General features: G+C 70.7%; 59 protein-coding genes and 1 tRNA gene (2 of these 60 running past the window's edge). 26 read left to right on the forward strand and 34 right to left on the reverse strand.

The window, feature by feature from the left end:
• The 12 genes from ACIBJF_RS05040 to ACIBJF_RS05095 form a co-directional block, all read right to left on the reverse strand.
• On the reverse strand, window positions 1-399 hold the 5' portion of the coding sequence (locus ACIBJF_RS05040; protein ID WP_399172287.1) for a class F sortase. Its footprint begins 264 nt before the window's first position; the window shows 399 of its 663 coding nt (coding positions 1-399); it begins with the start codon at window positions 397-399; its stop codon lies beyond the left edge, outside the window.
• A gap of 9 nt (window positions 400-408) precedes the next feature.
• On the reverse strand, window positions 409-975 hold the full coding sequence (locus tag ACIBJF_RS05045) for a hypothetical protein (protein ID WP_399172288.1): 567 nt from the start codon (window positions 973-975) through the stop codon (window positions 409-411).
• Between the two features lie 148 nt (window positions 976-1,123).
• On the reverse strand, window positions 1,124-1,903 hold the full coding sequence (locus ACIBJF_RS05050) for an HAD-IIA family hydrolase (RefSeq protein ID WP_351809725.1): 780 nt from the start codon (window positions 1,901-1,903) through the stop codon (window positions 1,124-1,126).
• 124 nt (window positions 1,904-2,027) lie between these two features.
• A complete protein-coding gene (locus ACIBJF_RS05055; protein ID WP_399172290.1) occupies window positions 2,028-3,083 on the reverse strand; it encodes a 2-aminoethylphosphonate ABC transporter substrate-binding protein in 1,056 nt (351 codons plus the stop codon).
• Window positions 3,084-3,131: 48 nt separating this feature from the next.
• Window positions 3,132-3,929, reverse strand: coding sequence for an ABC transporter permease (locus ACIBJF_RS05060; protein ID WP_399172291.1), 798 nt, complete (start codon window positions 3,927-3,929; stop codon window positions 3,132-3,134).
• Window positions 3,916-4,785 carry a 2-aminoethylphosphonate ABC transporter permease subunit gene (locus ACIBJF_RS05065; RefSeq protein WP_399172292.1) on the reverse strand — a complete coding sequence of 290 codons (870 nt, stop codon included), beginning with the start codon at window positions 4,783-4,785 and terminating at the stop codon, window positions 3,916-3,918. Before ACIBJF_RS05065 ends, ACIBJF_RS05060 begins: the two co-directional genes overlap by 14 nt.
• Window positions 4,778-5,833, reverse strand: a complete 1,056-nt coding sequence (locus ACIBJF_RS05070; protein WP_399172294.1) for an ABC transporter ATP-binding protein — start codon at window positions 5,831-5,833, stop codon at window positions 4,778-4,780. The genes ACIBJF_RS05065 and ACIBJF_RS05070 overlap by 8 nt, the downstream gene beginning before the upstream one ends.
• Before the next feature lies 1 nt (window position 5,834).
• On the reverse strand, window positions 5,835-6,542 hold the full coding sequence (locus ACIBJF_RS05075; RefSeq protein ID WP_399172295.1) for a phosphonatase-like hydrolase: 708 nt from the start codon (window positions 6,540-6,542) through the stop codon (window positions 5,835-5,837).
• A gap of 5 nt (window positions 6,543-6,547) precedes the next feature.
• Window positions 6,548-7,672, reverse strand: a complete 1,125-nt coding sequence (locus ACIBJF_RS05080; protein ID WP_399172296.1) for a TIGR03364 family FAD-dependent oxidoreductase — start codon at window positions 7,670-7,672, stop codon at window positions 6,548-6,550.
• A 132-nt stretch (window positions 7,673-7,804) separates the two neighbouring features.
• Window positions 7,805-8,560 (reverse strand): GntR family transcriptional regulator, encoded by a 756-nt coding sequence (locus ACIBJF_RS05085; RefSeq protein WP_399172297.1) that lies wholly within the window; start codon window positions 8,558-8,560, stop codon window positions 7,805-7,807.
• Window positions 8,561-8,682: 122 nt separating this feature from the next.
• Window positions 8,683-9,603 (reverse strand): hypothetical protein, encoded by a 921-nt coding sequence (locus tag ACIBJF_RS05090; RefSeq protein WP_399172298.1) that lies wholly within the window; start codon window positions 9,601-9,603, stop codon window positions 8,683-8,685.
• 142 nt (window positions 9,604-9,745) lie between these two features.
• Complete coding sequence (locus tag ACIBJF_RS05095) at window positions 9,746-10,120, reverse strand: hypothetical protein (protein ID WP_399172299.1); 375 nt, start codon at window positions 10,118-10,120, stop codon at window positions 9,746-9,748.
• 138 nt (window positions 10,121-10,258) lie between these two features.
• Between ACIBJF_RS05095 and ACIBJF_RS05100 the strand changes: the two genes are divergently transcribed.
• Complete coding sequence (locus ACIBJF_RS05100; RefSeq protein ID WP_399172300.1) at window positions 10,259-10,669, forward strand: VOC family protein; 411 nt, start codon at window positions 10,259-10,261, stop codon at window positions 10,667-10,669.
• A 72-nt stretch (window positions 10,670-10,741) separates the two neighbouring features.
• Here ACIBJF_RS05100 and ACIBJF_RS05105 read toward each other — a convergent pair whose 3' ends face one another.
• Window positions 10,742-11,989, reverse strand: coding sequence for an ROK family protein (locus tag ACIBJF_RS05105; protein WP_399172301.1), 1,248 nt, complete (start codon window positions 11,987-11,989; stop codon window positions 10,742-10,744).
• 47 nt (window positions 11,990-12,036) lie between these two features.
• Between ACIBJF_RS05105 and ACIBJF_RS05110 the strand changes: the two genes are divergently transcribed.
• The 3 genes from ACIBJF_RS05110 to ACIBJF_RS05120 all read left to right on the forward strand — a co-directional run bounded on the left by ACIBJF_RS05110 (window position 12,037) and on the right by ACIBJF_RS05120 (window position 14,608).
• On the forward strand, window positions 12,037-13,125 hold the full coding sequence (locus ACIBJF_RS05110) for a Gfo/Idh/MocA family oxidoreductase (protein WP_399172302.1): 1,089 nt from the start codon (window positions 12,037-12,039) through the stop codon (window positions 13,123-13,125).
• Complete coding sequence (locus ACIBJF_RS05115; RefSeq protein ID WP_399172303.1) at window positions 13,125-13,649, forward strand: heme-degrading domain-containing protein; 525 nt, start codon at window positions 13,125-13,127, stop codon at window positions 13,647-13,649. Before ACIBJF_RS05110 ends, ACIBJF_RS05115 begins: the two co-directional genes overlap by 1 nt.
• A gap of 86 nt (window positions 13,650-13,735) precedes the next feature.
• A complete protein-coding gene (locus ACIBJF_RS05120) occupies window positions 13,736-14,608 on the forward strand; it encodes an LLM class F420-dependent oxidoreductase (protein WP_399172305.1) in 873 nt (290 codons plus the stop codon).
• Between the two features lie 110 nt (window positions 14,609-14,718).
• Here the strand turns inward: ACIBJF_RS05120 and ACIBJF_RS05125 are convergent, their stop codons facing one another.
• The 3 genes from ACIBJF_RS05125 to ACIBJF_RS05135 form a co-directional block, all read right to left on the reverse strand.
• Window positions 14,719-15,576, reverse strand: a complete 858-nt coding sequence (locus tag ACIBJF_RS05125) for a fumarylacetoacetate hydrolase family protein (RefSeq protein ID WP_399172306.1) — start codon at window positions 15,574-15,576, stop codon at window positions 14,719-14,721.
• 129 nt (window positions 15,577-15,705) lie between these two features.
• Window positions 15,706-16,440, reverse strand: coding sequence for a YidC/Oxa1 family membrane protein insertase (locus ACIBJF_RS05130; protein WP_399172307.1), 735 nt, complete (start codon window positions 16,438-16,440; stop codon window positions 15,706-15,708).
• 92 nt (window positions 16,441-16,532) lie between these two features.
• Window positions 16,533-16,844: a DUF6412 domain-containing protein gene (locus tag ACIBJF_RS05135; RefSeq protein WP_399172308.1), complete on the reverse strand. Its 312-nt coding sequence runs from the start codon at window positions 16,842-16,844 to the stop codon at window positions 16,533-16,535.
• Window positions 16,845-16,930: 86 nt separating this feature from the next.
• Here ACIBJF_RS05135 and ACIBJF_RS05140 point away from each other — a divergent pair, with 86 nt between their 5' ends.
• Window positions 16,931-17,767: a serine hydrolase domain-containing protein gene (locus ACIBJF_RS05140; RefSeq protein ID WP_399172310.1), complete on the forward strand. Its 837-nt coding sequence runs from the start codon at window positions 16,931-16,933 to the stop codon at window positions 17,765-17,767.
• Between the two features lie 27 nt (window positions 17,768-17,794).
• Here the strand turns inward: ACIBJF_RS05140 and ACIBJF_RS05145 are convergent, their stop codons facing one another.
• Window positions 17,795-18,322: a winged helix-turn-helix transcriptional regulator gene (locus ACIBJF_RS05145; protein WP_399172311.1), complete on the reverse strand. Its 528-nt coding sequence runs from the start codon at window positions 18,320-18,322 to the stop codon at window positions 17,795-17,797.
• A 155-nt stretch (window positions 18,323-18,477) separates the two neighbouring features.
• On the opposite strand from ACIBJF_RS05145, the gene ACIBJF_RS05150 reads away from it, so the two are divergent.
• Window positions 18,478-19,878 carry an MFS transporter gene (locus ACIBJF_RS05150; RefSeq protein ID WP_399172312.1) on the forward strand — a complete coding sequence of 467 codons (1,401 nt, stop codon included), beginning with the start codon at window positions 18,478-18,480 and terminating at the stop codon, window positions 19,876-19,878.
• 7 nt (window positions 19,879-19,885) lie between these two features.
• On the opposite strand, the gene ACIBJF_RS05155 is transcribed toward ACIBJF_RS05150, so the two are convergent.
• The gene (locus ACIBJF_RS05155) at window positions 19,886-20,683 is read right to left on the reverse strand and encodes a class E sortase (RefSeq protein ID WP_399172314.1); all 798 of its coding nucleotides are present in this window, start codon (window positions 20,681-20,683) and stop codon (window positions 19,886-19,888) included.
• Window positions 20,684-20,926: 243 nt separating this feature from the next.
• Between ACIBJF_RS05155 and ACIBJF_RS05160 the strand changes: the two genes are divergently transcribed.
• The 3 genes from ACIBJF_RS05160 to ACIBJF_RS05170 all read left to right on the forward strand — a co-directional run bounded on the left by ACIBJF_RS05160 (window position 20,927) and on the right by ACIBJF_RS05170 (window position 26,853).
• Window positions 20,927-22,402, forward strand: a complete 1,476-nt coding sequence (locus tag ACIBJF_RS05160; RefSeq protein ID WP_399172316.1) for a beta-1,6-galactanase — start codon at window positions 20,927-20,929, stop codon at window positions 22,400-22,402.
• A 69-nt stretch (window positions 22,403-22,471) separates the two neighbouring features.
• Window positions 22,472-23,488 carry a hypothetical protein gene (locus ACIBJF_RS05165; protein WP_399172317.1) on the forward strand — a complete coding sequence of 339 codons (1,017 nt, stop codon included), beginning with the start codon at window positions 22,472-22,474 and terminating at the stop codon, window positions 23,486-23,488.
• Between the two features lie 227 nt (window positions 23,489-23,715).
• Window positions 23,716-26,853: a DUF3427 domain-containing protein gene (locus tag ACIBJF_RS05170; RefSeq protein ID WP_399172464.1), complete on the forward strand. Its 3,138-nt coding sequence runs from the start codon at window positions 23,716-23,718 to the stop codon at window positions 26,851-26,853.
• A 13-nt stretch (window positions 26,854-26,866) separates the two neighbouring features.
• On the opposite strand, the gene ACIBJF_RS05175 is transcribed toward ACIBJF_RS05170, so the two are convergent.
• Both ACIBJF_RS05175 and ACIBJF_RS05180 read right to left on the reverse strand, forming a co-directional pair.
• Complete coding sequence (locus ACIBJF_RS05175; protein WP_399172318.1) at window positions 26,867-27,082, reverse strand: hypothetical protein; 216 nt, start codon at window positions 27,080-27,082, stop codon at window positions 26,867-26,869.
• A 59-nt stretch (window positions 27,083-27,141) separates the two neighbouring features.
• Window positions 27,142-27,840, reverse strand: coding sequence for an ATP-binding protein (locus ACIBJF_RS05180; protein WP_399172319.1), 699 nt, complete (start codon window positions 27,838-27,840; stop codon window positions 27,142-27,144).
• On the opposite strand from ACIBJF_RS05180, the gene ACIBJF_RS05185 reads away from it, so the two are divergent.
• Together ACIBJF_RS05185 and ACIBJF_RS05190 are read left to right on the forward strand one after the other, a co-directional pair.
• On the forward strand, window positions 27,734-28,579 hold the full coding sequence (locus tag ACIBJF_RS05185) for a helix-turn-helix domain-containing protein (protein ID WP_399172320.1): 846 nt from the start codon (window positions 27,734-27,736) through the stop codon (window positions 28,577-28,579). The genes ACIBJF_RS05180 and ACIBJF_RS05185 overlap by 107 nt on opposite strands.
• On the forward strand, window positions 28,579-28,776 hold the full coding sequence (locus tag ACIBJF_RS05190; protein WP_399172321.1) for a DUF397 domain-containing protein: 198 nt from the start codon (window positions 28,579-28,581) through the stop codon (window positions 28,774-28,776). Before ACIBJF_RS05185 ends, ACIBJF_RS05190 begins: the two co-directional genes overlap by 1 nt.
• A gap of 186 nt (window positions 28,777-28,962) precedes the next feature.
• Here the strand turns inward: ACIBJF_RS05190 and ACIBJF_RS05195 are convergent, their stop codons facing one another.
• Complete coding sequence (locus ACIBJF_RS05195; protein WP_399172465.1) at window positions 28,963-29,442, reverse strand: DUF2267 domain-containing protein; 480 nt, start codon at window positions 29,440-29,442, stop codon at window positions 28,963-28,965.
• A 67-nt stretch (window positions 29,443-29,509) separates the two neighbouring features.
• Here ACIBJF_RS05195 and ACIBJF_RS05200 point away from each other — a divergent pair, with 67 nt between their 5' ends.
• Entirely contained in the window at window positions 29,510-29,674 is a 165-nt protein-coding gene (locus tag ACIBJF_RS05200; protein WP_399172323.1) for a hypothetical protein, read from the forward strand.
• Here ACIBJF_RS05200 and ACIBJF_RS05205 read toward each other — a convergent pair.
• Window positions 29,664-30,089 (reverse strand): Hsp20/alpha crystallin family protein, encoded by a 426-nt coding sequence (locus ACIBJF_RS05205; protein ID WP_399172324.1) that lies wholly within the window; start codon window positions 30,087-30,089, stop codon window positions 29,664-29,666. The two genes, ACIBJF_RS05200 and ACIBJF_RS05205, sit on opposite strands and share 11 nt — an antisense overlap.
• Before the next feature lie 169 nt (window positions 30,090-30,258).
• On the opposite strand from ACIBJF_RS05205, the gene ACIBJF_RS05210 reads away from it, so the two are divergent.
• Window positions 30,259-30,561: a hypothetical protein gene (locus tag ACIBJF_RS05210; protein ID WP_330339730.1), complete on the forward strand. Its 303-nt coding sequence runs from the start codon at window positions 30,259-30,261 to the stop codon at window positions 30,559-30,561.
• A 67-nt stretch (window positions 30,562-30,628) separates the two neighbouring features.
• On the opposite strand, the gene ACIBJF_RS05215 is transcribed toward ACIBJF_RS05210, so the two are convergent.
• A complete protein-coding gene (locus ACIBJF_RS05215) occupies window positions 30,629-31,582 on the reverse strand; it encodes a GlxA family transcriptional regulator (RefSeq protein WP_399172325.1) in 954 nt (317 codons plus the stop codon).
• Between the two features lie 152 nt (window positions 31,583-31,734).
• Between ACIBJF_RS05215 and ACIBJF_RS05220 the strand changes: the two genes are divergently transcribed.
• A complete protein-coding gene (locus tag ACIBJF_RS05220) occupies window positions 31,735-32,178 on the forward strand; it encodes a hypothetical protein (protein ID WP_399172326.1) in 444 nt (147 codons plus the stop codon).
• 13 nt (window positions 32,179-32,191) lie between these two features.
• Here the strand turns inward: ACIBJF_RS05220 and ACIBJF_RS05225 are convergent, their stop codons facing one another.
• Both ACIBJF_RS05225 and ACIBJF_RS05230 read right to left on the reverse strand, forming a co-directional pair.
• Entirely contained in the window at window positions 32,192-33,769 is a 1,578-nt protein-coding gene (locus ACIBJF_RS05225) for an MFS transporter (protein WP_399172327.1), read from the reverse strand.
• Window positions 33,770-33,846: 77 nt separating this feature from the next.
• Window positions 33,847-35,163: a DUF445 domain-containing protein gene (locus ACIBJF_RS05230; RefSeq protein WP_399172328.1), complete on the reverse strand. Its 1,317-nt coding sequence runs from the start codon at window positions 35,161-35,163 to the stop codon at window positions 33,847-33,849.
• A 208-nt stretch (window positions 35,164-35,371) separates the two neighbouring features.
• On the opposite strand from ACIBJF_RS05230, the gene ACIBJF_RS05235 reads away from it, so the two are divergent.
• A complete protein-coding gene (locus ACIBJF_RS05235) occupies window positions 35,372-36,706 on the forward strand; it encodes an SGNH/GDSL hydrolase family protein (protein ID WP_399172330.1) in 1,335 nt (444 codons plus the stop codon).
• A 46-nt stretch (window positions 36,707-36,752) separates the two neighbouring features.
• Complete coding sequence (gene rdgB / locus ACIBJF_RS05240; protein WP_399172331.1) at window positions 36,753-37,355, forward strand: RdgB/HAM1 family non-canonical purine NTP pyrophosphatase; 603 nt, start codon at window positions 36,753-36,755, stop codon at window positions 37,353-37,355.
• A gap of 51 nt (window positions 37,356-37,406) precedes the next feature.
• Here rdgB and ACIBJF_RS05245 read toward each other — a convergent pair.
• From ACIBJF_RS05245 to bcp, 4 genes are all read right to left on the reverse strand, one after another.
• Window positions 37,407-37,490: transfer RNA gene (locus ACIBJF_RS05245), tRNA-Leu, on the reverse strand.
• Window positions 37,490-38,131, reverse strand: a complete 642-nt coding sequence (locus ACIBJF_RS05250) for an HNH endonuclease signature motif containing protein (RefSeq protein ID WP_399172333.1) — start codon at window positions 38,129-38,131, stop codon at window positions 37,490-37,492. Before ACIBJF_RS05250 ends, ACIBJF_RS05245 begins: the two co-directional genes overlap by 1 nt.
• A gap of 27 nt (window positions 38,132-38,158) precedes the next feature.
• On the reverse strand, window positions 38,159-38,821 hold the full coding sequence (locus ACIBJF_RS05255; protein ID WP_399172335.1) for an HNH endonuclease signature motif containing protein: 663 nt from the start codon (window positions 38,819-38,821) through the stop codon (window positions 38,159-38,161).
• A gap of 139 nt (window positions 38,822-38,960) precedes the next feature.
• Window positions 38,961-39,428, reverse strand: a complete 468-nt coding sequence (gene bcp, locus ACIBJF_RS05260) for a thioredoxin-dependent thiol peroxidase (RefSeq protein WP_351809854.1) — start codon at window positions 39,426-39,428, stop codon at window positions 38,961-38,963.
• Between the two features lie 92 nt (window positions 39,429-39,520).
• On the opposite strand from bcp, the gene ACIBJF_RS05265 reads away from it, so the two are divergent.
• From ACIBJF_RS05265 to ACIBJF_RS05275, 3 genes are all read left to right on the forward strand, one after another.
• The gene (locus ACIBJF_RS05265; protein ID WP_399172336.1) at window positions 39,521-39,850 is read left to right on the forward strand and encodes a DUF3618 domain-containing protein; all 330 of its coding nucleotides are present in this window, start codon (window positions 39,521-39,523) and stop codon (window positions 39,848-39,850) included.
• Window positions 39,851-39,893: 43 nt separating this feature from the next.
• Window positions 39,894-40,253 (forward strand): co-chaperone GroES, encoded by a 360-nt coding sequence (locus tag ACIBJF_RS05270; RefSeq protein WP_031159553.1) that lies wholly within the window; start codon window positions 39,894-39,896, stop codon window positions 40,251-40,253.
• A gap of 168 nt (window positions 40,254-40,421) precedes the next feature.
• Window positions 40,422-40,742, forward strand: a complete 321-nt coding sequence (locus ACIBJF_RS05275) for a DMT family transporter (protein WP_399172337.1) — start codon at window positions 40,422-40,424, stop codon at window positions 40,740-40,742.
• Window positions 40,743-40,772: 30 nt separating this feature from the next.
• On the opposite strand, the gene ACIBJF_RS05280 is transcribed toward ACIBJF_RS05275, so the two are convergent.
• Window positions 40,773-43,379, reverse strand: coding sequence for a transglycosylase domain-containing protein (locus tag ACIBJF_RS05280; protein WP_399172466.1), 2,607 nt, complete (start codon window positions 43,377-43,379; stop codon window positions 40,773-40,775).
• 1,249 nt (window positions 43,380-44,628) lie between these two features.
• On the opposite strand from ACIBJF_RS05280, the gene ACIBJF_RS05285 reads away from it, so the two are divergent.
• Genes ACIBJF_RS05285 through ACIBJF_RS05300 form a run of 4 tightly spaced genes read left to right on the forward strand, consistent with a single transcriptional unit; the run spans window position 44,629 to window position 47,942 of the window.
• Window positions 44,629-45,429: an ABC transporter permease gene (locus ACIBJF_RS05285; protein WP_399172338.1), complete on the forward strand. Its 801-nt coding sequence runs from the start codon at window positions 44,629-44,631 to the stop codon at window positions 45,427-45,429.
• A 43-nt stretch (window positions 45,430-45,472) separates the two neighbouring features.
• Window positions 45,473-46,249 (forward strand): ABC transporter permease, encoded by a 777-nt coding sequence (locus ACIBJF_RS05290; protein WP_399172467.1) that lies wholly within the window; start codon window positions 45,473-45,475, stop codon window positions 46,247-46,249.
• Window positions 46,250-46,253: 4 nt separating this feature from the next.
• Window positions 46,254-47,243, forward strand: coding sequence for an ATP-binding cassette domain-containing protein (locus tag ACIBJF_RS05295; protein ID WP_399172339.1), 990 nt, complete (start codon window positions 46,254-46,256; stop codon window positions 47,241-47,243).
• Window positions 47,244-47,252: 9 nt separating this feature from the next.
• The gene (locus ACIBJF_RS05300) at window positions 47,253-47,942 is read left to right on the forward strand and encodes a DUF1707 domain-containing protein (RefSeq protein ID WP_399172341.1); all 690 of its coding nucleotides are present in this window, start codon (window positions 47,253-47,255) and stop codon (window positions 47,940-47,942) included.
• Between the two features lie 21 nt (window positions 47,943-47,963).
• Here the strand turns inward: ACIBJF_RS05300 and ACIBJF_RS05305 are convergent, their stop codons facing one another.
• The 3 genes from ACIBJF_RS05305 to ACIBJF_RS05315 all read right to left on the reverse strand — a co-directional run bounded on the left by ACIBJF_RS05305 (window position 47,964) and on the right by ACIBJF_RS05315 (window position 49,540).
• Window positions 47,964-48,356, reverse strand: coding sequence for a hypothetical protein (locus ACIBJF_RS05305; RefSeq protein ID WP_356309436.1), 393 nt, complete (start codon window positions 48,354-48,356; stop codon window positions 47,964-47,966).
• A 134-nt stretch (window positions 48,357-48,490) separates the two neighbouring features.
• Complete coding sequence (gene rph, locus ACIBJF_RS05310) at window positions 48,491-49,228, reverse strand: ribonuclease PH (RefSeq protein WP_399172342.1); 738 nt, start codon at window positions 49,226-49,228, stop codon at window positions 48,491-48,493.
• 78 nt (window positions 49,229-49,306) lie between these two features.
• On the reverse strand, window positions 49,307-49,540 hold the full coding sequence (locus tag ACIBJF_RS05315; RefSeq protein WP_030782705.1) for a glucose PTS transporter subunit EIIB: 234 nt from the start codon (window positions 49,538-49,540) through the stop codon (window positions 49,307-49,309).
• Between the two features lie 184 nt (window positions 49,541-49,724).
• Here ACIBJF_RS05315 and ACIBJF_RS05320 point away from each other — a divergent pair, with 184 nt between their 5' ends.
• Together ACIBJF_RS05320 and ACIBJF_RS05325 are read left to right on the forward strand one after the other, a co-directional pair.
• The gene (locus ACIBJF_RS05320) at window positions 49,725-51,041 is read left to right on the forward strand and encodes a PTS transporter subunit EIIC (protein ID WP_399172343.1); all 1,317 of its coding nucleotides are present in this window, start codon (window positions 49,725-49,727) and stop codon (window positions 51,039-51,041) included.
• Window positions 51,042-51,190: 149 nt separating this feature from the next.
• Window positions 51,191-52,495: a PTS transporter subunit EIIC gene (locus ACIBJF_RS05325; RefSeq protein WP_399172344.1), complete on the forward strand. Its 1,305-nt coding sequence runs from the start codon at window positions 51,191-51,193 to the stop codon at window positions 52,493-52,495.
• Between the two features lie 72 nt (window positions 52,496-52,567).
• On the opposite strand, the gene ACIBJF_RS05330 is transcribed toward ACIBJF_RS05325, so the two are convergent.
• Window positions 52,568-53,320 (reverse strand): MBL fold metallo-hydrolase, encoded by a 753-nt coding sequence (locus ACIBJF_RS05330; protein ID WP_399172345.1) that lies wholly within the window; start codon window positions 53,318-53,320, stop codon window positions 52,568-52,570.
• 214 nt (window positions 53,321-53,534) lie between these two features.
• Here ACIBJF_RS05330 and ACIBJF_RS05335 point away from each other — a divergent pair, with 214 nt between their 5' ends.
• Window positions 53,535-53,768: the 5' portion of a type II toxin-antitoxin system PemK/MazF family toxin gene (locus ACIBJF_RS05335; protein WP_399172346.1), read on the forward strand. Its footprint extends 225 nt past the window's final position; 234 of the gene's 459 nt are visible here — the first part of the coding sequence; its start codon is at window positions 53,535-53,537; its stop codon lies beyond the right edge, outside the window.

Consider the following 53,768-nt stretch of genomic DNA (forward strand, 5'->3'; position numbering starts at 1 on the left):
GGGCCGGGTCTCGGTGTCGACGTGCCCGACCAGGAGCGCCGCGCCCTTGGCGCCGGGTGTGGTGCCGGCGCCGTACCAGCCGACCACGCCCGGCTGGTCGAACGGGGGTGGGTCGACGGCGCCCTGGGCGTCGAGGCCCCGGCTCACCACCGGTGCCTGGACGCCCAGTTGGGGGATGTCGACGCGCTGCGGCACGGCGTTTGCCCCGAGCGGCTTGGCCGGGCTGGGCAGCCGGGCGGGTGCGAGGCCGAACAGGTTGCCCGTGGCCGGGCCGTCCGTGGTGTGCGGTACGCCGGTCAGCCCGCGCCCCCACAGCCACAGCCCGAACAGCAGCACCGCCCAGGTCAGGCAGGTGATGAGCCGCTCGGTGCCGGTGGTGCGCTCGCGGTCGGCGGACATGGGCCGCGCTCAGCGGGCGCCGCGGGCGCGGCGGGCCCTGAGTCCGACGGCGACCGCCGCGATCCCGGCGAGGGCCAGGCCGGTCACCGTCTGGGCGGTGTCGGGGCCGGATTGGGTGGTGGCCACCGTGGCGAAGCGGGCGGTGCCTCCGCCGCCCGCGAGGACGGGGGCGACGGGCGAGGCGGGCCCGAGGGGCCAGCGGCCGGGATCCAGGTACTGCCCGGTCGCCTGGCCCGGCACCGCTCCCCTGTCGACCACCGTGATCCTGCCGGTGAGCACGTAGTCGGCGCAGGTGATCCTGACGTCGTAGGCGCCCGCCTTGAGGGCGGAGCGGACGCGGGTCTCACCGGACAGGGTGCCGTCGCTGCCGGTCAGCCGGGCGTCGGTGACGAACGCGTCCGAGACGGCGGTGCCCTGCGGCCCGGAGCAGCCGCGGACCCGCACGGACACGTCGGTGCCGGGTCCGGGGGCCGCGGGCGTCACGGAGACCGCGCCTCCGTCGGCCGCGTGGGCCGCCGGAGTGCACGCGGCGACGGCCAGGATTCCTGTACAGAGAGTGAGGCGTAGTGAGCCCATCGTGAACCTCCAGTTACCAGGAGGCTCCCCCGCCCTGGGCGCCTCCGCATCCTCGGGAGGTGCCCGATTGCTCCGAACGGGTGGAGGGCCGTTTGAAAGCCCCAGGTCAGACCGGGTGGGGCCGGGTCGGATCCGGTCCGGACCAAGTTCAGACGAGGTCGACCAGGTCCGCGATGGAGTCGGCGACCTGCGAGGGGCGGAAGGGGTAGCGGTCGACGTCGTCGGGCTGGGTGACGCCGGACAGCACCAGGAAGGTACGCATCCCGGCCTCCAGGCCCGCGAGGACGTCGGTGTCCATGCGGTCGCCGATCATCGCGGAGGTCTCCGAGTGGGCCCCGATCGCGTTGAGCCCGGCCCGCATCATCAGCGGGTTGGGCTTGCCCACGAAGTACGGCTTCTTGCCGGTCGCGGCGGTGATCAGGGCGGCGACCGAGCCGGTGGCGGGCAGGTCGCCCTCGGCGGAGGGGCCGACGTTGTCCGGGTTGGTGGCGATGAACCGGGCGCCGTCGTTGATCAGCCGCACGGCCTTGGTCAGGGCCTCGAAGGAGTAGGTGCGGGTCTCGCCGAGGATCACGAAGTCGGGCTCGTGGTCGGTGAGGATGTAGCCGATGTCGTGCAGCGCCGTGGTCAGGCCGGCCTCGCCGATGACATAGGCGCTGCCGCCGGGCCGCTGGTCGTTCAGGAACTGGGCGGTGGCCAGCGCCGAGGTCCAGATGTTCTCCACCGGCACCTCGAGGCCCATGCGGTTCAGCCGGGCGTGCAGGTCGCGGGCGGTGTAGATGGAGTTGTTGGTGAGCACCAGGAAGGGCCGCCCGGACTCGCGCAGCTTCTTCAGGAAGGCGTCGGCGCCGGGGATCGGGACGCCCTCGTGGATCAGGACACCGTCCATGTCGGTGAGCCATGACTCGATCGGCTTGCGGTCTGCCATGTCGTGCGTCTCCTGGCGTGCGTACGGTCAAGAAAGCGGGGGCGCCGGAACCACGGCGTACCGACGCCCCTAGCCTAATCAGCGCGGCCTGATCTTGACCCCCGTCGTACGGCGGCCGACCGGCTCAGCTCCCCGTCGCCGACTTCCAGTCCTCGACGTACGAGGCGAGGTTCTTGTCGATGTCGTTCCAGTCCGGCTCGAAGGTCTCCACGCCGTCCATCAGCTTGGTGAGGGCGGCGGCGTTGGCGTCGGTGGCCTTGACGTCCCGGCGGGCGGCGAACCCGCCGCCGATCTCGCTGACCTCCTGCTGCTGCTTCCGCGCGAGCATGAAGTCGAGCAGCTTCCTGCCGTTCTCGCTGTGCGGGGCCTTGGTGACCAGGCCGGCCGCGTACGGCAGGGCGAAGGTGGTGGGCTTGCCGTCCTGCCCGGCCGGGAACCAGATGCCGAGGCCCGGCATGGTCTTGGACTGGGCGTAGTTCATCTGCACATCGCCGTTGGCGACGAGCAGTTCGCCCTTGTCCACCTTGGGCGCGAGCTTGCCGGTGGAGGCGGACGGGCCGACGTTGTTGGCCTGGAGCTTCTTCAGGTAGGCGAGGGCCTGCTCCTTGCCGCCGAAGTCGTGGATGGCCTTGATGAGGACGGCGGTGCCGTCACCGGCGACACCGGGGGTGGAGTACTGGAGCTTGTTCTTGTACGTGCCGTCGAGCAGCTCGTCCCAGGTCTTCGGGGCCTGCTTCAGCTCCTTCTTGTTGTAGACGAACGCGAAGTAGTTGTTCACGACGGAGATCCACGTGCCGTCGGCGGCCTTGTCGGCGCCGCCGACCTGGTCCGCGCCGTTCGGGCTGTACTTCTGCAGCAGCCCCTTGCCGTCGGCCTCCTGGATGAACGGCGGCAGGGTGACCAGCACGTCGGCCTGCGGGTTGGACTTCTCGCGGACGGCGCGCTGCACCATCTCGCCCGAGCCGCCCTCGACGTACTTGACCTTGATGCCGGTCTGCTTGGTGAAGTCGGCGAAGACCTTGTCGTACCAGCCGTCGCCGTTCTCGCCCTTGAGGCCGTCGGCGCTGTAGACGGTGACGACCTTGGCGTCGGAGGCGGCGGAGGAGCCGCCGCAGGCGGACAGGACGGGGGTGGCGAGCAGGGCGAGGGCTACGGCGAGCGTGAGGCGGTTTCCGGACATGGCGAGGCCAACTCCTGGCGTGGTGGTGACGGGAATTACCGGGGGGGTTCAGCGGTACGAGGCCCGGGTGCGGATCCGGGAGACGACGAACAGGACGAGCAGGGTCGCGGCCATCAGCACCACGGCGACGGCGGAGCCGGTGAACAGCGCGCCGCGGTCGGTGGCCGCGTAGATCAGGACGGGCAGCGGGGTCCAGTCCGGCGGATAGAGCATCATCGTGGCGCTCAGCTCGCCCATGGACAGGGCGAAGCAGAGGCCGGCGGCGGCGGTGAGGGAGGGCAGGAGGAGGGGGAGGCGGATCCGCCACAGGACGTAGGCGGGCCGGGCGCCGAGGGAGGCGGCGGCCTGTTCGTAGGCCGGGTCGAGGCGGGTGATCGCCGCCGACACGGACTGGTGGGCGAAGGCCGTGACCAGCACGGTGTGCGCGAGGATCACGATCCACCGGGTGCCGTTGAGCAGCATCGGCGGCTTGGAGAAGGCGACCAGGACCGACAGTCCGACCACGACCGACGGCACGGCGACCGGCAGCACGAACAGGGCGTCCATGAGCCGCCGGTACCGCTTCTTCAGGGCGGCGGCGGCCAGCGCGGCCCAGGTCCCGGCGGTCAGCGCGAGCAGGCTCGCCGCGGTGGCGGTGAGCAGGCTGGTGGTGAGCGCCTGGAGGGCCTCGCCGCGGGTGGCGGCACGGTAGTTGACGGTGGTCGGTCCCGAGGGCAGCACGCCGGACCAGTGGGTGGCGAAGGAGGCGCCGAGGACGACGAGCAGGGGCAGCGCGAACACCGGCACGAACAGGACGAGGAACACCGCCCACACGGCCCACCTGGCCTTGCGGCTATGCACCAGCACGACGGCTCACCACCCGGTAGAGGCCGTAAAGACCCACGGAGATCAGGACGTTGACGACTGCGACCACGCACGCGCCCGGATAGTCGGACTCCAGGATCGCCTTGCTGTAGACGAGCATCGGCAGGGTGGTGACGCCCTTCGCGCCGGTGAACAGCACGATCCCGAACTCGTTGAGGCACAGCACCAGGACGAGACTCCCGCCGGCCGCGAGCGCGGGCAGCGCCTCCGGCAGGATCACCCGCCGCACGATCCGGGGGGCCCGCGCCCCCAGGGAACTGGCTGCCTCCAGCTGCGCGGTGTCGACCTGCGAGAAGGCGGCGAGCAGCGGCCGCATCACGAACGGCGTGAAGTAGGTGACCTCCGCCAGCAGCACACCCCAGGGCGTGGTGAGGAACTGGAAGGAACCGATGATCCCGGTGGTGCCGTAGATGAACAGCAGCGCCAGCGTGATCAGGAAGGACGGGAAGGACAGGTACACGTCGATGAACCGCGCCACCCCCTTCGCCCCGGGAAACGGCACGAACGCGATGACCAGCGCGAGCAGGAAACCGAGGACCAGACAGCCCACGGTGGAGGCCGGCGCCAGCCAGACGGTCGTCCACAGCGCGTTGCGGAAGGCTTCGGAGGCGAAGACATCGGCGTACGGCCGGAGGGAGGTGCCCCCGCTGTCGGGCTGGAAGGACTGCTGGACGACCAGGGCGAGGGGGTAGAGGAAGAAGAGGGCGAGGGCGGCGACGGGAGGAAGAGCCCACACCAGCGGCCCGAAGGAGCGCTGGGGTGTGTTCGATGTGCGGCTGCCGCCGCGCGGGCGCGGCCGGCCGCGGACGGCCCGCGCTTCCCGTACGGCCTCAGCCATGGCTGACTCCCGCGGGCAACAGCACGGCGTTCTCGGGAGCGAAGTGCAGGGTCACGGACTCCCCGTGCCGGGGCGGATCCTTCAGCTCACGTACGTCCGCCATGACGGAATGGCCGTCGACCTCGACGTACAGCCGGTGCGTGGCCCCGCGCCACTGGATCTCCCGTAGGGCCCCGACGAGTTGGTTGGGGCCCTCGCCCAGACCGACCAGGTGCGGTCGTACACACAGCGTGGCCCGGGCTCCCGCGGCGGCGCCCGCCGTGTCGACCTCGAGTTCCGCGCCCGCGAACGCGACTCCCTGCGCGCCCACGATCACCGGCACCAGATTCGCGCCACCCACGAACGACGCCGTGAACTCATCGGTGGGCGCCCGGTACAACTCCTTCGGCGTCCCGCACGCGCGCAGTCTCGCCTTGTCCATGACCGCGATCCGGTCGGCCAGTGTCAGCGCCTCGACCTGGTCATGGGTGACGTACAGCATCGACAGGTCGGGCAGCTCCCGGTGCAGCCGGGCGAGTTCGGCCAGCATCCCGGACCGCAGCTGGGCGTCCAGCGCGGACAGGGGTTCGTCGAGGAGCAGCACGTCCGGCCGGATGGCCAGCGCACGGGCGATGGCGACCCGCTGCTGCTGTCCGCCGGACAGCTCGCGCGGGTGCCGGCGGGCGTAGGCGGCCATGCCGGTCATCTCCAGCGCCTCGGCGACCCGCTGCCGTATCTCGCTCTTGGGCGTCTTTTGGGCCTTGAGCCCGAAGGCCACGTTCTCGTCGACCCGCATGTGCGGGAAGAGCGCGTAACTCTGCACGACCATCCCGATGCCGCGCCGGTACGGCGGCAGGTCCGTCACGTCCCGGCCGCCGAGGAACACCCGCCCGGACACGGGTCGTACGAATCCGGCGACCGCCCGCAGCGCGGTGGTCTTGCCGGAGCCGGACGGCCCGAGCAGCGCCATGACCTCGCCGGGCTCGACGGTCAGGTCGAGCGATTCGAGAGCGAGGTTGTCGACGTTGCCGTCGTAGGCGACGGTGACGGAGTCGAAGCGGATGCCCATGTCAGCGGTCTCCCAGCAGCAGCGCGGGCAGGTCGGCGACGGAGTCGAGGACGTGCGTGGCGCCGGCCGCGCGGAAGGCGTCGTCGCCGTGGGCGCCGGTGCGCACCCCGGCGACCAGCCCGGCCCCGGCGCGCACCCCGCTGAGCACGTCGTAGGAGGTGTCCCCGACGACGGCGACCTGCGTCACGTCCTCGGCGGCCTTGGTGCGGACGAAGGCCTGAAGGACCATGTCCGGGTACGGCCGCCCGCGCCCGCCGGCGTCGGCCGGGCACAGGGTGAGCGAGACGGGGAACGAGGAGTCCCGCCAGCCGAGGGCGTCGAGGACGGCGTCCTGGGTGACGCGGGCGAAGCCGGTGGTCAGGACGACGGTACGGCCGCTGTCCGCCAGCTCCCGGACGGCCTCCTCGGCTCCCGGCACCGGGGCGATCAGGCCGCCCTCGACGAGTTCGCCGTACGCCTTCTCGAAGGCGGCGTTGGCGCGCCGGGCGCGGGCCTCGGCGCCGAACAGGTGCCGGAAGACGGAGATCTTGGACTCGCCCATGGTGGCACGGACGTAAGCGAGGTGCTCGGCGTGCTCGGCGGAGCCGGGGGCGACGCCGAGCTCGGTGGCGGCCGCCTCGAAGGCGCGCTCGACCAGTCCGCCGTCGGCGACGGTGGTGCCGGCCATGTCGAGGACGACGAGCCGGATGCTGTCCAGGGTGTGGGTCATGGTGCTCACCAGCCCAGTTCGTTCGCGGTGGTCTCGGCTATCGCGGGGGCGCAGGTCATGCCGCGCCCGCCGGGCCCGGTGACCAGCCACACCCCCTCGCGCACCTGCTCGCGGTGCACCACCCGGCCGGTGTCGGTGCACTGCGCGTACACGCCCGCCCAGCGGCGGCGGATGCGCGGCAGCGGCCGGCCGAGGAGGGACTCGACGACGCCGGTGAGGTGCTCGTAGGGCTCCTCGACTGTGTCGAAGGCGAAGGGGTGCTCGTACTCGTGGGTGTCGCCGATGGTCAGTCCGCCGTCGGCGCGCTGCACCATGAGCAGCTGCATCCTGTGTTCGGCGGCGGTCTCCGGCTGCGGCTGGCGGGCGTTGAGCTCGTCCAGCGCGGGGGAGGCGTAGGCCGGGTAGTAGCGGAAGCTGTCGGCGTCGGCGACGGAGGTGGGCAGCGGCTCGCCCAGCGGGTCGGTCTGCATCATCTGGAGGCGCACTCGGCGCACGGGAAGGTCCGGTCCGGCGAGTTCGCGGACCAGTCCGCCGAGCCAGGCGCCGGTGCACAGGACGACCGTGTCGGCGCGGTGCACGTCCCCGTGGTCGTCCCGGACGGTGCCGGCGCCGACGACCTCGCGCACCTCACGGCCCGGCAGGAAGGTGTAGTTCGGGGACTTCGACAGCTCGGCGCGCAGGGCGAGCTGTGCGGTGCGCGGCTCGACCGCCGCGTCCCGCTCGCAGTACAGGGCGGCGGTGAAGTCGCCGCGCAGGGCGGGGTTGAGGGCGCGGGCCTCGCTCGGGACGAGGAGCTTGTAACCACGGGCGGCGGCGTCCGGGCGGGCCGCGGCGGCCTCGGCGACGGCGAGCTCCAGGGGGCCGCGGACGGGGGTCAGGGACCCGTTCGCCCTGAAGCCCAGCGCCGGCACCCGTGCGCCGATCCCTTCCCACAGCTCCCGCGCCCGCAGCGCGGTCTCCAGCTCTTCTCCGGCGGCACGGCCACTGACCCAGATCTGCCCGAAGTTGCGCAGCGAGGCGCCGCGCGCCTCGGCCTCGCGCTCGATCTGGACGACCTGGTGGCCGCGCTGCACCGCATGCCAGGCGTGCATGGTGCCCACCACGCCTGCTCCGACGACTGTCACTTTCACGACGGCAACGCTCCTCGGGATCGGGGAACCGGAGACATCCGGCTGACAACGAGAGCGTGAACGACCCATCACGTTTGGGCTAGACCCGTTATCTTTCCGTGACATTACGATGGCCGTCGATGGGCGGGTTTTTCAGCCTTTGAGATGCGTCGTGAAGGAGAAGCGGTCCCCCCGGTACAGCGACCGCACCCGCTCCAGGGGCCGGCCCTCGGTGTCCCGGGAGACCCGGTGGATCAGCAGCATGGGCAGGGCGGGCGGGGTGCCGATGAGCAGGGCTTCGCGGGGTGTGGCCAGCACGGTCTCGATGCGCTCGTCGGCGTCGCCGAAGGAGATGCCCTGGCTGGTGAGATAGCCGTAGAAGGAGGAGTCGGGGTCGAAGTCGGCGTCCAGCCGGGGCACCCGCTCGACGGCGACGTACGTGCTCTCCAGACCGACCCGCTCCTCGTCGGCGAGCAGCACGCGCTCCAGGTGCCACACGGGCGCGCCCCGGGTGAGCCCGGTCTCGGCGGCGAGGGCGTCGGGGCACGGGAACCGGTCGAGGGTGACGAGGGCACGACCGGGTGTACGGCCCTGCCTGCGGACGCCCTCGGTGTAGCTGGCGAGGGACAGCGGCTGGGCGAGCTTGGGCCCCGCGACGACGGTCCCCCGCCCCTTCCGCCTCAGCCGCCCTTCCAGCACCAGCTCCCGTACGGCCTGCCGCACGGTCTCCCGGGCGACGTCGTACCGCTCGGCGAGGTCCCGCTCGGTGGGGATGACGCTGTCCTCCCCCAGCTCCTCCAGCAGCGCGGCGATCCGCGCCTTCACCGCGTAGTACTTGGGGATACGCCCATGCTCGGGGATGCCGGAGCGGACGGGGGCGCCGGGGGCCTGGTCGTTCGGGTAGTCCACGCAGGGATCGTCGCAGACGGCTCGGATCGGTGCAGAGGGCAGGGGTGGCCGTCGCACGGGCCCGCCCGCGGCCCGGCGGGGGTGGCGGGCGGGGGGAGCGGTGCCTGTCGTACGACTCCGGGTCAGCGGCGTCTGCGGGTCAGCAGCAGTGCGCCGCCGCCGACTCCCACGAGCGCGGCGGTGGCCGCGAGCAGTCCGTGGGCGAGGCCGGGGCCGGTGCGCGCCAGTTCGCCGGCCCGCTCCCCGGCCTCCTCCGCCCCGGCGGGGAACGGCAGGTTCGGCTCGGGCTCGGGGTTGGGCTCGGGGTCGGGGGTGGGAGCGGCGGTGCCGGTGCCGGGTGTGGGCTGGGGGTCGCCGGATTCGCGGGGTGCCACGCCGCCGCCGTCCCGCGTGGCGTCCGGGGCCGGCGACGCGTACTCCCCGATCCCGAACCGGTAGGCGTTGGATTCCCCGACCCAGTCCCCGTCGTCGCCCCGGCGCTGGACGACGGCGGCGTTGGCGGTGACCTGGTCGGACGCGGTGTCGGAAGGGAACACGAGCCTGACCTTGACGCTGACGGTCCTGCCGGGCGGCACGGCGAACCCGTCGAACCCGGCGGCGTCGAGCACGCCGACCAGCTCCTGCTCGTCGGTGCTCTCGAAGGTCACCGGCCGGGCCGTGGGGCCGTCGTAGAACTCCAGCTTGGGCTGGTCCGGCTTCAGCTCGCGCTTGTCGTCGGTGAGGACGATCACCGGGTGGATGCCGGTGCAGGTCCGGCGGGTGGTGTTGGTGAGGTCGATGTACCAGGTGCCGTATCCGCCGCCCGCCTCGTAGGAGGGCGGTCCGCCGCGGATGCGGGCGGACAGCGGGAAGGCCCGGGGGTCGCCGTCGACGCAGGCGGAGGGCGGGTCGGCCAGGGCGGCGGCCGGGCGCGGCCGGGCGGGGTGCCGGTCGACGAGGGCGGCGGCCGGTGCCGCGGGGCCGATCACCCAGGCGGAGGCGGACGCGGCGGCTGCGGTGAGGCAGAGGGACAGGGACAGAGGTGTACACAGTCGCATAAACACATAACCATCCCGGCCGAATCGGCACCCCTGGAACCGCCACTCCGGTACGGGCCGCGAAGTCCGCTCGATCGGCGGGGTGGGCGGGCGGTGACGGGGTCCGCTCAGCGGAGATCGGACGGTTGATGGATCCCGGTCAGCGGCGTCAGCCGGTGACGGTGACGTCCACCGTGACCACGGTGTCCGGATCGGAGCCGCAGGCCAGGTAGATCTGCGCCGCGCCCGCTCGCGCGTCCGGCACGATCGCGGCGATCCCGGCCAGAGTGCCGTTCGCCATCGGCTTGAGGTCGACGACGCCGATGGGGCTGCGCTCCGTCGTGCCATTGCCGACCAGCGCTCCTTCGGCGCGGCCGCCCTCGCTGGGATCACCGCATCCCGCGAGCGTGAGGGAGACGGTCTGACCGGGCTTCACCTTCGCGGGACTGACGGTGCCGACCGGCGAGGCGGCGGCCGGCCCGGCGAGCGCTGCCACGAGACTGGCGCCGACGAGGATGGGGATGGTGATGCGAGAGCAGCGCATATTCACTCCTCACTGCACCGAGCGGTGCGTTCGGTGAGACGACACCGGCCGTGTGATTCGGTTGATGCGCTCGGGTCCAGTGTGAACACTTGGACAGGCCCGCGCACCCTGCCCGAACCGCGCCGAGGAGCATGCAGCATGCAGATCACGACGTCACAGAAGATCACCACGTTCCTGATGTTCGAGGGCAACGCCGAGGACGCGATGACCTTCTACGTCTCGCTCTTCGACGACGCCGAGGTCGTCAGCGTTACTCGCTACGGGGGCGACGGTCCCGGCAAGGAGGGGAGCGTGCAGCACGCCACGTTCTCGCTCGCCGGTCAGCAGTTCATGTGCATCGACAGCCCCGCGCACCACGACTTCACCTTCACGCCCGCGGTCTCGCTCTTCGTGCAGTGTGAGAACGAGGCCGAGATCGACCGTCTCCACGCCGCCCTCACCGAGCAGGGCACGGAACTCATGCCCCTGGGCAGCTACGGCTTCAGCGCCAAGTTCGCCTGGGTCAACGACCGCTTCGGCGTCTCCTGGCAACTCAACCTGCCGGAGTGAGCCACGCCGCGACCCGGTCGGCGACGGCGCCCGCCCACCGAGCCGCCCGAGACCGTACGCGGCGCCGCCCCGTCACGTGTCGCCCCGCCCGAACACCGGCGCCAACAGCAGCTGCGCGGCCCCCTCGGCGACCACCCGCTCCCCCCGTGGAGCGACCCGCACCGGCACCGCACCCCCAGGCACCCCCTCCCGCCGGGCCCGGGCATCGAGCACCTCCCCGACGCCGCGGACAAAACCCTCCGGCGCCGCCGCGATCGTCCGCCCCCCGAGCAGCACCGCATCGATGTCCAGCAGGCCGGCCAGGTTCGCCGCCGCCACCCCCAGCACCCGTGCCGCCTCCCCGGCCTCCCCGCGCTCCACCGCCGCCAGGCACAGCGCCTCCACGCACCCCCGGTTCCCGCACTCGCACGGCGGCCCGTCCAGCTGGATCACCTGGTGCCCGAACTCCCCCGCTCCGGTCCGCGCCCCCCGATGCACGCGCCCGCCGATCACCAACCCGGCGCCGAGCCCCGTACCGAGATGCAGATACGCGAAGGATCCGCCCTCGCCGACCTCTCCGTCCCCGCCACGCTCACCCCCGGCCGACAGCCCGAGCGCCGCCGCGTTCGTGTCCTTGTCCACCACCACCGGCACCCCCAACCGCTCCCCGAGCGCGTCCCGCAGCGGGAACCCGTCCCACTCGGGAAAACCGGTCACCCGGTGCAGCACCCCGCGCACATGGTCGAGCGGTCCAGGAAGCGCCACCCCCACCCCGAGCAGCGACCCCGCCTCGGCGGGCCCCTCCGCGCCCAAAAGCGCGCCCAGCCCCTCCCGCACCACCGCCTCCACCGCGTCCCCGACCACCGCGAGCACCGCCTCCGCCCCGGCCCCGAGATCCAGCTCGGACCGCCGTTCCCCCACCACGGCCCCGTTCAGATCGACCAGCATCACCCGCAGCTCGTCGCGGTCCAGGTGCACCCCGACCGCGTGCCCCGCCTCCGGTACCAGTCGCAGCACGGTGCGCGGCTTGCCCCCCGTCGACGCCCGCCGCCCGGCCTCCGCCGCGAAACCCTCCTCCCGCAGCCGTGCGGTGATCTTGCTGACGGCCTGCGGGGTCAGCCCGGTCCGCTCGGCAAGTTCGAGCCGGCTGATCCCCTGCGCCCCGGCGTCCCGCAGCAGCCCCAGCACCAGCGCGGTGTTGTGCGACCGCACCGCGACGAGGTTCGCTCCAGCCGACGCGCCGCCTGCCATCCGCGCCCCGGTCCCGGCCCCGGTGGTCCCCGATCCGCCGGTCCCCGACCCCGTCCGCGTCCCCGTGCTCGTCCTGTTCACGCCGCCCATTGTCCCCTCCACTTGCACTTTGGCAACAGCGTTGCGAAAGTGGGTCCATGGGATCCACGACAGGGCGCACGACCGCCACCCCCCTCCGCGTCGGCCTGATCGGCTACGGCCTCGCCGGCTCCGTCTTCCACGCCCCGCTGATCGCCGCCACCGAGGGCCTCGCCCTGGACACGGTGGTCACCTCCGACCCGGAGCGGCAGCAGCAGGCCCGCGCCGAGTTCCCGGAGGTGACGCTCGCCGCCGGTGCCGAGGCGCTGTTCGACCGCGCGGACGAGCTGGACCTGGTCGTCATCGCCTCCCCGAACAGGACGCACGTCCCGCTCGCCTCCGCCGCCCTGAAGGCGGGCCTGCCGGTCGTCGTCGACAAGCCGGTCGCCGGCACCGCGGCCGAGGCCCGCGACCTCGCCGCCCTCGCCGAGGAGCGCGGTCTGCTCCTGTCCGTCTTCCAGAACCGCCGCTGGGACAACGACTTCCTGACCCTGCGCAAGCTGATCTCCGAGGGCGACCTGGGTGACGTGTGGCGCTTCGAGTCCCGCTTCGAGCGCTGGCGCCCCCAGCTCAAGGGCGGCTGGCGCGAGTCCGGCGACCCGGCAGAGATCGGAGGTCTGCTCTACGACCTCGGCAGCCATGTCGTCGACCAGGCCCTGGTCCTCTTCGGCCCGGTCACCGAGGTGTACGCCGAGACGGACGTCCGCCGCCCCGGCGCCCAGACGGACGACGACACCTTCATCGCGCTCACGCACACGAGCGGCGTCCGCTCCCACCTCTACGTCTCCGCGACGACCGCCCAGCTCGGCCCCCGCTTCCGGGTGCTCGGCTCCCGCGCGGGCTATGTGAAGTACGGCCTCGACCCGCAGGAGGCGGCGCTGCGCGAGGGCCTGCGCCCCGGCCCGCAGTGGGGCGCGGAGCCCGAGTCCCTGTACGGCCGTATCGGCGCCGGGGAATCCCCGCTGACCGGCGGCGGCACCCCCGTACCGACCCTCCCCGGCGACTACCCCGCCTACTACGCGGCCGTCGCCCGCGCCCTGACCGGCGCCGGCCCCAACCCGGTGACCGCCCTGGAGGCGGCCGCCGCCCTCGACGTACTGGAAGCGGCCCGCAAGTCGGCCACGGACAAGGTGACGGTGACCCTCTGATGCCACAGCACCAGCACAGCCAGCAGCACCACCCGCAGATCACCCTCAGGACCACCCCCGAACTCACCCCGTCCGTCGAGGAGCTGGAGGCGCAGGAACGCCGCCTGGTCTTCCGGCAGTTCACGTACGACGACGCCTGGGCCCTCGGCTCGCTGCTCGTCGAACTGGCCCGGGAGCGCCAGGCCCCGGTCGCCATCGACATCCACCGCGCCGGCCAGCAGCTCTTCCACGCGGCCCTGCCGGGCTCGACCCCCGACAACGACGCCTGGATCGCCCGCAAGCGCCGGGTGGTGGAGCGCTACGGCGCCTCCTCCTACCTGGTCGGCGCCCGCTTCCGCGCCAAGGGCACGACGTTCGAGGACTCCTCCCGCCTCGACCCCGACACCTACGCGGCGCACGGCGGTTCGTTCCCGATCCACGTCGAGAACGCGGGCGTCGTCGGCGCGGTGACCGTCTCCGGCCTGCCCCAGCTCCAGGACCACAGGTTCGTCGTGGAGGCGTTGGAGCAGTTCCTGAAAGTGTGACACCCACCGGGATTACGTGAGCGATCCCTCCGGTTGGGAATGGCTGCAGACGTGATGATCACTGCTCCATCCGGAGGGACAGCGCCATGAGCACCGTGAGCACCTTGAAGGACAGGATCGGCCGGTACGGCATCTGGAGCGTCGGCCTGCGCGCGGAGGACCCCTCCCGGCGCGGCGAACTGGCGGAGGCGGCCGCCGAGTTGGAGGAGCTCGGCTACGGCGCCGCCTGGCTCGGCGGCAGCAGCGCCGCCCGGCACGCCGTTCCCCTTCTGGAGGGGACCGACCGCCTCACCGTCGGCACCAGCATCCAGAGCATCTGGCAGTACGACGCCGAGACGAGCGCGGCGGCCTTCGCCGAGGTGGACGCGGCCCACCCCGGGCGCTTCGTGCTCGGGCTCGGCGTGAGCCACGCCAAGCTCGCCGAGCAGTACCGCCGGCCGTACTCGGTGCTGGTCTCCTATCTGGACGTCCTGGACAAGGCCGGGGTGCCCGCGGACCGCCGGGTGCTGGCCGCCCTCGGCTCCAAGACCCTGGAGCTGTCCCGCGACCGGGCGGCGGGTGCGGTGCCGTACCTGGTCACGCCCGAGCACACCGCGCGGGCCCGCGAGATCCTCGGCGCCGGCCCGCTGCTGGCCCCGGAGCTGAAGGTGGTCCTGGAGACCGACCCGTCCCGCGCCCGCTCCCTCGCCCGCGACACCCTGGCGATGTACCTCGCCCTGCCGAACTACACCAACAACTTCCTGCGGCACGGCTTCACCGAGGACGACCTGGCCGACGGCGGCAGCGACCGCCTGGTCGACGCGGTGTTCGCCTGGGGCGACGACAGCCGCATCCGGGAGCGGATCAACACCTTCCACCAGGCGGGCGCGGACCACGTGGCCCTCCAGCCGATCACCGGCGGTGACAGGGACAGCCTCCCGAGGGAGGAATGGCGCCGCCTCGCTTCTCTGCTGGGGTGAGTTCTCCGGACTCAGGGGTGCGGGGCTGCGTTTGACATGCGGCTCCGCCGCGTGGGCGCGAGGAACCACGGCGGACTCGCACCCGCCGTGCTCGCGCAGCCCCCACTCCCTCAGGCGTTCTTGAGCTCCTGCCGCTGCCGGCCGAGCCCGGCGATCTCCAGCTCGACCACGTCCCCGGCCCGCAGGTACGGCTTCGGCTCGGGCCGCCCCATGGCCACCCCCGCCGGCGTACCCGTGTTGATGACGTCCCCGGGGTACAGCGTCATGAACTGGCTGACATACCGCACGACCTCCGCCACGGGGAAGATCTGCTCGGCCGTCGTACCGTCCTGCTTCAACTCCCCGTTGACCCACAGCTTCAGCGGCAGATCCTGCGGGTCGGCGACCTCGTCGGCCGTCACCAGCCACGGTCCCAGCGGATTGAACGTCTCGCAGTTCTTGCCCTTGTCCCAGGTGCCACCGCGCTCGATCTGGAACTCCCGCTCGGACACGTCATGGGCCACCGCGTACCCCGCGACATGCGCGAGCGCCTCCTCGGCCGACGACAGATAGCGGGCGGTACGCCCGATGACGACCGCCAGTTCCACTTCCCAGTCGGTCTTGGCCGACCCCCTCGGGACGAGCACCGTGTCGTTCGGCCCGACCACCGTGTCCGGCGCCTTGAAGAAGACCACCGGCTCGGCGGGCGGTTCGGCGCCGGTCTCGCGGGCGTGGTCGTGGTAGTTGAGCCCGATGCATACGATCTTCCCGATGCGGCCCAGCGGCGGCCCGATCCGCAGTCCCGTCGCGTCCAGCGCGGGCAGCTCGCCGGACTCGGCCGCCGCCCGTACCCGGTCGAGCGCGGCCTCGTCGGCGAGGAACGCTCCGTCGATGTCGTCCACGAGGCCCGACAGGTCGCGGAGGGTCCCCTCGGCGTCGAGCAGCGCGGGCCGCTCGGCCCCTGCCGTACCGACTCGCAGCAGCTTCATGGTCACCATCTCCCTCGATCGCGGACGCCCGGACCGATGTGTGCAGCCATCGGAGGACTGGTCGATCCTCCAATCGAGCTGTCCACTGCGCAAGACCCTGTTCACGTACTGGACCGTCATCGCGCCTCGCTACCGGTACAGCACGGCCCGCTCCACGGCGGTCCAGGCCGTGCTGGTGACGACGTACAGCGCGGCGGCGAGGGGTACGACGGCCACGGTGACGAGCGTGAAGAAGGACATGAACGGCATGACCTTGCCGACCGCGCCGAGCCCTGGCACCTGCTCGCCGTCCCCGGCGCCCACCGCACCCACGGCGAGGGGGCCGGCCGCCATCGTCCGCTTGGCGCGCAGGTAGGTGAAGGTGGCGATGACCGCGACGAGGACGAAGAGTCCGAGGTAGACCAGCCCGGCCGGCCCGAACACCCCGTCCCCGCCGAGCGCGTCGGCCCACCTCCCGCCGAGGGGTGCCGCGAGCAGCCGGTGGGCGAGCAGCCCGTTGCTCTCACCGCCGATCGTGGAGCTGGAGAAGAGGTGGTAGAGCAGGAAGAAGGCGGGCAGCTGGAGCAGGCTGGGCAGACAGCCGGACAGCGGGGAGACCTGTTCCTCGGCGTGCAGTTCGAGCACCGCCTGCTGCAGCCGCTTCGGGTCCTTGGCGTGCCTCTTGCGCAGTTCGGCGATGCGGGGCTGGAGTTCTGCTCGGGCGCGCCGGCCGCGGGCGGCGGCGCGGGACAGCGGGTGGACGAGGAGTCGTACGAGCGCGGTGAACAGGACGATCGCGGCGGCGGCCGCGGAGGCGTGGAAGAGCGGCTGGAGCAGGTCGGCGAGTTGCTCGACCAGGCGGGCGAAGACGGAGAAGACGGACATGGGTGAGCCCTCCGGGGGTCTCGTCGTGCCGGAAGTGAGCAGAGCGGCATGACGACCCGCGCGGGGTCACGCGTACAAGGGACGGACGTGCCCTACGCGGCGGTCGCCGGAAGGGCGTGCCCGGGTGCCCTGGGCCGGCGCCGGCCGGGCGCGTCGGGATCGCGCTGGGGCAGGAAGGCGGTGCGCCGGGCCCGGTCGCGGATCGCCGTACGCACCCGGGTGGGCGGGACCGCGGGCGCACAGCGGGCGGCGATCAGCGCACAGGCGGTGAACGCGGCCCCGGCCGCGGCGGTCGCGGCGAGCGCCACGGTCGCGGAGAGACTGCCGGTGTCGAGGAGCACGAGCGGCAGCAGCACCAGCAGCAACGGGGCGAGCGCGCGCGACCGCGCGAGACTGCGGACCACCCGGCTTCCCTCCCCACGCTCTCAACCACCAACGCCTGCTTGCCCTTTATACAGGTAGACCTGACCGAACGTCTGAAGGGCCCCGCATGCCGCGCACTCCCACCTGCGTCCTGAGTGACTCGTCTCCCGCACGTCTCGCGGGCGGTCACGCGGTGGACCGGTTCGTCGAGATCGGTTCCTTCACCAAGGTGCTCACCGGTACGGCGCTCATGCGCATGGCCGCCGCGGGCCTGCTCGACGTCGACGACCCCGTCGAGCTCTGGCTCCCCGCCGCCCCGCGCACCGGCATCACGCTGCGGCACCTGGCCGAGCACACGTCCGGGCTGCCGCGCCTCCCGCCCGGCACCGGGGGCCGCGATCCGTACGCCGCGTTCGACGGCGACGCCCTGCGCCGGCTGCTCGGGCGGCTGGACGGGGTCGTGGTCCGGCCGCCGGGAGAGCAGGAGGAGTACTCCAACCTCGGGTACGCCGTCCTGGGCGCGGCACTGGCTGGCGCGGCCGGTGCGCCGTACGGGGAACTGCTCGCCGAGCACGTGCTGCGGCCGCTGGGCGTCCACGAGGTGAGCGCACGTCCCGAGCCAGGCCGGCGCCTGCTGGCTCCCGGGTTCCTCAGCAGGGAGCGCAGGCCCTGGACCATGGACGGGGCGATCCTTCCGGCGGGCGGCCTGTGGGCGACCCCGCGTGCGGTCGGCGAGCTGCTCGTCCGGCTGGTGATCGAGCGCCGGCTGGGAGATCCCGCTCCCTCCTGGCAGTCGGCGGGCGCGCTGCTCTGGCACAACGGCGCGACCCGACACGCCTCGGTCTTCGCCGGGGCCATGACGGACGGCCGGTGGGTGGTCGTCCACCGGCTGGGCGGCCGGCCGGAGGAGACCGACCAGGCCGGCGTCGACATCCTCAGGGGCGCCGGCTCGGGCTCCTCCTGACCGGCCGGCTCACAGCACGGCCTGTGGTCAGGCGGGTTCCGTCTCCAGTGGCTCCAGCAGCCGCTTCGGCTTCAGCAGCGCCCGGCTGACCGGGTCCGCCGGGTCCGGGTCGAGGCCCGGGCCAGGCTCCATGACCACGTCCTCGACCGGTACGACGACCCCGCAGGCGGGGCATTCGCCGTACGACCCGAGGTCCGTACCGCAGGCCGCGTGCCGGAAGTACCGCAGCTGTGTCTCGGTGAAGTGCTCGCGGCCCCACAGGCCGAGGGCGCGCAGGGTGGGCCACAGGGCGATGCCGGTCTCGGTGAGGACGTACTCGTCCCGCGGCGGCGACTGCTGGTAGCGGCGCTTTTCGAGGATGCCCTCGGCGGTCAGGGTCTGCAGGCGGGCGGCCAGGACGGCGCGCGGGATGCCGAGGTGGACCAGGAAGTCGTTGTAGCGCCGCACGCCGTAGAGGGCGTCCCGGACGACGAGCAGCGTCCAGCGCTCGCCGACGATCTCGAGCGCGCGGGCGATCGAGCACTCCTGTGTCGCGTAGTCCTTGCCCAGTGCCATGCCGTCCACTGTAGCCACTTTCCGCCAGGTTGGTTCGGTGACCGAACCCACGGTGTTACGGTGGTGGAGTCAGGTCAGTTCAATGAACGAACTGACCGTTGGTTCGCCGAGTGATCCACACGTCACCGCAGGCCCCGGAAGGACAGGACCACGCCATGACCGGCATCGACTCCGCCACCACCACCCCCGCCGCCACCGCCGTACGCGGCACGAGCGCCCGCGACGCCCCCGCGCGCCCCCGGGCCACCCTCGCCCTGACCAGCGCGGCCACCGCCGTGGCGCTGATGACGTACACGGCCCCGATGGTCACGCTCCCGGACACGGCGGCCGCCCTGCACACCCCGCTCTCCGGCCAGGCCTGGCTGCTGAACGGCACCCCGCTGGGCCTCGCCGCCCTGCTGCTGGTGGCCGGCAGCCTCGCCGACGACTACGGCCGCCGCCGCGTCTTCCTCGCCGGCACCCTGGCCCTCGGCATCACCACCGCCCTCGCCGCCTTCACCACCTCGACCTGGCAGTTCACCCTCGCCCGCATCGCCCAGGGCGCGGCGAGCGCGGCGATCCTGGCGAGCAGCCTCGGCCTGCTGGTGACCGCCTTCCCCTCGGCGCGCGGCCGGCTGCACGCGACCGGCGTGTGGGGCGCCTTCGTCAGCGGCGGCATCGCGGTGGGCCCGCTGGTCGCGGGCGCGCTGCCGACCTGGCGGGTGGCGTACGGCGTGCTGGGCGCCGCCGCCGTCGTCGTGGCCGTGCTGGGCACCCGCGCGCTGGCCGAGTCCCGCGCCCCGCGCGGCGGCCGCCCGGACGTCCTCGGCGCCCTGACCTTCGGCCTCGCCCTGGTCGCCCTGGTGGCGGCCCTGACCCTGGGCCGCGACGGCTGGCTGCGCGCACCGGTGGGACTGCTGCTGGCCGCCGCCGTCCTCCTGATCGCGCTCTTCGCCGCCGTGGAACACCGGACCGGCGCGCCGATGATCGACCTCGGCCTGCTGCGCCACGCCCGCTTCCTGGCCTCGGGTGCCGGCGGCCTGTTCACGGGCCTCGCGGTGATCGGCATGTTCAGCTTCCTGCCGGCCCTGCTCCAGCAGACCCTCCGGCTGTCCCCGATGGGCACGGCCTGGCTGCTCCTGCTCTGGTCCGGCCTGAGCTTCGCGGTCGCCCTCCAGGTCAAGCACCTGGCCGGCCGTGTCGCGCCGCGCGCCCAGCTGGCCATCGGCTTCGCCCTGCACACCGCCGCCGTCCTGACCATGCTCGGCGCCCTGGCCTCCGGCTCCTGGACCCGTCTGCTCCCCGGCCTGATCATCAGCGGTGTCGGCAGCGGCCTGCTCAACGGCGCCCTGCCGCTGCTGGCCGTCGAGTCGGTCCCGCGCGAACGCGCCGCGATGGGCTCCGGCGCGCAGCAGACCTTCCGCTACATCGGCTCCTGCGCCGGCGTGGCCCTGACCATCGCCCTCGCCACCTCGTCCGGAAACCTGGCCCACGGCGCGAACATCGCCCTGCTGGTGTCGGCGGTGCTGGCGGCGGTCGGGGCGGTGAGTGTGATGGTGCTGCGCGAGCGGACGTAGCGGCGCGCTAGCGGGGCCGCATGGACACCAGCTTCTCCCACACCGCCATCCGGTAGCGCGAGGTGAACTCGGGGGTGCAGGTGGTCAGGGTGATGTAGTAACCGGGTGAGTCGTAGCCGTAGGACGGCCGGACGAGGGAGCGCGGGACGGGCCGGACGACCCCCGAGTCCGTCGCGGAGGTCTGCGGCAGGATCTGGTCGACGTCGTACGTGTACGTCGCCGTCCCCGTCTCCACCTCGATGTCGTCCCCGCGCCGCAGCCGGGGCAGGTACCGGAAGGGCTCACCGTGCGTGTTCCGGTGCCCGGCGAGCGCGAAGTTGCCCGCCTGCCCCGGCTGCCCGGTCCCCCGGTAATGGCCGACGTACCCCTTGTTGAGGACGTCGGCCTTGCTCACACCCTCGGCGACGGGGACGCGCAGTCCGAGCCGGGGGATGATCAGGACGGCGTACGCCTGGGACCGCCGAGGGGGACCGACGGGCTTGTACGACCGCTGCGGCGCACGGGAGGCGGAAGGGTCCGGGGCCGGTGCGGGGGTCGTGGGCGCGCCGGAGGCGGTGGGCGACGGGGCCGCGCCACCGGCGCCGTACCCCCCATGGCCCCACTCCCGCTCCAGCGCCTCCACCTGCCGTTCGGCGCCGCGCCGGGCCTCCCGGTTGGTCCACCACAGCTGGTGCACGACCAGCAGCATGAGCAGCACACCGACGGTGACGAGCGCCTCGGCCCCGCCCCACAGCGCGCGCCGCCGCCGGGCACGCCGACGCCGATCGCTGTGCCGTACGACCCGCACGCCCGACCATGCCGGCATCCGCACCCACCTCCACGGACCCCCACGGGAGCCGCCCGCAGGGTAGGCGCAACGGGCACAACTGGCCATAGTCACAAGCGGATCGCCGACTCCGATGGCTTCCTCAACGGGTTTTAGAAAGCACTGTCGGAACCCTCGACAACCCCACCCGCCACCCCGATGCTTCCTGCTGCCGGAGCACGCAACGCAAAAAGCGGAGAGCCGGAAGGCGAAGAGGCCGGAAAGCGGAGAGGCGGAGAAGCCATGATCCGACGCAGAACCCTGCTGGCCGCGGCGGGCGGGGGCATCCTGGGCAGCGCCCTGGCCACGGGCACGGCGAGGGCGGACGCGACGATATCGGTCAACCCGTCGACCGCCTACGGCACTTGGGAGGGCTGGGGCACCTCGCTGGCCTGGTGGGCGAACGTCTTCGGGGCGAGGGACGACTTCGCCGACATCTTCTTCACGACGAAGACGACGACGTACGGCGGCACGGCGCTGCCCGGCCTGGGCCTGAACATCGCCCGCTACAACCTGGGCGCGTGCAGCTGGAACAGCGTGGGCGGCGAGTCGATGGCCGCCTCTCCCGACATCCCGTCGTTCAAGCAGATCGAGGGCTACTGGCAGGACTGGACGAACGAGGACCCGGCGTCGTCGTCCTGGAAGTGGACGGCGGACGCGGCACAGCGCGCGATGCTGCAGAAAGCCACCCAACGCGGCGCGATCTCCGAGCTCTTCGCCAACTCCCCCATGTGGTGGATGTGCCTCAACCACAACCCCTCGGGCGCCTCGGGCGGCGGCAACAACCTCCAGTCCTGGAACTACCGCCAACACGCCTCCCACCTGGCGTCGGTGGCCCTGTACGCGAAACAGAACTGGGGCGTGACCTTCACGACGGTGGAGGCCTTCAACGAACCGTCCTCCTCCTGGTGGACGGCGACGGGCACCCAGGAGGGCTGCCACATGGACGCGACGGTCCAGGCGGCCGTACTCCCCTACCTCCGCAGCGAGCTGAACAAACGCGGCCTGACGGCGACGAGGATCTCGGCGTCGGACGAGACGAGCTACGACCTGGCCCGCACCACCTGGAACTCCTTCTCCTCGACGACGAAGGGCTACGTGGACCGGGTGAACGTCCACGGCTACCAGGGCTCGGGCGGCCGCCGCGACCTGCTCTACACGGACGTGGTGACGACCGCGGGCAAGGCCCTGTGGAACTCGGAAACGGGAGACGGCGACGCCACGGGCCTGACCCTGGCCGGCAACCTCCTCTACGACTTCCGCTGGCTGCACCCCACGGCCTGGGTGTACTGGCAGGTGATGGACCCGAGCGCGGGCTGGGCGACGATCGCGTACGACGCGGGCACCCTGCAGCCGGGCGCGGTGCAGACGAAGTACTACGTCCTCGCGCAGTTCACCCGCCACATCCGCCCCGGGATGACGATCCTGGACACGGGAGCGAGCTACGCGGCGGCGGCCCTGGACAGGCAGGCGAAACGCCTGGTGATAGTCGCGGCGAACACGTCGTCCTCGGCGACGACCCTGACCTTCGACCTGTCCCGCTTCTCCTCCGTGACCGGCGGCTCGGGAGGCGTGGTCCCGCGCTGGAACACGGTGACGACGGGCGGATCGGACCTCTACACCCCGCACTCGGACACATACCTGTCGGGTACATCCCTGTCCGTCGCCTTCGCCCCGAAGTCGATCCAGACGCTTCAACTGGACGGGGTGACGGTGTAGGAGAGATCTCCCAGGAGCCTGACCGGTCCTTACCCCGCCCTGTCACCCCTCGGCAGTACGGTGTCCCCCATGCGCCCCGACACGCCTGCCGAGAACGTCGACCACACCGCCGAAGCGGCACGCCTGGAGCGAACCGCCGGACTGTATCCCGAGGACGCCGAGGCCCTGCTTCTGCGGGCGGCAGCCCACCTCGAACTGTCCGGCGACCGCCCCGCGGCCACCGCGCTCTACGACCGCCTGCTGTCCGCCGCCGACGGCCTGGACAACCCCGCCCTGGTCCGCGCCCTGAAGGCGTCGAACCTCTGGGAGTACGGCCACGAGGCGGAGGCAAGGGCGATCATCGAGGGCCTGCGCACATCCGCCCCCCGCGACCCGGCCCCCTGGGTGATCATCGCCGAGTCCCTGGAGTCCCACGACGAGCTGGAGGCGGCGGCGGAGACCTTCACGCAGGGGGCGGGCCTGCTCCTGCCGGACGGGGACGACACGGAACCCGCACCCGCCACCCACCCCCTCCTCTACGGCCGCCACCGCGTCCGCCGCATGCTGGGCCTGCCCCACGACACCTGGGACACCCTGGCGGACAGGCTCCACACGTCCGCCGTGTCCCTGGACGAGCTCCACGACCCCAAACGCGTCTGGTCCCTGGGCTCGGAGAACCCGGCGGAACTCCAGGCGGAAATCACCCGCCTCCAGGCCGAACTGGGCGCCTACCGGGAGGCCCTCTCCCGCCCCTTCCCGGTAGCGGTCCTGCACTGGCCGGCACCGGAACTGGCGGAACTCCTGTCGGCCTACCCGACCCTGACCATGGAGTACCCCTCCCACGAGACCCACCTGGCGACCATAGAGTCGTCCCTGCGCGAACTGTCGTCCTCCGGCACCGCCAACCTGGGCATCGTCACGGGCACGGTTCCGTCGTACGAGGCTTTCGCCGCCTCGGAGGGCTCATCACCGGAGGACGCGACCCTGCTGCCGCAGTACGCGACGACGCTGGCGGCACGGGGGCGGGCGGCCGCCTGGCCGCCGGGGAGGGGGGCGGGGTGCTGGTGTGGGTCTGCCCAGGTCTATGACGCCTGCCACGGAGCGTAGGAACGCCCCGATCCGCCACGACCGCAAGCCGCGGCCCGGGCCGCCTGCTCGCTTCTTCCCTGTGCTGGAGCGGCCCGGGCCGAGGGTGGCCCGGAGGGCCCCGGTGCCCTGATTTGGGCACACAACCTCCACTTGTCAGTGGCTGCTGTTAGAACTGATCCACATCGGCGCGCAAGGAAGCGCACGAGCACGCGAGGGATCAGGGGGGAGCAGCCGTGGCAGACCTCATGGGCCGATCGGAGCCGATCGCCGGCGTCTACGAGAAGCTGATCACGCATGACGTACGCGACGAGCTGGAGCGATTCGAGGCGGCTGGCTGGAAAGCCATTGACGCCGAGGTCAGCTCGGAGTCCGCTCCCCATGTCCTGGCTCGCTACATCGGTGACGCTGTCGGCCAAAGGCTGGCTCAAGTTCCGGCCGAGGACCGCGTCAGCGTCGCGAACCGCATCCTCGAGGCGCTGGCCGCTACAAACGCTCCGGAATCGAGCGATGCCGAAACCGTCAGCTCCCTCATCGAGGGTCCGCGACAGCTTCTGACTCTCGCGCGGCAGGAGGCTCCGGGCGTCTACGCCTTGCGCCCATTGACGCCTCTGTCCGAGACGTCGCTCATCACCAACTCCCCAGAGGACCTCAGCCTCGGTGCCGAGCTCAGGGCGGAGCTGGCTACGGCAGACCGCATCGACCTGCTTTGCGCGTTCGTGAAGTGGTACGGCATTCGCGTCCTGGAGGACTCGCTGCGCGCCGCGAGGGAACGTGGTGTGCCGATACGCGTCATAACCACCACCTACATCGGCGCCACCGACCGTCACGCGCTCGACCGTCTGGTCCGGGACTTCGGCGCCACGGTCAAGGTCAACTACGAAACGCGTTCCACGCGACTGCATGCCAAGGCCTGGCTGTTCAGGCGTGAGACAGGCTTCGACACGGCGTACGTCGGCAGCTCCAACCTCTCGAAGGCGGCGCTGCTCGATGGGCTGGAGTGGAACGTACGGCTGTCGTCCGTCGCGACCCCTGCCGTACTGAACAAGTTCGAGGCGACCTTCGACGCGTACTGGAACGACATCGCCTTCGAGACATACGACCCCGACCTCCACGCCGAACGTCTCGATGAAGCGCTGGCCCAGGCGAGTGGCACCAAGGCCAGCACGGACCTGAAGATCAACCTTTCCGGTCTTGAGGTGCGCCCCTTCCCCCACCAGCGGGACATGCTGGAGCGGCTCACTGTCGAGCGGGAGCTGCGCGGGCGGCACCGGAATCTTCTGGTCGCGGCGACCGGCACCGGGAAGACGGTGATGGCCGCCCTCGACTACCGCAGTCTGTGCAGCAAGTCGGACGGTGACCGACCGCGGCTGCTGTTCGTGGCCCACCGCAAGGAGATCCTCAAGCAGTCCCTGCGCACCTACCAGGAGGTGCTGGACGATGCCTCCTTCGGTGAACTGCTACACGCAGGGCAGGATCCACGCGACTGGAACCACGTCTTCGCCAGCGTCCAATCGCTCAACGTTCAGCGTCTTGAGCAACTGGTGCCGGATCACTTCGACGTCATCGTCATCGATGAGTTCCACCACGCCACCGCCGCCACCTATCGGCGCGTCATCAACCACTTCACGCCGAGGGAACTGCTGGGCCTGACGGCCACGCCCGAACGGATGGACGGGCTCAACGTCCAAGACGAGTTCTTCGAGGGCCGAATCGCGGCCGAGATGCGGCTCTGGGAAGCCCTGGAGAACGACCTGCTCTGTCCCTTCCACTATTTCGGCATCCCCGACGGCACGGATCTGACGAACCTTGGCTGGCAGAAGGGCTCCTACGCCGACCCGGAGCTGGGCAACCTCTACACGGGCAACCACGCGCGCGCCCGGATCGTGGTGAAGCAGATCCGGGACAAGGTCTCCAACCCTGGCGCCATGCGGGCGCTGGGCTTCTGCGTGACCAAGGCACACGCCCACTTCATGGCGGACTTCTTCCGCAAGGCCGGCTTCGAGGCAGTGGCGCTCGACAGCGACTCGCCGTCTGAAGTGCGCTCCCAGGCGTTGTCCGACCTTCGTGACGGAAAACTCCAAGTGATCTTTTCTGTCGACCTGTTCAACGAGGGTCTCGACATCCCCGACGTCGACACGCTGCTCCTCCTCCGCCCTACCAACAGCGCCACCGTCTTCCTCCAGCAGCTGGGGCGGGGCCTGCGCCGCACCGAATCGAAGCCCGTTCTCACCGTCCTCGACTTCATCGGTCAGCACCGGGCCGAGTTCCGCTTCGAGGAACAGTTCCGAGCCCTGACGAACCTGTCGCGGAACCGACTCCTTGACCACATCGAGCACGACTTCCCCCAGCTGCCGTCCGGCTGCCAGATCATCCTGGAGGGCAAGTCGAAAGACCTCGTCCTCGACAACATCCGGACCCAGCTGGGTGCCACGGTAAAGACACTGGTGAAGGAGGTCCGGGCCTACGGCACGCCCCGCCTCGCCAGTTACCTGCGGGAGAGCCGTCGGGAGATCAAGGAGCTGTACAAGAGCGACAACTCCTGGACGACAGTGCTGCGTCGCGCCGGACTGATCGACGACCCCGCACCCTCTGCAGAGGCCGCACTCCTCAAGCGGGTTCACGCCTTCCTGCACGTAGACGATCCGGAGCGCGCGGAGGCCTACCTCCGCCTTCTCCAGGACGACGCTCCGGCGTACGAAGAGCTCAACCCCACCGACAAGTCGTTCGCCCGCATGTTGTTCTTCAACCTCTGGGACAACGCAGGCGGCTTCACCAGCTTCCAGGAAGGCCTGGAATCGCTGCGGGACCAGCGGGTGTTCCGGGACGAACTGCGGCAGGTGATTGCGCACGTCATCGAGCAGTCCGACCACGTCCCCCTCCCGCTCTCCGGCCCCCTCAGCCACCTCCCGCTGAAGGTTCACAGCGCCTACAACCGCTCCGAGATCCTCGCCGCCCTCGGCGTGGCCCGCTTCGGCGGACAGATGCCCCGCTCCTTCGCACAGGGGGTGCAATGGGTCGAGGAGCTTAAAACCGACGCACTTCTCGTCACGCTGGAGAAGAACGAGAAGGACTTCTCGCCCACCATCCGGTACAAGGACTACGCGTTGAGCCCGACGCTCTTCCACTGGGAGTCCCAGAGCACAATCGCCGCCAACTCCCCCACCGGCCTGCGCTACCAGGAGCACAAGAAACGCGGCAGCCACGTCCTGCTGTTCATGCGGCGCTACAAGAACACCGACATAGGCAAGTCCCAGCCGTGGATGCTGCTCGGCCCGGCCACCTACGAAAAACACACCGGCAGCAAGCCGATGGCGATCACATGGCGCCTGAAGCACGAAGTTCCGGCCGACGTGTGGACGTACTCGGCTATTACTGCGAGCTGACCGACACTGACGATCAGCGGACCTCAACGTCGGCGAGGAAGTGGGTCTGGGCTCGCTCCAGTACCTCGTCGGGGTCCCGGCCGTGTGCCCCGAGCCAGTGCAGGAGATCGGCGATCACGTTGATCGCCGCCTCCTCCGCCACTGCGGTCCCCAGCCGGCCACGCTTCGACCCTGACGGCAGCTTGGCAACGTCGACGTAGAACCCGAGAACGTTGGCGGCCCGATCCACCCGAAGGCCTGCGGTGTGCCCGTCAGGCGCCTTGAGGCCCGTGCGAAGCTCGCACCAGGTCACCTTGCACCCGGGGCAAGGTCGACGCCCCAGCGGTCGGTGATGGCCTCGATGAGGGCCATGCCACGTCCCGACTCGGCATCCGCGTCTACGTCCGTCAACGTCGGCAGGGCCCGGGGGTCTGGGTCGTGGACTTCCATACGCAAGCGGGTCCCGCTCATGGAGACCGCGAGCGTAGTCAGGGTGCCAGGGCCCACGTGCTTGATGACGTTGGCGACGAGCTCACTGACACACAGTTGCGCGGTTTCGCTGAGCTCCTGCAATCCCCAGCGCTCTAGGTGAAGCCGCACGATTCGCCGTAGTGCGGCAACTTCCCCCGCCTCAGCCAGAAACGGCAGCTGCCACGCCCTTCGAGGCACACAACCCATGCAGTCCATGACGTACTCCGCTCTCTCGCTCGGACGGCGGATGACGCTCGATGCGCCAAGTAACCTCACGACAACCAAGAGTTGCATTGAGACTTCCAAAATGGAACTCTCATTTCTCGCGAACAGGAGCACGAGGCACCACAACGCGCCCCCGCGCGCACCACCTTGCAGTCCTCTCCGGGGGCGAGGACGATCTACCGCATGAACAGGAAGGGCCGTGGGCATGGCAGTTGGACCCACCACTCGTAGGCGCCAACTGGGAGCCGACCTACGTCGACTCCGGGAGCTGAAAGGGCTGACCCTGGAGGAGGCGGGGGCGCGCGTCGGCATCTCCAAAGCGACGCTCAGCCGGTACGAGACGAAGGAGGGCACGGTCAAGTGGCCGGCTGTCGATGCCCTCTGCCGTGAGTACGGCGCCACAGACGAGGAGCGCCTGGCACTGGTCGAGCTGGCCAAGGTCGCCAAGATCCAAGGGTGGTGGCGTTCACTCGCTGACCCCATCCCGGAGTCCATGAACCTCATGCTGACCCTCGAAGACGAGGTCGTACGCGAGGACCACTACGCCTGCATGTACGTCCCCGGCCTACTTCAGACGCGGGCGTACGCCGAAGCCGTACACCGGGCCTCGGAGGTGCAGTGTCCGGAGCGCGAGGTTCAGCACATGGTTGATATCCGCATGAAACGCCAGGAGTTGCTGGAGCGAGAGGACCCACCGCACGTCTGGTGTGTGATCGACGAGGCTGCAATCCGCCGGTTGGTCGGCGGTCGAGAGGTCATGCGACAGCAGTTGGCACACTTGCTCGCCCAATCGCAACGGCCCCACATCACGGTCCAGGTACTGCCTTTCGCACGCGGCGCCCACGCGGCAGCGGTAGGCAGCTTCGCCGTCTTGCGGGGGCAAGCGCGGGAACTCGACGTGGTGTACGTAGATCTCATCGGCGGCGGCCTCTTCATGGAGAAGCCGCAGGAACTGGACCGTTATAGGTTGGCGTTCGAGTACCTCAGCGCTCAAGCGCTCGACTTCGAGTCGTCAGCCGAGCTCATCGAGCGGATCAGCAAGGAGCCTTGATGGCAGCGCCCTCAGAACTGCACTGGTTCAAGTCCTCCTACAGCGGTGGCAGCGGGACCGAGTGCGTGGAATGCGCCTACACCGGTGACGACACGCTCATACGTGATTCCAAGGTGACAGGCGGGCCTGTGGTCAGGCTCCGACTTGATACATGGCGTGGATTCACACATGCCATAGCGCATGACGCGCTCAGATAGGCGCCGCATAGAGGACAAAGGGGCCCGGCGCGTGGCCCTTAGAGCGCTGCGTTCGCGTCGGCGATGGAGGGAGCGCGGGCCCCGCATGCATGCACGCCGGAGCGGTTCAGCGGCGGAGGGCAGTTGGTGGGGACCATATGCCGGGCTCGGGCGCCGCAACGGGTGCGGCGCCCGGTATCCGCTGCGTTACGCCGTCGCCGCCAGATCCCCCCGCCCGAAGAGGAGGGCGTAGCCCGGGGGGAGTTGGGTGAGGAGGTCGGTGGTCAGAGGGTCGCCCACCCAGGTCGCCACGACGCTGAGGACCGAGCTGACGTCCCAGCGGGCCGTCGCGGGGGTCGAGCCCTCGATGCGCGTTGCCACCGACTCCACGAACTGCCGTGCCGTCAGGGGGTGGGTCGCGGGGATCTGGGAGGCGATCACCCGGGCCGCTTCCCGGGGGAGGGACTGGGCCAGGGCGACGCGTTCGTCGCCGGTCACGTGGCCGCCCAGGGCTGAGAGGACTATGCGGGTCACGCGTTCCGCCTCCGCCCTCGTGGTGTACTGGCCCGCCTCGCGCACCCGTTCCGTCAGTTCGTGCCAGCGCCTGGTGTCGGCGTCACCGTCATGGGCCACCAGGGGCGACGGGGTGGGGATCGTTGTTCTCGGCTGCGGGGTCGTCACGGTCATCATGCTGGCTCCTCCTCCGGGACGCGTCGAGGCACAGGCAAAGCCAGTACCCCGTAATGCGGGGGACATGAGCGGGAGTTCGGGCAATGTGTGGAATGTGTGGGAGGTGCGGTCCGAGGGGCGGTGGGCGCTCGCCGTGCGGCGCCGGCAGGGCGACGCGTCCCGGGTCCCGCTCGTGACCCGGGACGCTCTGTGCCGTCAGCCGTCCGCCGGGCGGGTGGTCAGCCGCTGATCTGCTTGCGGCCGCCCTCGCCGCCCGCGATCTGGATGCGGCGGGGCTTGGCCGCTTCGGCCACCGGGATGCGCAGCGTCAGGACGCCGGCCTCGTACGACGCGTCGATGCGCTCCGTGTCGAGGGTGTCGCCGAGGAACAGCTGGCGGGTGAAGGCGCCCGTGGGGCGTTCGGCGACGAGCATCTCCGCGTCCTCGGGAGCCGGGCTGCGGCGCTCGGCGCGGACGTTGAGGACGTTGCGCTCCACGTCCAGTTCGATCGACTCGGGGTCGATGCCGGGCAGGTCGAAGTGGACCAGGAATTCGTCCCCCGCGCGGTAGGCGTCCATCGGCATCGCGGCCGGACGCGTGGCGTCTCCGAAGAACTGCTGCGTGAGGCGGTCGAGTTCACGGAAGGGGTCCGTGCGCATGAGCATCACAGGTCACTCCTCTCATCAGGGGCCGGTATGCGATGCCCTACGGCTTCTTATATAACTCTCCGCCGGAAACTTGACAAGCCTCGACTCAGGTTCGAGGGGTGTGGCCGGGTGCGCGTTAGCCTCGGGCTCGGACACAGTGCAAAAGTGGAGTAAAGAGGAGGCTGTCGTGGCCAGGGTTCCCAGTGCAGTCGTCGCCGCGACCGGGCTCGTCGGTGGGTATGGCGTGGCCCGTTGGACCAAGAAGCGGCAGCTGGGCGGGGCCGTCCTGGCCGCCGCCGGGGTCGCCGCCGCCCAGCAGTGGCGGGCGCAGGCGGGCGGGAAGGCCGCCGGTGCGCTGAGCGCCGCCTACCTCGCCGCGTTCGCCGGATCCCACCCACTGGCCAAGAAGGTCGGCGCCTGGCCCTCCGTCCTCGGTGTCGCCGGCGCCGTCGCCCTCGCCTCCTGGGCCGTCGCCGACCGCAAGGCATAAGACGCGGCAGGGCTGAGAACACCGTAGGGGCGGCCCCGTAAGGGCGACCAGCGCGGCGTCGGCCCGGTTACGCCCGCTCCCCCGCCCGGAACGCCCTCCGATACGCCTGCGGGCTCGTCCCCACCACCCTCCGGAAGCGCTCCCGGAAAGCCGTCGGCGAACCGAAACCGGTCTGGGTGGCGATCCGTTCCACCGGGTACGGCGTCGTCTCCAGCAGGTGCTGGGCACGGCGTACCCGGGCCCGGTGCAGCCACTGCAGCGGCGTCGTGCCGGTCTGTTCGCGGAAGCGGCGGTTGAGGGTGCGGGTGCTCATACCCGCCTGGGCCGCGATCTCGTCCACCGTCAGATCACGGTCACAGTGATCCTCCAGCCAGTGCAGCAGCGGCTCCAAGGTGGCGCCCGACGGCGCCGGAGGCAGGTCGTGGACGATGAACTGCGCCTGGCCGCCCTCCCGTTCCAGCGGCATCACCGACATGCGTGCCGCGTGCGCGGCGACCGCCGAGCCGAAGTCCTTGCGGATCATGTGCAGGCACATGTCCAGGGCGGCCGCGGCGCCCGCCGACGTCAGGAACTGGCCGTTGTCGACGTACAGGACGTTCGGGTCCACCGTCACCCTCGGGTGCCGCGCCGCCAGCTCCCCCGCCGCACACCAGTGCGTCGTCGCGCGCAGGCCGTCCAGCAGGCCCGTCGCCGCGAACAGGAACGCGCCCACGCAGATCGAGGCGATCCGCGTGCCGTTCGCCGCCGCCGCGCGAAGCGCCTGCGCCACTCCCGGCGGGAGTTCCTCCGGGGGTTCCGCCACGCCCGGCAGGATGATCGTGTCCGCCTCCGCCAGCGCCTCCAGCCCGTACGGCGCCTGCACCGTGAACGCCCCCGCGCTCACCTCCCCCCGCACCGAGCACACCCGCACCCGGTAGGGCGCCCGGCCGTCCGGCAGCCGCGCCCAGCCGAAGGTGTCGATGGGGGCGGAGAGATCGAAGGGGACGACTCCGTCCAGCGCCAGTACAGCCACGGTGTGCATGGCGGGATCCTAGACTCCCACCGGATTACGGCCAACCGCGCCCATCAGTGCCGTAACCGCAGACACCGACCACTGTCCGCCTGGCGGGAATCCGTCGAATCATGGCACTCTCGCCACTTCTGCAAGATCCGCCCGCCGCCTACCGTCACCCCGTGACCAAGTTCCTCCTCGCCGTCCACGTCCTCGCCGCCATCGTCGCCGTGGGCCCCGTGACCGTCGCCGCCGGCATGTTCCCGCCCGTCGCACGCCGCGCCCTCGCCGCGCCCGGCGATCCCGCTGCCACCGGCACGCTGCACCTGCTGCACCGCATCTGCCGGGTCTACGCCCTCGTCGGCGTCGTCGTCCCGGTCTTCGGGTTCGCCACCGCCGGCGAGATGGGCGTGCTCGGCAGCGCCTGGCTGATCGTGTCCATCGCGCTGACCGCCCTCGCCGCCGTCGTGCTGGCCGCGCTGGTGCTTCCCGCCCAGAACGCGGTGGTGGAGGGCCGGGGCACGAACCCCGCACGGCTCGCCATGTCCACCGGGATGTTCAGCCTGCTGTGGGCCACCGTGACCGTTCTGATGATCGTGCGGCCCGGCTCCACGACAGGCGCCTGAGCGCACAGGGAACCTACGGCGCGCTCGGCGTCGCCGGCGGTGCCGACGGCCCCTGCCCATCCCCCGCATCCCCCAGGCCAGGCGCACCCCGCCCCGCCCCCCTGGCCCGGCTCGCCACCGCCGTCAGCGGGCGGGCGATGTCCTCCAGCGAGCGGCGCTCCGCCCGTACCGCCAGGAAGGCCGCGACCAGGCCCGCCGCACACATCAGGGCCGCCCCGATCGAGAAGGCCAGGACCGTGTCGCCGACCCTGCCCGTCCCGGTGAGATCGGCGAACAGCAGGGGGCCGCTGATGCCGCCCGCCGCCGTGCCGAGCGCGTAGAAGAACGCGATGGACATCGCCCGCGTCTCCATCGGGAAGACCTCGGAGACCGTCAGATACGCGCTGGAGGCACCCGCCGAGGCGAAGAACAGCACCGCACACCAACAGGCCGTCAGCGTGCCCGCGTCCAGCACGCCCCGGTCGAACAGCCACGCCGTACCGAACAGCAGCAGGCCCGACAACAGGTACGTCGAGGAGATCATCACCCGGCGGCCCACCGTGTCGAACAACCTGCCCAGCAGCAGCGGGCCGCAGAAATTGCCGACCGCGATCACCGCGAAGTAGTAACCGGTGTCGCCCGAAGGCACGTCGTAGAACCTGGTCAGGATCGCGCCGAAGCCGAACGTGATCGCGTTGTACAGGAACGCCTGGCCGATGAAGAGGGAGAAACCGAGAACCGCGCGCCTGCGGTAACGGGCGAAGACCGTGCGGGCGATCTCCCTGAACGTCACACTCTCGCGCTGGTGGATCTCCAGCTCACCCCGCGGCTCGGGCAGCCGCACACCCCTCTCCCGCTCCACCCGGCGCTCGATACCGGAGACGATCTCCTCCGCCTCCCGGTCCCTGCCGTGGATCAGCAGCCAGCGCGGACTCTCCGGGACATGCCGGCGGACCAGCAGGATGACCAGGGCCAGCACGGCTCCGAGGGCGAACGTCAGCCGCCAGCCGACGTTCCTGGCCAGCAGATCCGTGTCGAGCGCCACGATCGACAGCAGCGAACCGCCCACCGCGCCCAGCCAGAAGCTCCCGTTGATGATCAGGTCCACCCGGCCGCGGTGGGCGGCCGGGATCAGCTCGTCGATCGCCGAATTGATCGCCGCGTACTCACCGCCGATGCCGAAGCCCGTCAGAAAACGGAACAGGAAGAACCACCAGGCCTCCCAGGAGACGGCCGTCAGCGCCGTGGCCGCCAGGTACACCGCCAGAGTGATCATGAAGAGCTTCTTGCGGCCGAAACGGTCGGTCAGCCGGCCCCAGAACAGCGCACCCGAGCAGGCGCCCGCCACATACAACGCGGCGGCCGTGCCGGTGATCTGGCCCGAGGTGATCGCCACCCCGCTGCCCGGCTCGGCCAGACGGCCCGCGATGTTGCCGACGACCGTGACCTCCAGCCCGTCGAGGACCCACACCGTTCCCAGGCCGATCACGATCGTCCAGTGCCAGCGGGACCACGGCAGCCGGTCCAGCCGGGCAGGGATGTCGGTGGTGACGGTCCGGCCGGTCCCGCCGGGCCCGCCGGTCTGCGGTGACGGCGTCCACGCTGCGGCCATGAGCTCCCTCCTCGCCCGAAAGGCACCCCCCCGACACGAGAAGGGGACGGCACAACGGGTGCCCCCGTCCCCCGGTTTCAGGCGCCCAGCGTCCGCGTCACCACATAGATCAACAACCCCGCCAGCGACCCCACCACCGTGCCATTGATCCGGATGAACTGCAGGTCACGACCGATGTGCGCCTCGATCTTCCGGGTGGTGTGCTCCGCGTCCCAGCTCGCCACGGTGTCCGTGATCAGCGAGGTGATCTCCCTGCGGTACGTCGTCACCACATGCACCGCAGCACCCTCCAGCCAGCGGTCGACCTTCTCCTGCACCTTCGGCTCGGTCGCCATCCGCGTCCCCAGCGACAGCAGCCCGGCCCGCACCCGCATCCGCAGCTCACTCCGCTCGTCCTCGGCCGCCGCCACCACCATCGCCCGTACGGCCGTCCAGGCCGACGCGATCAGATCCTGCACCTCGCCCCGGCCCAGCACCTCACCCTTCAGCCGCTCCACCCGCGCCCGGGTGTCCGTGTCCGACTGCAGATCGGAGGCGAAGTCGGTGAGGAAACGGTCCAGCGCACCCCGCGCCGGATGAGAAGGCATGTCCCGCATCTCGACGACGAACCGCAACAGCTCCTTGTAGACCCGCTCACCGACCTTCCGGTCCACGAACCGCGGCGTCCAGCCCGGCGCACCCCCCTCCACCGCCACCATCACATCGTCCCGGTGCAGCACCAGCCAGTCGTGCGCCCGCGCCACCACCAGGTCCACCGCCCGCCGATGCCCGCCGTCGGCGACGATCCCCTCCAGCATCTTGCCGATGCCCGGCGCGATCTCCTTGGTGTTCGCCCGCCGGGTGATCGCCTCGCTCACCACCACCTGCACATCCCTGTCCCGCAACACGGTCAGCGCACCGCGCAACGCCGTGGCCAGCTCCGCCGTCACCCGGTCCGCGTGCTCCGGCTCGGCCAGCCACACCCCGAGCCGGCTGCCGATGCCCACCGCGCGCAACCGCTGCCGTACGACGTCCTGGGAGAGGAAGTTCTCGCCGACGAACTCCCCCAGCGAGATGCCCAGCTGATCCTTCTTGGTGGGAATGATCGCGGTGTGCGGGATGGGCAGCCCCAGCGGATGCCGGAAGAGCGCGGTCACGGCGAACCAGTCCGCCATCGCGCCCACCATGCCGGCCTCGGCAGCCGCCGCGACATAACCGGCCCAGGGCCCGGCACCCTCGTGCGAGGCGAGCTTGGCCAGGACGTAGACCAGCGCCACGAACAGCAACATGCACGTCGCCGTGAGCTTCATGCGCCGCACTCCGCGCCGGCGCTCCTCGTCGGCCGGGGTGAAGGCCGTCATGGACTTGTACGACACACCCCGCGCCGACGCCGCTTCCGTCTCGGTCGTTTCCATCAGCTCCACCCGTTCAGTTCCACCCGCTCGGTGATCCCGCACACAATTGTCCCTTCCTGACCGACTCCCGGAACGGAACAAGAGTTCCCGGCGTCTGTCAGAAGGGGGGTTTGGGCAGGGCCCTGACAGCTCCCCCGGCCCATGACGCATCATGGGCTCATCAAGATCGGAGCCTCGGGCTCCCATCCCCGAGGAGAACAACACAAGCGTGACCAGACGTCGTGGTTATGCGCTGCTCAGTGCGCTCGTCGCACTCGTCCTGGCCCTGTCCGCCACCATCTACCTCACCGTGACGGCCGACGACGGCACCCCGCGCACCGCCCTCACCGACGACCGCCCCCACCACGGCGCCTCCGTCGCCCCCGCCTCCACCGGCACCTGGGTCGGCGCCTGGTCTGCCTCCCCGGTGGGCGGCGAACCCGGCACCGAGACGACAGGCCTCGCGGGCCACTCCGTGCGCAACGTCGTCCACGCGAACACGGGCGGTACGAGCGTCCGGATCACACTCTCCAACCTCTACGGCCACGAGCCGCTGACCATCACCCACGCCACCATCGCGCTCTCCACCGGCGACGGCACCGCCGCCGCCGACCCCGACACCATGCGCCGCCTCACTTTCAACGGCGCCACCACCGCGGTCATACCCGCCGGCGAACAGATGGCCAGCGACCCCGTACGCCTCGCCGTCCCGCACGACAGCGACGTCCTCGTCAACACCTACTCCCCCGCCCCTTCCGGCCCCGTCACCTACCACCCGCACGCCCGGCAGATCTCCTACGTCGCCGACGGCGACCGCACCGAGGACGCCACCGGCACCCCGTACACCCAACAGACCTCGTACTGGCGCTACCTGACGGCCCTGGACGTCCTCAGCAACGAGGCCGACGGCACCGTCGTCGTCTTCGGCGACTCCATCACCGACGGCATCACCTCCACCATCGGCGCCAACCACCGCTGGCCCGACATCCTCGCCGGCCGGCTGCACACCGCACTCGAAGGCGGACATCAGGTACCCCGCTACAGCGTCGTCAACGAGGGCATCAGCGGCAACCAGGTCCTCGCCGACGGACTCGGCCGGCCCGCCGAGAACCAGAGCGGCCTCGGCCGCTTCGGCCGCGACGCCCTCTCCCACCCCGGCGTCAAGGTCGTCGTCATCGACCTCGGCGTCAACGACATCCTCCGCAACCCGCGACTCGCCGACCCCAACAAGATCATCACCGGCCTGCGCACCCTGGTCCGCGAGGCCCACGCCCGCGGCCTGAAGGTCGTCGGCGCCACACTCATGCCCTTCCAGGGCCACCGCGGCTGGACAGCCGCCCGCGAGACGGTACGGCAGCAGGTCAACGCCGAGATCCGGTCCGGCCGCGTGTACGACGCGGTCGTCGACTTCGACAAGGCGCTCCGCGACCCCTACGCCCCCCGCCGCCTCCGCCCCGACTACGACTCCGGCGACCACCTCCACCCCAGCGACCTGGGCTTCAGCCGGATGGCCACGGTCTTCGACCTGAACACGCTCAAGGGCGCGGGACAGGCGGAACTGTAGGCACGGGGCGGAACCCCAAGATGCGGGGCGAGGAATACTGGCGGGCATGACCCGCTTGATCCTCGCCACCCGCAACGCCGGAAAGATCACCGAGCTGAGGGCGATCCTCGCCGACGCCGGACTCCCCCATGAGCTGGTGGGCGCCGACGCCTACCCCGACGTCCCCGACGTCAAGGAAACCGGCGTCACCTTCGCCGAGAACGCCCTGCTCAAGGCCCACGTCCTCGCCCAGGCCACCGGCCTCCCCGCGGTCGCCGACGACTCCGGCCTCTGCGTCGACGTCCTGAACGGCGCCCCCGGCATCTTCTCCGCCCGCTGGGCCGGCCGCCACGGCGACGACAAGGCCAACCTGGACCTCCTGCTGGCCCAGCTCGCCGACATCGCGGACGAACACCGGGGCGCCCACTTCGCGTGCGCGGCGGCGCTCGCCCTGCCGGACGGGCGCGAGCGGGTGGTCGAGGGCCGGCTCCAGGGCGTACTCCGGCATGCTCCGGCAGGCACGAACGGCTTCGGCTACGACCCGATCCTCCAGCCGGAGGGCGAGACGCGCACCTGCGCCGAGCTGACCCCCGAGGAGAAGAACGCGATCAGCCACCGGGGGAAGGCGTTCCGGGCGCTGGTGCCGGTGGTTCGGGAGCTGTTGGGCTGAGGACACGGAAACGGCCTGCGAGTCGCGCTTTCGATTCGCAGGCCGTTGGCGTGCGGCGGAAGGGATTCGAACCCTCAAGCCCGGTCAGGGGCCACAGGACCTAAACCTGCTGCGTCGCCATTGCGCCACCGCCGCTAGTCGCCTGTCATCGTACCGGGAGTGGTCCGTTGCCTTCTGCCGCCCCTGCACCAGGTGCTGGTGATCGCATGGCAATTGGGGCAGAGCAGCCGCAGGTTCTCCCGCCGGTTGTCGCGCCAGTCCCCGTTGATGTGGTCGACCTCCAGCGTCATCGGTTTGCCTAGCCACTCAGGGCCGACCCCGCATCTGGCGCATTGCTCAGGAACGCCCACTTCACGGAGCGCACGCCGAAGGCGCTCCGTCGCGATCCGGTGTCCGCGATCGTGCCGCACCAGTACTTCTTCCGGCCGCTTGGTATTCGTACCCGGCTTCCCTCGCTGATGCGCTTGGCCGAGAAAGTGGGCGGTATCGAGGCCGTCTTCGGTGATCCACTTTCGAAGCATCGCGCGTTGACCACCGTTGTTCGTGCGACCGAGTCGGCGAAGCACCTCGGCGATGGATGCCGACGCATCGACCGCCGCCCGTAGCTCGTCCTGCGTGGGCCGCACTCGCCTGCCCGTAGGTGTGAAGTGCGAGATGTCGATGCCGAAGTCGGCGAATCGCTTTGCGAGATACCGACGGGCATTGGCGTACGGCCGGGTACCCAAGAAGGCGATGACCTCATCCAGGTTCGAGCACTGTGCGGCTGCCTGGGCCAACCGCTCGCGTGTGCTGCACTCCGCTGCTCATACGGCGTCTGCCCGCGCACGTCCCTTGCCGCGCCCTCGGTAAGTGTCGGTGGTCGAGTGGCAGTTGGGGCAGAGGAACCGCAGGTTCTCGACACTGTTGTTGCGCCAGTCGCCGTCAATGTGGTCGACCTCAAGCGGTAGCGGCTCGCCGTGCCAGACCGGCTCCATACCGCACAAGGCGCAGCGCTCCTCCACGCCCAGCTCGATCATCGCCCTCTTGAGTCGCCGGCTCGGGATGCGCCGAGCATGCGCCGATGTGTCCTGGACAAGGATCTCTTCAGCGCTTCGGCGACGCTGGTTGTACCTCATCCGTTCGGTTCGGAGCACAGACGTGAAGTGCGAGGTGTCGATTCCGTACGCCTTGATCCGTCGAGCGATGTTGGCCTGGTGACCACCCACGGAGTCGAGCCCGAGTCGACGCACGACCTCGTTGATGCTCGCGGACACCGCGACGACCGGCTCAAGAATCTCCCGCGTCCACTTCACCCCCTCCCGCTCGAAGTGCGCGACATCCACGCCGAGTTTCCTCATCCGCTCCAGGACGTACCGCCGCGTCGGGCTCCTCGGATCCACCCCCAGCCGCTCCAGCGCCTCCGACAACGTCCGCGCTCCGCGAGCCGCTTCTTCCAGCCGTTCCCTGGTGTACGCGCCGGACCCCATCGAGCCCTCCGTTTCCGGGCGTGCGTTCGCCGCCCGTACGGAGTAACGAACCGGTTATCGGACAGTCACGCACGGAAAGAGGAAGCGGCCCGCACCGGAATGTCCCGGTGCGAGCCGCCGACTGCGGAAACAGGCGCCCTCAGATGCCCAGATCCTTGATGATCTTGGCCACGTGGCCCGTGGCGCGGACGTTATAGAGGGCCCGTTCGACCTTGCCCTGCTCGTCGACGACGATCGTGGAGCGGATGACGCCCATGTACGTCTTGCCGTAGTTCTTCTTCTCGCCGTAGGCGCCGTAGGCCTCGGTGACCTTCTTCTCCGGGTCGGCCAGCAAGGTGACCTTGAGGGATTCCTTCTCGCGGAACTTCGCCAGCTTCTCCGGGGCGTCGGGGCTGATGCCGAGCACGTCGTAGCCGGCGGAGGCCAGGACATCCAGGTTGTCGGTGAAGTCGCAGGCCTGCTTGGTGCAGCCGGGGGTCAGGGCGGCCGGGTAGAAGTAGACGATGACCTTGCGGCCCTTGTGGGAGGACAGGGAGACCTCGTTGCCGTCGGCATCGGGGAGGGTGAAGGCGGGGGCCACGTCCCCCGGCTGGAGTCGCTCGCTCATCGGGCCAGGGTAACCGGGGCCCCTTGCGGTGCGCCGGGAGGAGAAGCTGACAGACTGTCCGGAACAGCATCACAGACTTCGGAGGCCGTACGGTGGCGGACACGTCGGACACCAGAACCCCGGCGCAGATCGAGGCGGACATCAAGCGCCGCCGCGAAGTGCTGGCGGACACGCTCGACGAGATCGGGGTGCGGGTGCATCCGCAGACGATCATCGGGGATGCCAAGGCCAAGGTCGTCGCCAACATCGATCACACCGTCGGGCGGGCGTATGTGCAGGTCAACCGGGCGGTCAGTGAGGTGCGGGCGCAGTTCGTCGACGAGGAGGGCGGGCTGCGGGTGGAGCGGGTCGTGCCCGTCGCGCTGCTCGCCGTGAGTGTCGTGGGGCTGCTCGCCGTGGGCAGCAGGCGGCGCAGGCGCTGACCCGGACGCGGACGAGCAGGGCGAAGGCAGGTAGGTTCGAGGCGTGAGCGCCAACAGAAACCAGCACAGCACCCCCCATCACGACAAGCTTCCCATCCGGATGCTGCACGACCGGGTTCTGGTCAAGCAGGAGACCGGTGAGGGCGAGCGGCGGTCGGGGGGCGGCATTCTGATTCCCGCCACCGCGGCGGTCGGGCGGCGGCTGGCCTGGGCCGAGGTCGTCGCGGTCGGGCAGAACGTACGGACCGTGGAGCCGGGTGACCGGGTCCTGTTCGATCCGGAGGACCGGGCCGAGGTCGAGGTGCGGGGTGTGGCGTACGTGCTCATGCGCGAGCGGGACCTGCACGCCGTGGCCGCGGACCGTTTCGAGGGGTCGGAGGACTCCACGGGGCTGTATCTGTAGTCCCACAGCGCGGAAGAGGGGCCGGTGACCGTCGTCACCGGCCCCTTTTGCGCTGCCTTTGCTATGTTCGAAGGTGCCGGCCCGACGAGACGCGCCGTACCGGGATCCCGACTTTCAGGCAAAGACGACGCACCCCCGTTCAGAGATTTTCTTCCGGAGGTGCCTGTCATGGCCTGGGTTCTGCTTGTCGTCGCCGGTCTGCTGGAGGTGGGCTGGTCGGTCGGGATGAAGTACAGCGAGGGCTTCACCCGGCTGGTGCCCAGTGTGTTCACCGGCGCCGGGATCGTCGCCAGCATGGTTCTGCTGTCGTATGCCGCGAAGTCCCTGCCCATCGGTACCGCGTACGGCGTGTGGGTGGGCATCGGGGCGGCCGGTGCGGCGGTGCTCGGCATGGTGGCGCTGGGTGAGCCGGTCACCGCCGCCCGGATCTTCTTCGTGTGTCTGCTGCTGGTCGCCGTGGTGGGGCTGAAGGCGACCAGCGGTCACTGAGACGTCACGTGGGCGGCGCGCAGGTCAGGGTCAGGCGGCGGGGTCGCCGCCTCCGGGTCCGGCGGCCGTGCCCGCCGGACCGCCGCCGTCGGTTCCGCCTCCTGCGGTCGTGTCGCCCACCGTGGTCCCTCCGTCGGTCGTGCCGCCGCCGGTCGTGTCGCCTCCGTTGGTCGTGCCGCCGGTGGCGTCTCCGCCGGTGGTGTTGGTGCCGCCCGTGGTGCCGGTGCCGCCAGTGGCGGTCGTGCCGCCGTTGGTCGGGGTGCCGATGGTGCCGCCGTCGGTCGGGCTGGCGGTCGCACCGCCGTCGGTCGGGGTGCCGGTGGGGCCGCCGTTGGTCTGGTCGCCGGTCGTGCCCGGCTGGGCCGAGCCGGTGGTGCTGGGCGGCTGCGGCTGGTCGGCGCCCTGCTGCAGCTGGAGGTCGAAGCCGGAGGCCGGCTTGTTCTTCAGCGCGTCCGCCGTGTACTGGGCCCAGATCTGGGTCGGCGGGCCGCCACCGTTCATGCGGGCCTGGCCGAGGGCGCCGTACAGCGGCATGTGCTTGGCCGTCACCGGGTCCTGGCCCATGACGGAGACGACCGTGGCCAGGTCGGGGGTGTAACCGGCGAACCAGGCGGCGGTGTCGTTCTCGGCGGTGCCGGTCTTGCCGGCCGCCGGGCGGCCCGCGGCCTGCGCGGCGGTGGCGGTGCCGTTGTCGACCACGCTCCGCAGGATGGACGTGGTGGTGTCGGCGGCCTCCCGGGTGACGGCCTGCTTGACCGGCTGCTCGGGCAGCTTGACCTCGTCCGTGCCGTCCTTGGTGATCTTCTCGATCAGGGTGTACGTGCCGTGCTTGCCGTGGTTGGCGAGCGTGGCGTAGGACTCCGCCATGTCGAGCACGCTGGCGGTGGCGGTGCCGAGGGCGATCGAGGGGTACGGCTGGAGGTCCGGGGTGCCGGAGGGGACGCCGAGGTCGATCGCGGTCTGCTTGACCTTGGAGGGGCCGACGTCGACGGCCATCTGCGCGTAGACGGCGTTCACGGACAGGTCGGTCGCCTTGGTGACGGTGATCTGGCCGTACGACTTCTGGTCCTCGTTCTGCGGGGCGTAGGCGCCGCCGCTCCAGCCCTGTACGGGGCGTTCGTTGGTGCCGTCGTACACGGTGTTCGGGGTGATGGGGCGGCCGTCCTGGGTGGTCGAGCCGTTCTGCACCGCGGAGGTGAAGACGAAGGGCTTGAAGGTGGAGCCGACCTGGAAGTCACCGCGGGTGGCGCCGTTGGTGTACTGCTTGACGTAGTCGATGCCGCCGTACATGGCGACGACCTTGCCGGTCTTCGGGTCGACGGAGGCGCCGCCGGCGCGGACGTACTTGTCGACCTTGTTGTTCTTCTTGTCCAGCTTGGAGATCAGCTGGTCGTCGACCGCCTTGACGAAGGCGTTCTGCCTGCTCTTCTGGATGGTGGTGGTGATGCGGTAGCCGCCGCTCGCGAGCTGGTCGTCGGTGAGGATGTCGTTGGTGGTCAGGTAGTGCTTGACCGCCTCGACGAGGTAGCCGCGCTGGCCGGACATGCCCGTGGAGACCGTCTGCTCCTTCGGCATCGGGAACTTCATGCCGGCGCGCTGGGAGGCGCTGAGCCAGCCCTTCTTGACCATGCCGTCCAGGACGTAGTTCCAGCGGGCGACGGCCGCGGCCTTGTTCTCGGGGTGGGCGACGACGTCGTACTCGCTGGGCGCGTTGACGAGCGCGGCGAGGTAGGCGGCGCGGGCCGGGTCGAGGTTCTCGGCGTCGACGCCGTAGTAGGCCTGGGCGGCGGACTGGATGCCGTAGGCGTTGCGGCCGAAGTAGCTGGTGTTGAGGTAGCCCTCGAGGATCTCGTCCTTGGACTTGTTGCGGTCCAGCTTGATCGAGATGAAGAACTCCTTGGCCTTGCGGGTGACCGTCTGCTCCTGGCCGAGGTAGTAGTTCTTCACGTACTGCTGGGTGATCGTCGAGCCGGACTGCTTGCCCTTGCCGGTCGCGGTGTTCCAGGCGGCGCGGAGCATCGCCTTGGGGTCGATGGCCGACTCGGTGTAGAAGTCGCGGTCCTCGGCGGCCAGTACGGCGTGCTGGGCGTCCTTGGAGATCTGGGCGAGGCTGACGTTCTCCCGGTTGATCTCGCCGTCACGGGCCAGCTGGGAGCCGTCGGCGTAGAGGTAGACGTTGGCCTGCTTGGTGGCGAGGGCGTTGGCCGGCGGGATCTTGACCAGGGAGTAGCCGAGGAAGAAGAGGCCGACGATCAGCAGGATCCCGATGACGAAGGTGCCGAGCACCATGCGCCAGGTCGGAAAGATCCGCCGCCATCCGGTCCGCTTGGGCCGCTTCGGCTTCTTGCCGTTGCCGTTGCCTCCGGCGGGCCGGCCCTCGGCGGGGGTGGCCTGGGCGGCGGCACCCGCGGCGAGGCCGGCGGCGCCGACCGCTCCGGCCGGGCGGGCGGTGCCGGGGCCGGTGGTACGGCCGCCGGCGTTCGGCCGGCCGGCCGGGGAGGCGGCCGGCGTCCTGGCGGGGTCGCCCGGCTCGGCCGCGCGGGGTGCGTTGACCCGCCGGAGAACCTGGGTGGTCTCGGGCGCGGGCGCCTCACCGGAGCCCTGGGCCGCCCGGGGCGCGGTGACGCGCCGGAGCACCTGCGTGCTCTCGGCCGACTGCGGCTGCTCGGATCCGGTCCGGGCGGCCGGGACCTCCGGCTTCGCGGAGTCGGTACGGGGCCGACCGGGCGCCTGGGAGGCGGGGGCACCGGAGGCCTGGGAGGCGGTGGACGCACCGGAGTCCTGGGACCTGGTGGAGGCACCCGAGGCCTGGGACCCGGTGGACGCGCCGGACGCCGAAGCCGCACCGGTTGCGGAACCGCCGGAAGCCACGCCCTCGCCGGCCCCCGAACCGCTGCCGGACGCCGACACGCCCCGGTCCGCCGAGCCCTCACCGGAGCGAGCCGAGCCATCACCGGCACCGCCGCCGGACACCGCGCCGGCCGCAGAGCCACCACGAGTCACCGCCGCACCACGGTCCGCCGAGCTCCGACCCGAGCCCGGGAGCTCACCGGACCCCGAGCTCCCGCGAGCCACCGGCGCGGCACCAACAGCCTCACCAGAAGCCCCACCGGAAGCCGACGCACCACGCGCCGCCACGCCCCCACCGGAGGCCGAGACCTCACCAGGAGCCGACACACCACGCGGTGCCGAACCCGCACCGGAGCCCGAAACCCCACCGGACACCGAGCCTCCGCGTGCCTCCGAGCCGCCACCGGAGCCCGAGACCTCGCCGGACGCCGGACGCGCGCCGGAAGCCGCCTCCGCGCTGGACGTGGTCGCCGCCTGCTGTTCCGTTCGGCCGCCTCGGGCCGCCTGACGGGCACGGGCCATGGAGGCCGTCCGGTACTCCGGAGCCGAGGGGGCCTGGGACGCCGCACGGTCACCCGCTCGGCCGAGCCCGGCCTCCCCGGCCTGCGTGGCCGTACCGCCCCGCTCGGCCCGCGCGGCCTCCGCCGTGCCCGGCGTCTCCGGGGACTCCACCCGCCGGCCGGCCTCCTCGGGCCGGGTCGGATCGTCGGTTGCCCCGACCTGGCCCGGTCCCCGTTCGGGGTGGGTGCCGGGGGCGTCGGGCCCTTCTGCAGCCAGCGGCTTTTTCGGCGGCACGCCTTCGTTCGGCTGCTGCGGCTGCGGCTCGTCGCTCATGTCGTGCACGGACTCCTGTTTCGCGTCGTACGTTCCTGTACGCCTCGTACGCTTCTGCGCCCCCCGTTTGAAGACTCTCGCACCTGGCGTTCCGTTCCCGGATTCGAGCACGCTTCGGGCACGAAATTGCGTGGCCGGCCGCCGGGCCCGGGGACTAGGCTCCTGCGCTTCGGTGTCGAGCGGTCCCGGGAGGTGGACTGGCGTGGGCGCGGGACGGTTGTACGTGGCCGTCGCGGCGGGGGGATTCAGACGGTACGCGACGTATCGTGCCGCCACGGCGGCAGGGGTGTTCACCAATACCGTCTTCGGACTGATCCTCGTCTATACGTATCGGGCGCTGTGGGACGAGCGGCCGCACCTCGGCGGGTGGGATCAGGCGCAGGTCGTGACGTATGTGTGGCTGGGGCAGGCGCTCCTGTCGACGCTCGCGATCGGCGGCGGTGGCGTCGAGAGCGAGTTGATGGAACGCATCCGTACGGGGGACGTGGCGATCGACCTGTACCGGCCCGCCGATCTGCAGATGTGGTGGCTGGCGACGGATCTGGGCCGGGCGTTCTTCCAGTTGGCGGGGCGGGGGATGCTTCCGTTCGTGTTCGGTGCCCTGTGCTTCCCGGTGTACCTGCCGACGGACGTGGGCACCTGGGTCGCCTTCTTCGTGGCCGTGCTGCTGGCGATGATCGTCGGGTTCGGCATCCGGTACCTGGTGGCGCTCAGCACGTTCTGGTTCCTGGACGGTACGGGTGTGACGCAGATGTCATGGCTGGTCAGCTACTTCTGCTCGGGCATGCTGCTGCCGCTGAACCTCTTCCCCGGGGCGCTCGGCGAAATCGTGCGGGCGCTGCCGTGGTCCTCGCTGCTCCAGGCGCCGGCCCAGGTCCTGCTGGGGCACGCGGACCCGCTGGGCACGTATGTGTTCCAGGGGTCGTGGGCGGTGGCGCTGCTGGGTGCGGGGCGGCTGGTGCAGTCGGCGGCGACGCGCAGGGTGGTGGTCCAGGGTGGGTGAGACCGGCACCGGCCGGGTGCGGGAGGGGGTGCGGGCGTATCTGATGATCGCCGGGATGTGGATCAGGTCCACCATGGCCTACCGCGCCTCGTTCCTGATGACCACGTTCGGCAACTTCTCGGCGACCCTGCTCGACTTCGTCGGGATCATGCTGATGTTCTCGCGGGTGGACGCGCTGGGCGGCTGGTCGCTGCCCGAGGTGGCTTTCCTCTACGGCCTGTCCGGGGTGGCCTTCGGTCTTGCCGATCTGGTGATCGGGTCGATGGAGCGGCTGGGGCGGCGGGTGCGCGACGGCACGCTGGACACGCTGCTGGTGCGGCCGGCGCCGGTGCTGGCCCAGGTGGCGGCCGACCAGTTCGGCCTGCGCAGGCTGGGCCGGGTGGTGCAGGGTCTGCTGGTGCTCACCTGGGCGGTGGCCCGGCTGGACATCGACTGGACGCCGTTGAAGCTGCTGCTGATGCCGGTGGCCCTGGTGAGCGGCTGCGGGATCTTCTGCGCGGTGTTCGTGGCGGGGGCGGCGTTCCAGTTCCTGGCGTCGGACGCCTCGGAGGTGCAGAACGCCTTCACCTACGGCGGTACGACGCTGCTGCAGTATCCGCCGACGGTGTTCGCGAAGGAGCTGGTGCGCGGGGTGACGTTCGTACTGCCGCTGGCCTTCGTCAACTGGCTGCCCGCGACCTATGTGCTGGGGCGGCCGTATCCGCTGGGGCTGCCCGAGTGGCTGGCGTTCGCTCCGCCGCTGGTGGCGGTGGGGTGCTGTGCGCTGGCGGGGCTGGCCTGGCGGGCGGGACTTCGTTCGTATCGGAGTACAGGGAGCTAGCGCGGTGGCGGACGGCGGTTTCATCTCACCGGAGAAGGATTTCATCGCACTGAAGGGGGTCGAGAAGGTCTTCGAGGTGCGCAGGAAGACCGGGTTCCTGAAACGGGAGCGGCGCGAGGTGCGGGCGGTGGACTCGATCTCGTTCACGGTGGCGCGCGGGGAGATGGTCGGGTACATCGGGCCGAACGGCGCCGGGAAGTCGACCACGATCAAGATGCTGACGGGCATCCTGACGCCGAGCGCGGGCACGCTGCGGGTGGCCGGGATCGATCCGTCGCGGGAGCGGCGCCGGCTCGCGCACCGGATCGGGGTGGTGTTCGGGCAGCGTACGACCCTGTGGTGGGACCTGCCGCTGATCGACTCCTACCGGCTGGCGCACCGCATGTACCGGATCCCTCAGGCCCGTTACCGCGAGAACCTGGACCGGTGCGTGGAACTGCTGGAGCTGGGCGCCCTGTTGGACGTGCCGGTACGGCAGCTCTCGCTCGGGCAACGGATGCGCGGGGACATCGCGGCGGCCCTGCTGCACGACCCGGAGGTGCTGTACCTGGACGAGCCGACGATCGGCCTGGATGTCGTGTCGAAGGCGAAAGTCCGGGGTTTTCTACGGGAGTTGAACGCCGAGCGGGGCACGACCGTGCTGCTGACCACGCACGATCTGCAGGACATCGAGCAGTTGTGCTCGCGGGTGATGGTGATCGACCACGGCCGGCTGGTGTACGACGGTCCGCTCGCGGGGCTGCACGAGGCCGGGGAGAGCGAGCGGACGCTGGTGGTGGACCTGGAGCGGGAACTGCCGCCGGTGGAGGTGCCGTCGGCGCGGGTGGTGCGGGTGGAGGGGCCGCGGCAGTGGCTGGCGTTCCCGGCGGGGCAGTCGGCGGCGCCGCTCGTCGCGTATCTCGCGGCGGAGTACCCGCTGGTGGACCTGTCGGTGCGGGAGCCGGACATCGAGGCGGTCATCGCCAAGATGTACGCGGAGAAGGCGGTCTCGTAGGCTTCTGCCATGACCGACGACGCAGTCCCGGACCTCCGGGCGTCCGACAGCGACCGGGAACGGGTCGCCGAGGTCCTGCGGGACGCTCTGGCCGAGGGCCGGCTCGACATGGCGGAGTTCGAGGAGCGGTTGGAGGCGACGTACAAGGCGCGTACCTACGGCGAGCTGGCGCCGCTCACCCGTGATCTGCCGGCGGCCGGTACCGTGCCGCCGGCCGCTCCCGTGTCCTTCACCAAGGAACCGGCGCAGAGCGGGAGTTGGGCGGGCCGGATCGTCGGCAGCGAGGGGTCCTCGGCGGGTGCGGTCGCCATCATGTCCGGGTTCCGGCGCAGGGGCCGCTGGACGGTGCCGAGGCAGTTCAACTGCCTGGCGTTCTGGGGTGGCGGCGAGATCGACCTGCGAGAGGCGGACTTCGCGGACCGCGAGGTCGTGATCAACTGCGTGGCGATCATGGGCGGGGTGCAGGTCATCGTGCCGCCGGGGGTCGAGGTCGTCGTCCGCGGCACCGGCGTGATGGGCAGCTTCGAGCACCCGGGGTACGAGGAGCCCGAGCCGGGCGCTCCGCGCGTGGTCATCGGGGGCTTCGCGTTCTGGGGCGAGGTGGCGGTGACCCGCAAGGTCACCCGGGCGGAGCGGCTCCGTCAGAAGGAGCAGCGCCGCCAGGAGAAGCTGGAGCGGCGCCGGGACGGGGAGTACTGATACGGCCCCGCGCCGCCGGGGTCACTTCGTGCAGACCTTGGTCAGTTCACCGGCCGCGTCCGTCACCGGACTCACATCCGGCGTCCTGTCCCCGTTCTTGATGGCCGTACGCACGTTGTCCACGGCCTTGTTCAGGTCGTCGACCGCCTTGTTGACATCGGCGTTGTCGGTCTTGTCGCCGATCTTCTCCAGGTTCTTCTCGATGGAGTCGAGGGAGGCGTCCGCCTGGGTCGGATCGTTCGCCGCGTTCTCCACGGCCTGCTGGAGGTCGGTGACGCTGTCGGCGATGGAGTCGGCGGTCTGCACGCAGTCCAGGGCCTTGTTCACGGCGTCGCAGCCGGTGGTGAGGCCGGCGGTGAGCGCGGCGAGCGCCAGTGCGGCGACGGCGGTGAGACGGCGTCGGCTGACGGCCATGGTGGTGTTTCCCTCCCCTGGTAGGGCCCCTACGGCCCGGTAAGGCTGCCGTACCCCTAGGACGCCGGGACGGGCGCGCGGGTTGCCCACGCGCGCCCGTCCTTTTGATCCGCCCTTTACCCCGTGGACCGCCCCTACTTCGCGAGCGTGGCTTCGAGGGCCGCGCGCTGGTGGGCGGTGAGTTCGGCGCAGCCGGTGACGGCGAGGTCGAGCAGGGCGTTCAGTTCCTCGCGGGCGAAGGGCTCGGCCTCGGCGGTGCCCTGGACCTCGACGAAGCGGCCGTCGCCGGTGCAGACGACGTTCATGTCGGTCTCGGCGCGCACGTCCTCCTCGTAGCAGAGGTCGAGCAGCGGGACGCCGCCGACGATACCGACGGAGACGGCGGAGACGGTGCCGGTGAGCGGCTGCCGGCCGGCCTTGATCAGCTTCTTGCCCTGGGCCCAGGCGACGGCGTCGGCGAGGGCGACGTAGGCGCCGGTGATCGCGGCGGTGCGGGTGCCGCCGTCGGCCTGGAGGACGTCGCAGTCGAGGACGATGGTGTTCTCGCCGAGCGCCTTGTAGTCGATGACGGCGCGCAGCGAGCGGCCGATGAGCCGGGAGATCTCGTGGGTACGGCCGCCGATCTTGCCCTTGACGGACTCGCGGTCGCCGCGGGTGTTGGTGGCGCGGGGCAGCATGGCGTACTCCGCGGTGACCCAGCCCTCGCCGCTGCCCTTGCGCCAGCGCGGGACGCCCTCGGTCACGGAGGCGGTGCAGAACACCTTGGTGTCGCCGAAGGAGACGAGGACGGAGCCCTCGGCGTGCTTGCTCCAGCCGCGTTCGATGGTGACCGGGCGGAGCTGTTCGGGGGTACGGCCGTCGATGCGAGACATGGCAAGGAGCCTAGCCGTACCTGTGGAAGGGGCTCCTCCCGCGTCGGGAAGAGCCCCTTTTCCGGTGAGCCGGCCGGCTCACATCATGTCTTCGATCTCCGCGGCGATCGGGTCGGCGTCGGTGCCGATGACGACCTGGATGGCCGTGCCCATCTTGACGACGCCGTGGGCGCCGGCGGCCTTCAGGGCGGCCTCGTCGACCAGGGAGGGGTCGGACACCTCGGTGCGCAGCCGGGTGATGCAGCCCTCGATCTCCTCGATGTTGTCGATGCCGCCGAGGCCGGCGACGATCTTCTCAGCCTTGCTGGCCATGTTCCTTCTCCCTGATCCGAACCGCTTTGTCGCAGTAACCCACAGTTGGCCCATCTTCGCGAGCGGTCATGCCGTGCGTGCCGAATGATGGCGATCACGACAGCGGAACCGTCCGCCGACTGGTCTACACCACAGGGGGTACGGTCGCCAAACCGCGTCCGAGTCGAGTGGCCGGGAGGACGCCATGAGTGCCGAGAGCGCGCCCGCGGCCAGCACGGCCGGCCCGGCACGGGAACGCTGGAACCGCCTGTTCCAGGGCCTGCAGAAGATGGGGCGCAGTCTGCAGCTGCCGATCGCGGTGCTGCCGGCGGCCGGCATCTTGAACCGGCTCGGCCAGCCGGACGTGTTCGGCGACCAGGGCCTGGGCTGGACGGACGTCTCCAGGGTGATGACGGGCGCGGGCGGCGCTCTGCTCGACGGGTCCCTCGGTCTGCCGCTGCTGTTCTGCGTGGGCGTGGCGATCGGCATGGCGAAGAAGGCGGACGGCTCGACGGCGCTGGCCGCGGTGGCGGGCTTTCTCGTCTATTACGGGGTGCTGCACCAGTTCCCGAAGTCCTGCCCCAGCGGTTCCAAGGCGATCCCGCAGGTCGGCTGCCAGGTGAGCGTCGGCGCGGGCACGGGTTCGGTGACGCCGTTCACCTTCCAGAACCCGGGCGTCTTCGGCGGCATCGTGCTGGGTCTGCTGGCCGCCTTCCTGTGGGCCCGCTACCACCGCACCAGGCTGGTGGACTGGCTGGGCTTCTTCAACGGCCGCCGGCTGGTGCCGATCATCATGGCGTTCGTCGCCATCGCCTTCGCGGCGCTGTGCCTGTGGGTCTGGCCGCCGGTCGGTGCCGGGCTGGAGAGCTTCAGCCGCTGGCTGCGGGACATCGGGTACTGGGGTGCGGGTGTCTTCGGGCTCGCCAACCGGGCGCTGCTCGTGTTCGGCCTGCACCAGTTCCTGAACGTGCCCATCTGGTTCCAGTTCGGCAGTTACACCAAGCCGGACGGCACGGTGGTGCACGGCGACATCAACATGTTCCTGGCCGGGGACCCGCACGCGGGCCAGTTCACCTCGGGCTTCTTCCCGATCATGATGTTCGCGCTGCCGGCCGCCGCGCTGGCGATGACCCACTGCGCCAAGCCGCACCGCCGCAAGGAGGTCGGCGGTCTGATGCTGTCGGTGGCGCTGACGTCGTTCGTGACCGGCATCACCGAGCCGATCGAGTACTCGTTCCTGTTCATCGCGCCGCTGCTCTACGCGTTGCACGCCGTGTTCACCGGTGTCTCGATGGCGGTGACCTGGGCGCTCGGGGTGCACGACGGGTTCAGCTTCTCGGCCGGGCTGATCGACTACGTCATCAACTGGCACCTGGCGACCAAACCATGGCTGATCATCCCGATCGGCCTGTGCTTCGCGGCGGTCTACTACGTCGTCTTCCGTCTCGCGATCACGAGGTTCGACCTGAAGACGCCGGGCCGTGAGCCGGAGGACGAGGTCGAGGACGTCACCAAAGTCTGATACCTCGGCTTTTCAGCCCCTTTAGCACACCGCCACGCCGCGTAGCGCACCGGTAGCGGATTTCGTGGTTCCTTATCCCGCCTTCATCGTGCTAAAAACAGGTCTACACCACTGAGTGGTGTAGACCACCACCGATGGAGGAACCATCCATGAGCACCGCCACCGCGACGGCGGCTCCCGCGAAGAAGCGGGGATCCGGCCTGTTCCAGGGCCTGCAGAAGGTCGGCCGCAGCCTGCAGCTCCCCATCGCCGTACTGCCGGCGGCGGGCATCCTCATGCGCCTCGGCCAGCCCGACGTGCAGGCGAAGCTCCACCTTCCCACGAATGTTGCGAAGGTGTTCGCCGGTGCCGGCGGCGTCCTGTTCGACAGCTCGTTCGGTCTGCCGCTGCTGTTCTGCATAGGCGTGGCGATCGGCTTCGCCAAGAAGGCCGACGGGTCGACGGCGCTGGCCGCCGTGGTGTCCTTCCTCACCTACTACGCGGTGATCCACCAGTTCCCGATCACGGACGGGCACGAGGGCGCCACCTACACCCCGGTCGCCCCCTTCGGTGGGTTCTGGCAGAAGGGGCACGAGGCCGCCCAGGCCGCCACCTTCCAGAACCCGGGCGTGCTCGGCGGCATCATCATCGGCCTGCTCACCGCCGTGCTGTGGCAGCGCTACCACCGCAAGAAGCTCGTCGACTGGCTCGGCTTCTTCAACGGCCGCCGGCTGGTACCGATCATCACCTCCGTCGTCGGCGTAGCCCTCGGTGTCCTGGTGGTCCTCGGCTGGCAGCCGATCGGTGACCAGATCACCAGCTTCGGCAAGTGGATGACCGGCCTCGGTTCCGTCGGTGCCGCCCTCTTCGGCCTCATCAACCGTGCGCTGATCCCGATCGGCATGCACCAGTTCGTCAACTCGGTGGCCTGGTTCCAGATCGGCGACTACACCAACCACGCCGGCACCGTCTTCCACGGCGACCTGCCGCGCTTCTTCGCGGGTGACCCGCACGCCGGTATGTTCATGACCGGCTTCTTCCCGATCATGATGTTCGGTCTGCCGGCCGCCGCCCTGGCCATCGCCCACTCCGCCCGCCCCGAGCGCCGCAAGGCCGTCCTCGGCATGATGACCTCGCTGGCCCTGACCTCGTTCGTCACCGGTGTCACCGAGCCGATCGAGTTCTCCTTCATGTTCATCGCCCCGCTGCTGTACGCCATCCACGCGGTCCTCACCGCGGTGTCGATGGCCGTCACCTGGGGGCTGGGCATGCACATGGGCTTCAGCTTCTCGGCCGGGCTGACCGACGTCTTCTTCAACTGGGGCATCTCCACCAAGCCCTGGCTGCTGATCCCCGTCGGCCTGGTCTTCGCGGCGATCTACTACACGGTCTTCCGCTTCGCGATCACCAAGTTCAACCTCCCCACCCCGGGCCGCGAGCCCGAGGAGGAGGTCGAGGACCTCACCAAGGCCTGACGGCCGGGTCCACCACACGACCGAGGCCCCCCGGAGCCAGTGCTCCGGGGGGCCTCGGTGTGTCCGTCGGTGTCAGATCTCGTACGTGACCCGCGGCGCGGCCAGTTCCACCGGCCCGGTGAACACCTCGCGCGCGTCACGGACGTTCACCTCCGGATCGGTCCACGGCGGGATGTGGGTGAGCACCAGGCGCCGGGCGCCCGCCCGCGCCGCCGTCTCCCCCGCCTCGCGGCCGTTGAGATGCAGGTCGGGGATGCTCTCCTTGCCGTGCGTGAACGCGGCCTCGCACAGGAACAGGTCGGTGTCCCGGGCCAGCTCGTCCAGCGCCTCGGTGACCCCCGTGTCGCCGGAGTACGTCAGCGACCGCCCGCCGTGCTCGACGCGGATGGCGTACGCCTCCACGGGATGGCGGACCCGCTCGGTGTGCACCGTGAACGGGCCGATCTCGAACGTGGACGGCTTGACGGTGTGGAAGTCGAACACCTCGCTCATGGACGAGGCGGAGAGGGTGTCGCCGTAGGCGGTGGTCAGGCGGTGCTCGGTGCCCTCGGGGCCGTAGACCGGCAGGGGGTCGCAGCGGCCGCCGTCGTAGCGGTAGTAGCGCGCGACGAAGTACGCGAGCATGTCGATGCAGTGATCGGCGTGCAGATGGCTCAGGAAGACAGCGTCAAGGTCGTAGAGACCGCAGTGGCGCTGCAACTCGCCCAGGGCGCCGTTGCCCATGTCGAGGAGCAGCCGGAAGCCGTCGGCCTCGACGAGGTAGCTCGAGCAGGCCGATTCCGCGGACGGGAACGACCCCGAGCAGCCGACGACGGTGAGCTTCATGAAGCAGAAACCTCCGTTGGCGGAAAGATCAAAAGGGCAGGAAACGGGGGTCGTGCGGTTTGTCGAGCGTAAGGCGCGAAAGCGCGGGTCGCTCCTCCGCCAGGGGCCGTTGTGGGCGAACTCACCTGTGCTGTCACCGGTTCGGCTGGACCAAGGGCGCATAAGGATCCGCTAAGGGCGCGCAATCCTCGGCGCGCGCCGGTAACGTCGTCGTATGGACACGTCCTGGTGGCTGGCACTCGCGGCGGTGGTACTGCTCGCGCTGGTCGCCACGCTCGTCGACGGCTGGGGACGCGGTCGCCGCTACGCCGGACGGCGCCTGCGGCCGCTCGGCCGCGCGGGCACGCGCCCGGCCGAGGCCGCCCGCCCGGCCCCCGGGGACATCTGGTGGGCGGACGTCCCCTACGAGGACCGCGCGGACGCCAAGGACCGGCCGTGTCTGGTGCTG

Origin of the sequence: Streptomyces sp. NPDC050743, assembly GCF_044456925.1 — a bacterium.
GTDB lineage: Bacteria > Actinomycetota > Actinomycetes > Streptomycetales > Streptomycetaceae > Streptomyces.

What these genes read in the sequence shown, in the direction of transcription:
- ACIBJF_RS05045 (WP_399172288.1), bottom strand. Translation starts at nt 975, where the DNA reads ATGGGCTCACTACGCCTCACTCTCTGTACAGGAATCCTGGCCGTCGCC.
- ACIBJF_RS05050 (WP_351809725.1), bottom strand. Translation starts at nt 1,903, where the DNA reads ATGGCAGACCGCAAGCCGATCGAGTCATGGCTCACCGACATGGACGGT.
- ACIBJF_RS05055 (WP_399172290.1), bottom strand. Translation starts at nt 3,083, where the DNA reads ATGTCCGGAAACCGCCTCACGCTCGCCGTAGCCCTCGCCCTGCTCGCC.
- ACIBJF_RS05065 (WP_399172292.1), bottom strand. Translation starts at nt 4,785, where the DNA reads ATGGCTGAGGCCGTACGGGAAGCGCGGGCCGTCCGCGGCCGGCCGCGC.
- ACIBJF_RS05070 (WP_399172294.1), bottom strand. Translation starts at nt 5,833, where the DNA reads ATGGGCATCCGCTTCGACTCCGTCACCGTCGCCTACGACGGCAACGTC.
- ACIBJF_RS05075 (WP_399172295.1), bottom strand. Translation starts at nt 6,542, where the DNA reads ATGACCCACACCCTGGACAGCATCCGGCTCGTCGTCCTCGACATGGCC.
- ACIBJF_RS05095 (WP_399172299.1), bottom strand. Translation starts at nt 10,120, where the DNA reads ATGCGCTGCTCTCGCATCACCATCCCCATCCTCGTCGGCGCCAGTCTC.
- ACIBJF_RS05100 (WP_399172300.1), top strand. Translation starts at nt 10,259, where the DNA reads ATGCAGATCACGACGTCACAGAAGATCACCACGTTCCTGATGTTCGAG.
- ACIBJF_RS05105 (WP_399172301.1), bottom strand. Translation starts at nt 11,989, where the DNA reads ATGGGCGGCGTGAACAGGACGAGCACGGGGACGCGGACGGGGTCGGGG.
- ACIBJF_RS05110 (WP_399172302.1), top strand. Translation starts at nt 12,037, where the DNA reads ATGGGATCCACGACAGGGCGCACGACCGCCACCCCCCTCCGCGTCGGC.
- ACIBJF_RS05115 (WP_399172303.1), top strand. Translation starts at nt 13,125, where the DNA reads ATGCCACAGCACCAGCACAGCCAGCAGCACCACCCGCAGATCACCCTC.
- ACIBJF_RS05120 (WP_399172305.1), top strand. Translation starts at nt 13,736, where the DNA reads ATGAGCACCGTGAGCACCTTGAAGGACAGGATCGGCCGGTACGGCATC.
- ACIBJF_RS05125 (WP_399172306.1), bottom strand. Translation starts at nt 15,576, where the DNA reads ATGAAGCTGCTGCGAGTCGGTACGGCAGGGGCCGAGCGGCCCGCGCTG.
- ACIBJF_RS05130 (WP_399172307.1), bottom strand. Translation starts at nt 16,440, where the DNA reads ATGTCCGTCTTCTCCGTCTTCGCCCGCCTGGTCGAGCAACTCGCCGAC.
- ACIBJF_RS05140 (WP_399172310.1), top strand. Translation starts at nt 16,931, where the DNA reads ATGCCGCGCACTCCCACCTGCGTCCTGAGTGACTCGTCTCCCGCACGT.
- ACIBJF_RS05145 (WP_399172311.1), bottom strand. Translation starts at nt 18,322, where the DNA reads ATGGCACTGGGCAAGGACTACGCGACACAGGAGTGCTCGATCGCCCGC.
- ACIBJF_RS05150 (WP_399172312.1), top strand. Translation starts at nt 18,478, where the DNA reads ATGACCGGCATCGACTCCGCCACCACCACCCCCGCCGCCACCGCCGTA.
- ACIBJF_RS05155 (WP_399172314.1), bottom strand. Translation starts at nt 20,683, where the DNA reads ATGCCGGCATGGTCGGGCGTGCGGGTCGTACGGCACAGCGATCGGCGT.
- ACIBJF_RS05160 (WP_399172316.1), top strand. Translation starts at nt 20,927, where the DNA reads ATGATCCGACGCAGAACCCTGCTGGCCGCGGCGGGCGGGGGCATCCTG.
- ACIBJF_RS05165 (WP_399172317.1), top strand. Translation starts at nt 22,472, where the DNA reads ATGCGCCCCGACACGCCTGCCGAGAACGTCGACCACACCGCCGAAGCG.
- ACIBJF_RS05170 (WP_399172464.1), top strand. Translation starts at nt 23,716, where the DNA reads ATGGGCCGATCGGAGCCGATCGCCGGCGTCTACGAGAAGCTGATCACG.
- ACIBJF_RS05185 (WP_399172320.1), top strand. Translation starts at nt 27,734, where the DNA reads ATGGCAGTTGGACCCACCACTCGTAGGCGCCAACTGGGAGCCGACCTA.
- ACIBJF_RS05180 (WP_399172319.1), bottom strand. Translation starts at nt 27,840, where the DNA reads ATGCCGACGCGCGCCCCCGCCTCCTCCAGGGTCAGCCCTTTCAGCTCC.
- ACIBJF_RS05190 (WP_399172321.1), top strand. Translation starts at nt 28,579, where the DNA reads ATGGCAGCGCCCTCAGAACTGCACTGGTTCAAGTCCTCCTACAGCGGT.
- ACIBJF_RS05195 (WP_399172465.1), bottom strand. Translation starts at nt 29,442, where the DNA reads ATGACCGTGACGACCCCGCAGCCGAGAACAACGATCCCCACCCCGTCG.
- ACIBJF_RS05200 (WP_399172323.1), top strand. Translation starts at nt 29,510, where the DNA reads ATGAGCGGGAGTTCGGGCAATGTGTGGAATGTGTGGGAGGTGCGGTCC.
- ACIBJF_RS05205 (WP_399172324.1), bottom strand. Translation starts at nt 30,089, where the DNA reads ATGCTCATGCGCACGGACCCCTTCCGTGAACTCGACCGCCTCACGCAG.
- ACIBJF_RS05215 (WP_399172325.1), bottom strand. Translation starts at nt 31,582, where the DNA reads ATGCACACCGTGGCTGTACTGGCGCTGGACGGAGTCGTCCCCTTCGAT.
- ACIBJF_RS05225 (WP_399172327.1), bottom strand. Translation starts at nt 33,769, where the DNA reads ATGGCCGCAGCGTGGACGCCGTCACCGCAGACCGGCGGGCCCGGCGGG.
- ACIBJF_RS05230 (WP_399172328.1), bottom strand. Translation starts at nt 35,163, where the DNA reads ATGGAAACGACCGAGACGGAAGCGGCGTCGGCGCGGGGTGTGTCGTAC.
- rdgB (WP_399172331.1), top strand. Translation starts at nt 36,753, where the DNA reads ATGACCCGCTTGATCCTCGCCACCCGCAACGCCGGAAAGATCACCGAG.
- ACIBJF_RS05255 (WP_399172335.1), bottom strand. Translation starts at nt 38,821, where the DNA reads ATGGGGTCCGGCGCGTACACCAGGGAACGGCTGGAAGAAGCGGCTCGC.
- bcp (WP_351809854.1), bottom strand. Translation starts at nt 39,428, where the DNA reads ATGAGCGAGCGACTCCAGCCGGGGGACGTGGCCCCCGCCTTCACCCTC.
- ACIBJF_RS05275 (WP_399172337.1), top strand. Translation starts at nt 40,422, where the DNA reads ATGGCCTGGGTTCTGCTTGTCGTCGCCGGTCTGCTGGAGGTGGGCTGG.
- ACIBJF_RS05290 (WP_399172467.1), top strand. Translation starts at nt 45,473, where the DNA reads ATGATCGCCGGGATGTGGATCAGGTCCACCATGGCCTACCGCGCCTCG.
- ACIBJF_RS05300 (WP_399172341.1), top strand. Translation starts at nt 47,253, where the DNA reads ATGACCGACGACGCAGTCCCGGACCTCCGGGCGTCCGACAGCGACCGG.
- ACIBJF_RS05305 (WP_356309436.1), bottom strand. Translation starts at nt 48,356, where the DNA reads ATGGCCGTCAGCCGACGCCGTCTCACCGCCGTCGCCGCACTGGCGCTC.
- rph (WP_399172342.1), bottom strand. Translation starts at nt 49,228, where the DNA reads ATGTCTCGCATCGACGGCCGTACCCCCGAACAGCTCCGCCCGGTCACC.
- ACIBJF_RS05315 (WP_030782705.1), bottom strand. Translation starts at nt 49,540, where the DNA reads ATGGCCAGCAAGGCTGAGAAGATCGTCGCCGGCCTCGGCGGCATCGAC.
- ACIBJF_RS05320 (WP_399172343.1), top strand. Translation starts at nt 49,725, where the DNA reads ATGAGTGCCGAGAGCGCGCCCGCGGCCAGCACGGCCGGCCCGGCACGG.
- ACIBJF_RS05325 (WP_399172344.1), top strand. Translation starts at nt 51,191, where the DNA reads ATGAGCACCGCCACCGCGACGGCGGCTCCCGCGAAGAAGCGGGGATCC.
- ACIBJF_RS05330 (WP_399172345.1), bottom strand. Translation starts at nt 53,320, where the DNA reads ATGAAGCTCACCGTCGTCGGCTGCTCGGGGTCGTTCCCGTCCGCGGAA.